Here is a 57,671-nt window from a genome sequence, read left to right on the forward strand (position 1 = left end):
TGTTATTTCTCAAACGTTGAAAATTTTTGATACCAAAACAGCCTTACTTGTATCACACGAACGTAAGTATTTCTCAATGGTCTTTACCTTTCGATCAGGTAAAATGTCTATAATTTCATTATTCTCCACATCCACCATTTGTAATCGTTCATAAAAAGGACGACTACAATTAGTACACAAATATCTTCGCTTTTTTAATGATATCTTCACATCTTTATTAGAAAGGACTGGACCTTGAATCTCCTGTCTTCTATAACTATGCACTCGGTTTGTTTTCTCCTTACAGAAAGGACATTTTTGTTGTTTTTGCTTTGTATAGAGTTCCACAATCAAGCTCCTAGATTCTTCGGTTACATCCCATACGTCTACATGCTTGTCTTTAATCCCCAATAATTCTATGATAAAATGACGTTGCACTCATATCCCCTCTCTTTTTCTATTGTCTCGACAACTTTAGGGTAACAAAGAGAGGGCGAAGGAGTGTATTTTTTTGCACGCTACAATCCCATCACGATAGAGGACACCACCACATTCAGTATAGAGCCATTTTTTAAGTATAATGGGGAGAAAAAAATTAAAAACCTCACATAAAAGAGATGCCCTCCTCAGTATATATAGCTAACTAAGGGCGCTGCACCTAAATGTGAGGCGTATATTCTATAATATGACTTCTATTCCTTTATTAACGGGTTTTAATATTTTCCACTCTATATCTTGTATCGTTTCTTTCCATGTCGCTACTTTTGCAGCGATCTTTTCTTCTGTTGTCAATGCAATCATAGTGGGGCCTGCTCCACTTAAATAGACACCATAAGCATGTTCCGCTAAAAGCATTTCTATTTTATTATAATGGGGAATTAGCTTCTTTCGGTACGGTTGATGGAATAAATCTTTTTTCATTAACCGACCAAGCAACTCCCAGTCGCCTTGGCAAATAGCTGCAACACTTACATTAGCAATACTACTTGCTTTAATACTATCATGATACGAAAACGTATTGGGTAGGACGGCTCGAGCGTCCGATGTTTTTAATTCAAATGGCGGAATCAGTGTTAAAAGGTCTAAATGATGAATAGGAATACGGACTGTATCTAAAGTCTGGTCATAATAACCAATAACGCAGCCACCTAAGATTGCAGGGGCTACATTATCAGGATGCCCTTCTATTTCAGTAGCAAATAACACTTTCTCTTCATCAGTTAAGCTCAAATCCAGCAATTGATTAGCCAACTCAATCCCAGCAGCGATCGCGGTTGCGCTACTCCCTAAACCTCTTGCTAATGGAATATCACTATTTAACTCTATATGACATGCAGGCAGTTCCTTATCACTAAATCGCTTGGCCGTTTTCTGTGCAATTTGACAGATGAAATTAGTCTCATCACTCGGGAGCTCAGCTAAGTGTTGTGATTTAGAAATAAAACACCAGTCGGTTGCATTACGAATAGTTAAGGTTAAAAATAGGTTTACAGCCATACCAATAGAATCAAAACCAGCCCCTAAATTTGCTGTCGTTGCAGGGACTTTTATTGTCCAACTCATGATGGGACCCGACCTAAGATTTCCTTTATCACTTGTTCTTCATCATTATCAAGTACTGTTGGTTTAATTTCGCTATACTCTATAGCGGTATTCGGATCCTTTAATCCATTTCCGGTCAAGACACAAACCACTTTGGCACCTGCTTGTACTTTCCCTTGTTCCAATGCTTTAAATAGTCCAGCTACAGAGGCATTAGATGCAGGTTCTGCGAATATCCCTTCATTTGCTGCCATCCACTGATAAGCGGAAATCATTTGTTGATCAGTAATCTCATCAATCGTTCCTTGTGATTCATCACGAGCAGCAACAGCTTGCTTCCAACTCGCTGGGTTACCGATTCGTATAGCGGTTCCAACTGTTTCAGGATTTTCAAATACACGATCATGAACAATCGCTGCTGCTCCGCTTGCTTCATAGCCCATCATCTTAGGCAAACCAGTTGCTTTCTTTTCATGATATTCTTTAAAACCTTTCCAGTATGCAGTAATATTACCGGCATTACCAACTGGTATAAATAAATAATCAGGGGCTTTCCCTAATACGTCACAAACTTCAAATGCTGCTGTTTTTTGTCCTTCTATTCTGTATGGATTTACAGAGTTCACCAACGTGATATCATCTTCCTCACCCAATTTACGGACAATACGCAAAGCATCATCAAAATTACCTTTGATCGAATAAATCTCTGCACCATACATGACAGCTTGTGCCAATTTCCCTTGAGCAATTTTACCTTCGGGAATAACGATAATAGCGCGCAAACCCGCTCTAGCCGCAAAAGCAGCAGCTGAAGCTGAGGTATTACCTGTTGAAGCACAAATAACCGTTTTAGACCCTTCCTCGATGGCTTTAGCCATTGCCATCACCATCCCACGATCTTTAAAAGAACCCGTTGGATTAATTCCCTCAACTTTGGCGTAAGCTTCCACACCATATTTTTCAGAGAGCGTTTCTAATTTAATTAACGGCGTATTTCCTTCATGTAAACTGATCAGTGGCGTCTTGTCATTAATCGGTAAAAGTTCTTTGTATTCTTTTAATAATCCTTGCCAAGCCATATCTTATTCCTCCCCATCCACTCGGTAGTGACTAATTAACCGTTCCACTACGTTTAAATTCTCTAATGCCTGTAAACTTTTCAATAATTGCTCTTGACTTATTTTATGGGTAATCATCACAATTTCAGCGCGTCCTTCTTTTTCTCCGGGTAACTGAAGAATTTTAGCAAAGCTGACATGCTGATCGGAGAATATATTAGTAATCTCCTGAAAAGCACCTGCTTGATCTTCAACATCTAACCGGATGAAATGACGTGAAAATCGCTCATGGTCAGCTTTTAATTGACGTTCAAATTGTGGATCGATGTAAGCATTACCGCTAATACCCAATCTTATATTTCGAACGACCTCCATCAAGTCCGAGACAACTGCTGTTGCTGTTGGCAAACTTCCCGCGCCAGGACCATAAAACATAGTTTCACCAACTGCCTCACCATGGACATAAACAGCATTAAACTCATTTTTAACCAACGCCAATGGATGATCTTTAGGTAATAAAATCGGTTCAACGGTGACTTCTGCTTTATCTTCATGCATTGAAGCAATACCAATTAACTTAATCGTATATCCTAAGCTCTTAGCAAAATTGATATCATCTTGTGTCACTTGACGAATTCCTTTAACATCAACATCTTCAAGGGTTAACTCCATTTTAAAAGCGAGATTTGCTAACAGAGCCATCTTCCTTGCTGCATCCAGTCCATCAACATCTGAGCTTGGATCAGCTTCGGCAAATCCTAGTTCTTGTGCCTCTTTTAATACCTGATCAAAATCAAGACCCTCGTCGGTCATTTTAGTCATAATATAATTTGTTGTCCCATTCACAATACCCATTACTTTCTCAATATGGTCTGAGGCCAATCCATCGACTAATGTGCGAACAATTGGGATTCCTCCAGCAATACTAGCGTCATATAGAATATCACAATGATTTTCTTTAGCTAGTCGTAGCAGCTTTTGACCGTATACTGCCATTAAATCTTTGTTAGCAGTCACAATATGCTTTCCTTGCCTTAAAGCCTGCTCAAGCAAGCTATTTGTATCTTCAATACCTCCCATGACCTCAACAATAACGTCAATATCTTCATTATTAACAAGTTCATCAGGGCTATCTGTTAACCAATTGGTATCAATAATCACATCTCTTGGTTTATTCACGTCATTCACAAGTATTTTTACAATTTCAACATCACAACCAAGTTTGTGTCGAATTCGAGCTTGATGGCTCTCGAGAACCTTAACAACACCAGTTCCTACTGTACCTAATCCGCATAGACCTACTCTAATCTTATCCATTCAAAAAGCCTCCCCCTGTATTCTGTAAGTGAACATATGTTTATCTATAGAGGACATTATACCTGTTGCTTAAAAGAGATTCAAGCTTAAATTTACTTAAATTTCAGAAAAAAACATGTCGTCATTTGATTTATCATTTAATTCATCATATTATATAATTATTCATCTTTTCCGTTTTATTCATGATCTGGACGGGTATATTATTTAAGTATAATTTCTTATTAGAATGGATGGGATCATATGTCAGAACAAAAACCAAAAACAGAGTTAGAAAAGAAAGCGCGTCAATGGCTTAAGGATCGTGGAGTGACACTTGAGGACATCGGTGAACTCGTATATTATCTACAGTCACCTTACCACGAAACCTTAGAGATGGACGTCTGTATTAAAAATGTTGATAAAGTCTTAGGAAAACGTGAAGTTCAAAATGCAGTTATTACTGGCATTCAGCTTGACGTTTTAGCTGAACAAAAAAAGCTAGCATCGCCATTGCAAGAAACGATTGAAACAGACGAAAGTTTATATGGTGTTGACGAAATTATCGCTTTATCGATTGTTAATGTTTACGGATCAATCGGATTTACCAATTACGGATACATAGACAAGCAAAAACCTGGCATTTTAAAAAAATTAAATGATAAATCGACAGGCATGTGCCATACATTTCTTGACGATATTGTTGGTGCTATTGCAGCTTCAGCATCAAGTCGGCTGGCACATAGCGAAGCGAACGATGAGGAATTAGACTGATCATCCAATTATTACTAATAGCATAATTCATAACACAAGTAAAACATCTGTTTAAGGGAAAACACTTCCTTTTATACGGTGACGGTAGTTGTCGATAAAGTCAGTTAATAAAAGCGCTAAGCAAAGAACATTGCTTAGCGTTTTTATTAGATCATCCCATACGTTTGACAATAAAATAGGCACAGCCAAAATTACAGTATTCGTATAAATAATCATCTATTGTACTTGCTTTCGTATCAAAGCTTGCTTTTGTATTTTGATCATCAAAAAAACCTTTTAGTCTTAATTGTTCATAACCCCAGTCTCCAACAATAAAATCATATTTGGTTAAAATATCGCTAAATCGTTCAGTAAATGCCTTTTCCTGAAAACCATCTTTGAAATTCTCAACAACTTGATATGTTTGTCCTTCCACTTCTACCATCATTTTTACTCCTTCTACTTGTCATTTTAAAAGTCTATAATTATTTTAGCATAATTATTTATCACTCGACCAGTTGTATTGTTAAAGAAAACATCACTGGTGAATATTTGTATTCATTTTTTTATCAATTAAGTGCATATTAAACTTATTAAGCCAATGAGGAGGAGAAAGCTATGAGAAAATATCTCATTACCATACTTCTTATATCAAGTCTGTTGCCTATCCCTCATTTAACCGCTGATGAAGAGTATAAGTCAGTAGATCGACTGACACTATATAAGAAAACAGAAAGTCTTACCCTTATTCCTTGGTATTATTTAGCTGCTATTGATCAATATGAAAGGCAAATTCATGATGGAAAAGGATTAATTGCGATAACTTTTCCAGAAACTGATTGGTATGGTGTATCAAATCTAAATCATGATCCGTCCGTAACTAGTATTACCGTTCACAATGGAATGGGAAAAGACGGAAATGGGGATGGAGAAGCTGATATTGACAACCCTGAGGACCAATTATATACGATGGCAGATTATATTTTATCGTATGGGCTATCTAAAAATGATATTCACCTTGCACTTTGGAAGCACTATCAAAGACCACTTGCTGTAAAGACGATTGTTCAAAATGCAAAAATTTACGAAGCTTATCAAACCATTGAACTAACGGATCGTGCTTTTCCAGTGCCTGAACATTTCAACTACAGTTACCGAAGTACATGGGGCGATGCGAGAGGTTTCGGTGGTAGAAGAATTCATGAAGGAACAGACATTTTTGCTGATTACGGTACGCCTGTTAGAGCAACTACTTACGGTACAATTGAAATTATGGGTTGGAATCGCTACGGTGGATGGCGACTAGGGATCCGGGACCTTAACAACGTTTATCATTATTTTGCACACTTAAATGGGTTTGAAAATGACCGAAAAGTTGGTGATGTCGTTGAACCCGGTGATGTTATTGGTTACGTGGGCTCTTCGGGTTATGGTCCACCTGGCACATCAGGTAAATTTCCACCTCATTTACATTATGGTATGTACAAAGACAATGGTGAAAATGAGTGGGCATTTGATCCTTACCCTTCCTTAAGAAAATGGGAAAATTAATTTAATGACAGTTGAAGGTGTCCACATTTAAAAGTTGAACAAACATAAAATACATCACACTAACCATGAAACGAACTTTAATCAGTTAGCGTTTCGGGAATCTGAACATTAGCAGCTCCCGCCTAAATAGATGAGCCCCATGCTCGATCTTATGGCGGGTGCTTTACTGTGATAAAACAATGACCGCTAAGCTAACAGCTCCAGCGGTCATTGTTTTACATCTATTGTTTTGACGACTTTACCGCATGTGATATGCTCAATGCAAGACCGCCCCAAATTATTGTTATACCTATAATCATCATAATTACAGCAGATATTGACATAAGTACCTCTCCTTTTCTACTGATCGTTTTCTTTTGGCCATCTCTTCATCGCCATAAATGCACCGAAAGCCATTGCACAAATGGCAACCATCCAACCAAAGTTAAACAAAAAATCAACTGGATAACCGGCGTAAGCAGCAGTCATATCTGTTCTTAAGTTTTCTAACATCATGTAACCTAATACAACAGGTGTAATGACGCGTAATGAAAATTTCCACCATTGGCCCACTCTAATATCTGATACGCTATTTGCATGTTGCTGTAATTGATTAATTTCTCTGGCAAACCAAGCAATTGCAACAATTTCAAATAAGCCAACGAGCGCTACGCCATAATTGTTAATAAAGTAATCCACCGTATCCAACAGGTTAAGTCCACCTTGATTAGCATAGAATAATGAAAGTAATGCCGATGCACCAGCACCAATTGCCACTGCTTTTTTTCGTGAGATATTGAATTTCTCTTGCAAGCCGGCTATATATGTTTCTGATATAGACACCATCGAAGATAAACCAGCTAACACAAGTGAACCAAAGAATAATACACCGAAAAATTCTGAGGCTGGCATTTGACTAATAATCTCTGGAAACACCATAAATGCTAACCCAACACCACTCTCAACAACTTCAGCAACAGGTTGTCCCGTTTGATTAGCTATAAATCCTAAAGCAGCAAACACACCAATTCCCGCTAATAATTCAAATGACGAATTGGCAAAACCCGTAATAAAGGCATTGTTTGTAATATCAGATTTCTTTGGCAAATAAGATGAAAAAGTAATCATAATAGCAAAAGCTATCGATAAACTGAAAAAGATTTGTCCATAAGCAGCAACCCATACCGATCCATTCGTAATCGTTGACCAATCTGGGGCAAAGAATGTATCCAATCCATTTAGCGCTCCCGGTAATGTTAGAGCACGAACAACGATTAATAAAAAGCTTACAATCAGTAAAGGAATAAATATTTTATTGGCTAATTCTATACCTTTCTTTACGCCTCTAAATAGAATAACAAATACAATCAACCAAACCATTAATAATGGGAACAGTACATTGGGAACCATTGAACCAAACACACCAGCTTCAGTCACTTGTAAAAAGTCATGTAAAAAGAAATCAGATACATTTGTTCCCCAAGCTAGATTAAATGAATAATAAGTGTGCATGATTGCCCATGCGACAATGATTGGATAATAAGTTGAAATGACAAACGAAATCGCTACTTGCCACCAACCTATCCATTCCATACCACTACTTATCCGTTTGAACGCACGTGGTGCTGAACTGCGATATTTATGTCCAATCGTATATTCCATAATTAACATTGGAATCCCAGCAGTAAGTAATGCAAACAAATATGGAATAAAGAACGCGCCTCCTCCATTTTCATATGCTGTAGCCGGGAAACGCCATATGTTTCCTAAACCAATAGCAGAACCCATAGCAGCAAGCAAGAAGCCAAGACGTGTTCCCCATTGTGAACGGTTTTCCATAACTAAACTCCCCTTCTGAACGATAAAGCAAGAAAATTCTGACTATAATAAACTCGATAAAAACAAATTAATAAAGAATTCCTAACCTATCGTAATAAATATTTATTTTTTTCTGACATTTAATGATTATAACGATTGTCAGCATTTATGTCAAAGTTTTTTTTATAATGATTATTAGATGATAAGTTAGAATTAAGCATACTCTTTTATGCTTAATTTTTAAAGGAAAAACGGATACTCCTTCATTAGTAGCCGCTTTTCCGATAAAACGAACCTTCAATCAGTGAGCGGAGGCCTATAGGATGTGGCGGCCTTAGTCTGTAATCCTTTTTAAGGACGTGGCGGTCTTAGTCTACGTATCTTCTGCCCCACCCACTGATTGTTAGTTGAGTGCATCAGGACATTAGTGGCCGTTAGCACCCACCTAAATAGTTTTAACTTTGATCTATTTTGAGGTGGGTGTGTGTCTTACGGACGCTTATGTGTGATGAAGCTAATTATTATTGATATTAGCACTACAATCATTAAGGTTGTTAGTAAAGCGAGCACTGCCATCTCAGTCCAAGCAAAAACGAAATAGCCTATAATTGATGCAATTGCACTAATAAAAGCATAAGGCAATTGTGTTAATACATGATCAATATGATGAGAACCTGCACCAGTTGATGATAAAATCGAGGTATCAGAAATAGGTGAACAGTGATCTCCAAATACAGATCCCGCTAGCACTGCCGCCATTGCAGGTAAGACTAAATCTGGTCCTATCTCTACTGCAACCTGTGCAGCAATAGGTAACATAATGCCGAATGTTCCCCACGAAGTTCCAGTCGCTAATGCCATAAACCCAGCGATGACAAACAATATTAATGGTAAATAATGAATATTAAAAGCAAAATCATTAACTAAGCTTGCTAAATAGCCGCCTGTATCAAGCACATCAATGACATCACCAATCATCCAAGCAAGGATTAATATATAGATGGCCGGCATCATCGAGCCCATACCTTTAATAATAACAAATCGGTTTGAGTGCTTCGGGGAAGATTGTTGATGATATAAAATAAATGACAGTACAACAGCAATAAGTCCACCAAAAAACAATGAAATATTTACATTTGTATTAGCAAATAGAGTAAAAACAGTGATAGTTCCTTCTGTAGCTTTATAGCCTGTCCATAACATGATAAGTACCGTAGCAATAATAAGCGTGATAATAGGCACAATTAAGTGAAATACTTGACCATCTTTATGTGGCTCGACCACTTGCTTTAAATCGCCTGCAATACTCCCGTTGTCTGGGTCAACGAGTTGGTTTTTCTGAATAGCTCGATCCTCATGTGTTTTCATCGATCCTATATTCAAGTTAAACCATGCGACAATAAACACCATTAGCATAGAAGCAAATGCGTACATATTTAATGGAATCATCCGGATAAATGCTTCTAAAGGCTGATAATCAATAATTTCATTGGCAGCAAAAATGCCACCCATCGTTCCAATAATATAGGCCCCCCAACTAGAAATTGGTGATATTACAGTAATCGGGGCAGAAGTAGAATCAATAATATAAGCTAGTTTTGCTCTGGATACACGTTGTCGATCGGTGACAGGACGTGAAACTTGCCCAACTGAGAGGGCATTAAAGTAGTCATCCACAAAGATCAATACACCTAAACATGCTGGGACAAGCTGAGAACCACGTCTTGTTGTTACACGGTTACTTGCCCAATGACCGAAAGCTTGACTCCCTCCAGAAGCAGCCATAATAGCTGTTAATATACCTAGTAGCAATAAAAAGCCCAATAAGTAAAAGTTCCCCATATTCAAGCCATCTTCTGGACTATAGAAAATATTACGAAAAATAATAATTATATCGATAATGGCTTCAATTATATTAAAGCGACTAATCAATAAAGCACCTGTGATGATGCCAACACCTAAAGACAAAAAAATCTTACGTGTGGACACCACTAATATCAGCATAAGAACCGCTGGTATTAATGAGAAAATTGTCCCTTCCATCTTGAAATCCTCCTAATCATTATAATCAACAATTTGAATAATGACTTATCTTATTCTCGATTAGATCGGCTAATTGAAATTCTTTTCTCTGACATCATTTGTTAGAACACTTTCAATGACTATGCTTTTTAAACAGTGAAAATTAAACGAATCCAATTTTAACATAAACGAAACTTCAATCAGCGAGCGGAAGGGCTACAGGACGTAGGTCATGCAGACGTTGCCACAAGACGTGGCGGCCTTAGCCTGTAATCCTTCTTAATGATTTGGCGGTTTTAGTCCGTGATGTTACTCATCCTTCGCGTCCTGCGAAAACGCTTGTGTGACCAACATCTTGTTGGCCCGAGTGAATCAGGACATTAGCATCCGTTATCTGTGATAATTATTAAACAACAAAAAAATAACAGTAATAGAAAGAACATAACCTATTACTGTTATTTATACTTGTTCACATAAATAATCATCATGTTATCCTCCGGTCGATCAACAGCTCACCACGTTTAAGACATGACAGTATATAATTTATTCAACTATATACCAGCAAGTAAAAGGGTACCTACCTTTTATTCACTTCGGCAATTTGAACCTTTCATCTATTATCATTGTTGGTGACTCAAATAGATTACTCATTTCAAATTGCACCTCTATCTCATCGATCTGATAAGGTCTTTATTCAATTTTCCTCAAATAGTGTACCAAGTTTCTTTTCTTATTGCAAGGGTTCTAACGGAATCGATAAAGGCATATCTCCATCTTGTGGTGACATATTATAGTAAAGTGGCACATCCCCACTATAGCCGCCACTTCCAACAGGAATGGATTGTTCAATTTTCGCTGTTTTTGATCCAAAAGGGATAATTGTTCGGATCTCTACTTCGATATTAACAACTGGTTCAATATGAATACTATTGATTTTCATCCCTGTAATCAGCGTTTCTACTTCTGTATTTACATATCCAATGACTTCTAAATTGACTGGGATTTTAGGACCTAAATTAGCTAATAAAGGCAATCCAAGCACTTGCCCTAAAGGAATCTCTATCAAGTTCGATTGTTGTTTGACACGATCAAGCTCCGTTTCACTTAATTCTAGCTCTAACAGATCAGATTCATCAGGAATAACACCTCGTTCAAGAAGATGCAAAAAATTTTCAACACGATATTGAATATTTCGCTGAATTCGATTTTCTAAAGCCGTATTTATTTGATAGCTGACGACTCGCCCTTCTTGATCATATTGAAATTGGATAAGTTCATCTAATTCAAGATCCTCATTTAACTTTTTACTAACAGCAATTCCCATAGCCATATTTGCATATTGCATATTGCGCGTTTCCGCAATATCTAACAAAACCGGTTTGATACCATTGTTTATATATATAACACTTGAAAATGTCGTTATAATAAAGAAAAGGGTTGTTAATGCAACTATTTTCTTCCCGGAGACGCTTCCACGCTGTTTCGTTCGCCACACAAAAAATCCCTCCCAACATAAATCTATGCTTTTGTTAGGAGAGTTAGTCTTATAAAATCCTTATAATTTATAGGCCGTAATCGTTACATCTAAGTGCTTGGCCAGATCAAGCTCATAAGGGTTAATTTGTTGATCATTTTCACTTATCACTCTCACGACAGGTCGGTTGTAAAGTTTTTTATTTTGTTTAACGACAAGTCCTGTTCGCTTGTCACTTAATTCAACGGTTACACCATTAGGATATACAGCAACACTTTCTCTAAATAATTTTACCATATGGGCATCAAATAACGTGCCACTTCCAGCATATAATATTTCTAATCCCTCTTGTGGCAACATAGCTTCACGATAAACCCGATCACTTGTTACTGCATCAAAAACATCTACAATAGCTAATATCTTACCATATAAATGAATCTCAGAGCCTTTAATCCCACGAGGATAACCAGATCCATCTAATCGCTCATGATGTTGATAGGCACAGTGCGCGGCCATTAATGGCAATGTCGAAAAGGAGCGCAGAAATTCAAAACCTAATTCTGGATGTGTTTTGATCATTTCAAATTCTTTATCCGTTAGTTTGCCTTTTTTCTTCAACAGCTCATTCGGTAAAAACACCTTACCAATATCATGTAACATCGCACCTAAACCAAGTTCTCTTATTTCCTTATTCGAACGTTTTAACGCTTTTGCTAATACTATTGCATAGATTGTAACATTGACTGAATGATTGAATAAATAATTATCACTAACAAAAATATCTGACATTAACGATACCACTTGATCATCTTGATCGATTTCAGTAATCATCATATCAACAACGGACGCAATTTCTTCATTTGTGCGTTCTAATAGCACAGGTTCTTTCTTAAGTGTCTTCGTTTTATAAGTCTGAAAAGCTGATTTCATCGAATTGATCGACTTGATTCTTAATTGCTCAGAAATCGGTGAATGTACGACAATATCATCTGATAACTCATCCCTAATGTAGACATAGGTCACCCCTAAATCTAATAAACGCTGAATAAATGTTTCTGTTAAGACAACGTCCTTCTGAATTAAAATTTGACCCTTACTACTATAAATTGGCTTTGCTAATTCGGCACCAATTGTTAAGGCTCTTGCCGCTACTAGTTTCATGTTGAACTCCTATCTGTAACATTCATCATTATCCATTCTAATACTAGCAAATATTCCGACAACATTCTACATTTACAACATTTTTGCTAATTGTTGAATGGTTGGTCTTAAAAGATCGCGAATAAATTCTGGCATTAAAAACGTTTTTTTATTGGCTCGTGAAATTTGTGGCGACAAATGGCCAAAAGTAAACATGTCAGCTGTAGCCAATCTATATTCTTTGTCTAACTGAATCGTCTCACCGTCAATTTCAACACTAACCAAGTGTGAAGAACCCTGTTCATCTTCTTTAGTCTTTAAAATCAGATTGGAATAAACAAGACAACCCATAATTTCTCCACGAAAACCAAAGCCTTTTACTTGGAGATTGGTATAATCCTCTGTTAACCCTGCTCTTATCACTTCTACTAATGCTTGCCCGGTTAAACTCACGATACAAGGGTTAATCGGGTGTGGACAGATTCGGTGAATATCGAAGTCAGTAACCTGCCCACGTTTTAAACCATCAATTAAAATCCCCGCATTTAGCATCGCGAGATCAGCTTCTCCCCAATCTTGCAAAGTCCGTGTTAATTGTTTAATAAGTAACGTTTCCTTAAACCAATTCACCTCTAATGGCTGTGGTAACTGAGCGACTGTGCGACTTAAAAGTTGATTGGCTGTCTGCTGGTGATGATTTAACTGCTTCATTGTCGGTTGGTCTTCAACGTATGATGATACGGGTACCGCCTTTGCCTGTTTGTCAATCAACCTTTTTTCACCATGATCCCACGTTAATTGAATCGCTCCGACATAATTTCCAAACTTACCTGCTGCTGTTAAGATCGTATCTCCCACCCACTGTTCTTTTTTAAACAAATGATGTGTATGTCCCCCAATAATCACATCAATATCCTGAAAACGATTGGCTATTTCTTGATCTTGATCAATACCTAAATGAGATAACAGGACAATGACATCAGCTTGTTCCTTTAATTCCTTTAAATAACGTTCAAGGGATTGGAGTGGATCTGATATTTGCCAACCCAATGGTTGATAAAATGGTGTGAAAGGCGCTGTTAAACCAATGATACCTACCTCCACCTGTGAGGCTGTTGTTAACAATTTATAAGGTTTTAACCAATCTGGATCAAGGCTGTTTGCACTCGTTAAATTAGCACAAACGACTTCAAAATTAGCTTGTTGATATAATTCAATAAGCTCTGATCGGTCCAGTGTAATCCCTTCATTATTCCCTATTGTGACAACATCATAATTGGCACGATTTAATAATTCAATATTCCCTATACCTCTTAAAGCTTCTGTGGCTGGATGAACACGATCTAAATGATCGCCATTATCCAATAAAAAATAAGTTTCTCCCTTACGCTGATGATGAGTGGTTTGCTGATTAAGATAGGTTACGATCTTAGGCCAATTTTCAAAATGGCTATGTAAATCACTTGTATAATAAAAATGTATGTGTTCTTGCTTCATCTTGAATTCCACTCCACCTTTCCGGCAAGCTTAAGCTTTTTTAATTTTAACATTAAAAACTCAAAAAAAATATCAATCTGTTATTAGATGCTATTTTATCATCTGTGTAATAATGCCTTTTATCACAGATAAGCATTCGGAAAACACCTACCTCAAGTGTTAAATTTATATAGGTCACTAATGTCCTGATTAAAGGTTTCTTATATGCATTGGCAGTTAGAATAACTCAACTTTTGCTTTTTTGTACTAAAAGCTTCATTTTCCTTACAAGAAAGAAGCTGATCAGATCGATTAATCAGCTTCTTCTCACTTATTTATCGTTATTCACCAACGATCATTTCTATATGCTTTGGCAATACAACGATCTCCGTTGGTGTTTGACCATCCGATTCACCATCACAATCAATCGTTTGACTAGGCTCAGTTGAAATCGATAAACAATGGGTTTGAAGGGCAATCACGCCCTCTAACTCTTGATGATCAACGCTTGCTTTCCTTGATTGTAAGATAGATAATACCGTTTGAATCGAAGCTTCTTTTATAACAAGTACTTCAAATAGCCCATCACTAATATTAGCCTTTGGTAATAATGCCCTTACTCCACCTGTATAGCTGCCATTACCTATAATCACCATAACAGCTTGATCTTCTATCACTTTATCTTGTGTTTGTAGCGTTAATTTGAAAGGTGTGACTTGACCAACAGATTGAATCGCTTGCAAGTAGTAAGCAAGTTTACCGATATTTTGCTTAGATCTGGCGTCGATTGATTGTGAAGCTTGAGTGATGAGGCCGATACCCCAAAAATTAACAAAATAACGTTGCTCTGTTTTTCCAATGTCTACCGATTGTTTTTTTAAAGCAAGGATGGTTTGCGCCGCTTCAATTGGATCTTGTGGCATGTTAATTTGTCGAGAAAAATCATTTGCTGTTCCAGCAGGGATAATCGCTAATGTCGGTCGATGGGGCAATGGCGCAACAATATTGACCACTTCATGTACCGTACCATCCCCACCAGCGATAATGACTAAATCAAATTGCTTTAAGATTTGCAAGATAGCTTTTGTCCGATCAGAAAATTGTGCCATATCATAGAAAACGACTTCAGCAAAGCGACTTTCTAATACCTTGGCAATAGCCTGCTGACTGTCTGCTAATTGGCCTTTGCCCGCATTCTTATTCATTAAGACAGCTACCTTATCCATCTCGTTTCCCCCTTCTTATATTAAATAGTGTCATTATACCCCTGACGAATCCATTTGAAACACACCTTATCAATTTATAATCATCTGAACGTGTTTCTAAAAATTCACATTACACAGTGTTAATAAAGACGGGAAAGATGTTACTATCTTATCATTCTAAATCTTTAATTATGGTTTTGTTTAATTGATGATTTCGTTTCACCTTACTTTGTCCTAATAGATAAATACAAAATAAAATAACAGTGGGTATATTAGCTAAAATAAATGTCATGATTATTTCAAGCATACCTAGCTCAATTAGGTTAATAATAATCAGTAGTGATAAAATTAAACTAAGTAGTGGTAAAATAAGCCCCAAATATTTATTTGTACTTTTTGATAAAAACCATTGCAGAAAAATAGCCCCCATTATTAATAACAATAAAATTAATGCATTAATAGGTAAAAACATAAAATTTCATTCCTCTCTTTGTTTTTTATAAGCCTTTATTAGTGTCTTAGCCACATTAACATCTAACTTCTCATCTAAAGCTAAATTTTGAATCAAATTAATATACGAATCCTTCTCCTCACCTTCGGCTAAATGTATTTTTTGAATGAGTTTATCTAGTCTAAGTCGAACAGTAGGGTAAGAGACACTATAGAGTTTTGCCATCTCCTTTAATGACCCCGAAGTTAGAATAAACTTTTTAATAAAATTGAAGTCTTCATGTTCTAAATAATTTAACCAATTTGGTTGATCCTCCACCATGAATCACTCCTTAAAATCAATTGACATTTTAATAAAATTAATCATAACATTAATTTTATTAAAGTCAATGTTATTATTATGTTAAACTTTATTATTAAACTCGCATTAAATAAAATTACCATTTACTTATGATTGTATTGACTTTTCTTTCAAATTGGATAAAATTAGCTTATGAAATCCTAATTTGGTTATGAGTATCCAAAGTTTATTTAGTCATTCAGCTAGCACCTCAACAAGCCATTTGATCCACATTAATAATAAGCGAGGAGTGTTCATATGAACGTGCAAGAATCATTTAACAACCCAGCAAAACGCGCATATATTTTTTTGAACATGGTTAAACCACTTCAACAGTCTTATCAGAAAACAGGTGGCGTGAACAATTGGACAGATTACCGATCGGACTTGTCCTATGCAAACTTTAAAGAGATATTAGAAAACAATGAAGTGATTGAAAAAGCTAATGTAAGATCGATGAGTCAAACAGCATTGGACTATGTTCAACATAACCAACACTATTCCAAAAGTGGTCAAGTTAATCAACTTTTGGCAAAGGCATATCAATTGGGTATGGTAGATAATAATGGTCAATTAATTAACGGTATTGATCAGTCTGTATAAGCCAATAGATTTATAGCAGACAAATGAGTGTTGGACTTACCAAAAAACGCCCATATCCCCTTTATTAAGGTGACATGGGCTTCTCTAGTACTAATTGAACCTTTGATTTAGAATGTGATACGTTTTCTTATTTTGTAAATTTACTTTTAAGTAGATAAACAACCCCATAGTTCTCTAATTCTTCGATACGACGTTCATTATCGCTATAAAATTCCGATGAAAATGAAACCATTGAATCTTCATCCCATGAAAACCCTATACTGGCTAAAACGATCTCCTCGTCCTCAACATCGATTTCTTCACTGTTATTTTCCCAAACGGTTGAGCGATCTTCGACACCTTTAGTTGAAACGATATCAGAGGTTATTATTGAGGTTGTCCCTCCATTACTATAAACGCCTATATTAAACATTTGGATGGCTTCTGATTCAACGCTTGTAAAAATGATAGAACCATTTTTCACAACTTCAGTTGTAAAATGTCCTATTTGTTCATCAATTAATTCTCCAAATTCATATTTTTCAATCCACAAAGATACTTCATTATATTCATCTTCAATATTGAAATCGAATACAAATGATTGGTTCGATACAGTCGATAGTATTGCTTCTTCTCTATCAGTCAACTCTGAATCTACTATAGTATTTGGGTTTTTATTTGTATTTGTGCTTGCATTTGTATCATTGCTACAGGCACTAAAAATAAATACTACCATTAATACTATTGTCATGTTAAATAATTTTTTCATTACCTCTATCCTTTCTTGTTGGAAAAATATTCTTGTCTCGTAATCATTATCTCAAATAATAACAACTTTCACAATATATTTATCCAGAAAAAAACAAACCTTCAAATCAGTGGCGGTTTCCGTTGTTCTTCAACAGATTGGTAGCTGAGTGAATCAGGAGATAAGCATCCGTTATCGCCTAAACAGATGACCTCTGGTCTGAGACAGGCGTTTTACAGAGATGGGTATCTGTGATAAATAAAAAGCCAAATGCGATTCTGCTTGAAGCAGGACTACATCAGATAATTATCTTGCTGTGATTGAAACAATAAAAGAAGACGAACTGATAAAGTTCGCCTCCTACTTAAGACAATTTAAAGTTGGCACGACATGGTGCGATCAACTTTTAATATATATGTTTCTGTACGTTAACCGATAGAACCTTCCATTTCAAAGCTGATTAATCGATTCATCTCAACTGCGTATTCCATTGGTAATTCTTTTGTAAAGGGTTCGATAAAGCCCATTACAATCATTTCAGTCGCTTCTTCTTCTGAAATTCCACGACTCATCAGATAGAATAATTGCTCTTCTGATACTTTAGAAACTTTAGCCTCGTGTTCTAACGAAATATTCTCGTTAAGAATCTCATTATACGGAATCGTATCTGAAGCCGATTTATTATCCATAATTAACGTATCACATTCAATATTAGAACGCGCACCTTCTGCCTTACGTCCAAAATGAACAATTCCTCGATATGACACTTTACCACCCTGTTTAGCAATGGACTTAGATACAATCGTTGATGATGTATTCGGTGCAAGGTGCATCATCTTTGCCCCTGCATCTTGATGTTGGCCCTTGCCAGCAAGTGCAATAGAGAGTGTCATACCACGAGCGCCTTCACCTTTCAATAAAACAGCTGGGTATTTCATCGTTAATTTTGAACCAATATTTCCATCGATCCATTCCATCGTTGCGTTGGCATCACAAGTAGCACGTTTAGTTACGAGGTTATAAACATTATTGGCCCAGTTTTGAATAGTCGTGTATCGACAGTAAGCATCTTTTTTAACGAAGATTTCAACGACAGCACTATGAAGTGAGTTCGTGGTATAGACCGGTGCTGTACAACCTTCAACATAATGGACAGATGCACCTTCATCAACAATAATAAGTGTTCGTTCAAATTGCCCCATATTTTCTGAGTTAATTCGGAAATATGCTTGTAGCGGTGTATCTGTTTTCACACCCTTAGGTACATAAATAAATGATCCACCTGACCAAACCGCAGAATTTAATGCAGAAAATTTATTATCAGTGTAAGGAATGACTTTACCAAAATATTCTTTAAACAGTTCTTCATTTTCTTGTAAAGCGGTATCGGTATCTTTAAAGACAATACCTAACTCCTCTAAGTCTTCTTTCAAATTATGATAAACAACTTCAGATTCATACTGTGCCGATACACCGGCCAAATACTTTTGCTCTGCTTCAGGAATACCAAGCTTATCAAACGTTTGTTTAATTTCATCTGGCACTTCATCCCAAGAGCGCTCTGAACGTTCTGATGGTTTAACATAATAAGTGATTTCATCAAAGTCTAGCTCAGATAAATCACCACCCCATTGTGGCATCGGTTTGCTATAAAAGTGTTCAAGTGCTTTTAAGCGATAGTCTAACATCCATTGTGGCTCTTCTTTCATTTTAGATATTTCTTCAACTACTTTTTTCGTTAATCCTCGTTCCGTTCGAAAAATCGATACATCTTTATCATGAAAACCATATTTATATTCGCCTACTTCAGGTGCGTTTTTAGCCATGATAGCCCCTCCTTATTTCATATAATCTTATTTCGAACCCTGATCCTGATCAACAGCCTTCTCCATTGCCTTCCAAGCTAAGGTTGCACATTTAATACGGGCTGGGAATTTAGCAACGCCTTGAAGCGCCTCAATATCGCCTAATTCTAAATTCGTTTCATCTTGTTCTTGACCGAGCATCATATTCGAGAAATATTTAGACATTTTCAGCGCATCTGCTATCGGTTGACCTTTGATCGCTTGTGTCATCATCGATGCAGAAGCTAAACTAATTGAACACCCCTCGCCCTCAAACTTTGCTTCCTTGACATAGCCATTCTCAATCATTAAATGTAATTGAATACGGTCGCCACAGGTTGGGTTGTTCATTTCTAATGTTAAAGCCTCTTCAGACAGTGATCCATGATTTCTAGGGTTCTTGTAATGATCCATAATGACTTGCCGATATAACGTATCCAAGTTATTAAAAGACATCTCCGAAAAACTCCTTCGCTTTCTTTAATCCAGTCACGAAACGATCAACGTCATCTTCTGTATTATAAATATAAAAGCTAGCTCGAGCTGTTGCAGTTACTTTCAACCATTTCATTAAAGGCTGAGCACAATGGTGTCCGGCTCGAACAGCTATTCCTTCACTATCTAAAACAGTTGCGGTATCATGCGGATGAACATCAGTTAGGTTAAAAGTGATTAAACCTGCGCGTTTTTTAGGACCATAAATATCAATACCATCTATTTCTTCTAACTGGTCCACCGCATAAGCCGTTAGCTGCTGTTCATAAGTCGTAATTTGATCAAGTCCTATCGCTGTCAAGTAGTCAATCGCTGCTGCCAGTCCAACCGCGCCAGCAATGATAGGTGTACCACCCTCGAACTTCCACGGTAACTCTTTCCACGTCGAGTCATAAAGATCAACGAAATCAATCATTTCTCCACCGAACTCAATCGGCTCCATTTGTTCTAACCATACTTTTTTGCCATATAACACGCCAATACCCGTTGGTGCACACATCTTATGTCCAGAAAAAGCATAGAAATCACAATCCATCTCTTGCACATCAACTTTCATATGAGGAACCCCTTGTGCACCGTCAACCACAATAATTGCTCCGTTTCGATGAGCAAGCTCAGCTATTTCTTTAATTGGATTGATTGTACCGAGTACATTAGACACATGGGCGATCGCAACAATCTTAGTAGCCGGAGTAATCGTTTTTTCAACATTGGCTAGCGTTACGGTACCATCAGCCTCTAATGGAATGAATTTCAATGTTGCACCGGTTGCCTTTGCTACCTGTTGCCAAGGAATAATATTACTATGATGCTCCATTTGTGTAATGACAATTTCATCACCTTCAGTCAAATTGGCTCGACCATAACTTGAAGCTACTAAGTTGATCGCAGTTGTGGTTCCACGTGTGAAGATGACTTCTTCATCGTATTGTGCATGAATAAATTGCTTAACACGCTCTCTAGCCCCTTCATATTGCTCAGTTGCCCGTGTTCCAATTGTATGCACACCGCGATGTACATTAGAATTGTTTAAAGTATAATATTGATTCACTGCATCAATGACCTGCATTGGTTTTTGTGACGTGGCAGCTGAATCCAAATAAACCAGTGGATGACCATTAACTTCTTGGTTCAAAAGAGGAAAATCTTCACGAATCGCTTTCGCATCCATTTAGTATACTTTCCCTTCAATAACATCTGTTAATTGCTCTCTTACCTCAGGAATTGGTATTTCATTAACGACAGGTGCAAGGAAACCATGAATGATTAAGCGTTCTGCCTCCTGTTTAGAAATCCCTCTACTCATTAAGTAATAGAGTTGAACAGGGTCAACACGACCAACAGATGCAGCATGTCCTGCTGTAACGTCATCTTCATCAATTAATAAAATAGGATTGGCGTCACCTCGCGCATCTTTGCTTAACATTAGCACACGAGATTCTTGCTCTGCGTTTGCCTTCGTTCCACCATGCTCAATCTTACCAATCCCATGAAAAATCGCTGTAGCACTGTCTTTCATGACGCCGTGTTGTAAAATAATACCGTCTGATTGTTTACCATGATTGACAATCTTAGCGGTAAAGTTTTGTGACTGATCACCACGTCCAACCGACACGGCCTTCGCATAACAAACAGAATGATCACCTAATAGGTGGGTAATATTTTCAGAAACCGTATTCCCATCATTCATTTGTCCAAGCGCCCACTCAATTTTAGCATCGCGTTTAGCAATCCCACGGCGATTCATATATGCCGTTGTTCCATGGGCAAAATGGTCAACCGAACCAAATGATACAGTGGCATTATTTTCAGCAATAACTTCTGTAATGACGTTAGCTACTGTTTTTGTTTCATCATGGCTTGATAAATAGTTTTCCACATAAGTAACTTGACTATTTTGTTCAGCCACAATAATGACATGGTTGAATAAGGCTAACTGTGCATCTTCCTGCCAAAAAATAGCTTGTAACGGTTCTTCAATCACAACATCTTTCGGTACATAGAGGAAGACACCTCCGTTCATTAGAGCTGCGTGTAAAGCTGTCAATTTATGTTCATCAACAGATACCGCTTCTGTCATATAATATTTTTGGACAAGCTCAGCATGCTCATGTAAAGCTGTAAAAATATCTGTGAATATGACACCTTGTTGCTTTAATGTTTCAGACAGTTGTTGATAACTATTTGACTGATTACGCAAAACAACTAAATTTTGCTGATTCGCCCTCGTATTCACAAACTTTTTAATGTTTTCAGGTAACGCATCTAAACTTGCAATTGTTTTTACTTCTGCTTCATGCGCAAAATCAGAAAAATTCCAGCGCGTTATATTCGTTTTATCCGGCTTCGGCATGTCAAGCTGTTCTGCTTTAGCGAATGCATCTTTACGAAGACGTTGCATCCATTCTGGTTCACTATGTTTACTTGAAAATTTTTCAACATATTCTTTATTATATTGATTTAATACTTCAACAGACATACAATCCCTCCTTACTTTAAGCGTCTACGCCAACTGTTTCGTCTTCAATGCCTAATTCTTGTTTAATCCAATCATAACCTTCACTTTCTAAACGTTCAACCAACTCTGGACCACCCGATTTAACAACACGTCCCTGCATCATTACATGAACATAGTCAGGTGTCACATAATTCAATAAACGTTGATAGTGTGTAATAATTAAGCAACCAAATGCTTCATTACGCAATTTATTAATCCCTTTTGATACCACTTTTAGTGCGTCAATGTCAAGACCAGAATCGATTTCATCCAAGATGCCGATCGCTGGTTTTAATAACATCAACTGAAGGATTTCGTTACGTTTCTTTTCGCCACCAGAAAAACCTTCATTTAAGTATCTTTGAGCCATATTTTTATCCATATCAAGATAATCCATAGCTTGATCCATTTCTTTAATAAATTTCATTAATGGAATTTCGTCTCCCTCTTCACGATGGGCATTAATTGAAGAACGAAGAAAATCAGATGTCGTTACACCACTGATCTCACTTGGGTACTGCATTGCTAAAAATAGACCAGCTTTAGCACGTTCGTCTACTTCCATCTCAAGCACATCTTCACCATCCATTAAAATGCTACCTTTTGTCACTTCATATTTTGGATGGCCCATGATTGCTGAAGCCAATGTTGATTTCCCTGTTCCATTTGGTCCCATTATCGCATGGAATTCTCCACCTTTAACGGTCAAATTTACACCTTTTAAAATTTCTTTACCTTCAATTTCTACATGAAGATCTTTAATTTCTAAAGTTGATCCACTCATATCTATACCTCCAAGAAAAATAATATATAATATTTTGAAGAATAGTTTAATTTTAACTTTAACCATTCTCACTTTATTCTCATTACAATCTTATACTATTTCAAATCTAATATCAAGATTTTAAAACGAATAAACTACACTTTTTAAACCTTAGAGTAAAAAAAGTAATAGTTATTTTCTATTTTAACATAGACACGCTTTTTGTTCTCCTTATTATACTATAAACTGAAACGATCGATCCTATCCTAAACCATTTAATCAAGACAGCTTAGATTTAAATGCAAGTAAGACACTTTTATATGAGGATAAAACAATATGTAGAGGTATAAAACAGGCTTCCATCCGTCTGACTTCTTTACTAATTTTGGTTCTCTGTCAAAGTGGTGTACTGTTCACTCCACCATTCATCTTTGTTAAAAGCTTGCTAAGCCGCAGAGGGAAATATACTCGCTTTCCGCGGACGAACGCCCAAGCCTCCTCGCAAAGACCGCTGTGGGGTCTCGGTCGCCCGTTTTTCTGCAGGAGTCTCGCATATTTCCTCTGCTATGTGCTATTTCAAACGAGAGCCTTTTTAACCTCTTGTTGCCATAATATTTTATGTTTCAAACGTTGAAAATTTTTGATGCCAAGAGTCTCGCTTTAAAACCTTTATCGTATTGTTTATGCCTTCGATATAACCATTATTAAATGGATACATGAACGATTGTAAGATCGCTTGTTTCCAACGTATAAACGTTTTTCTTACGCGGTGAAATGCATCAATGTTAGAAGCACGCTTCCATTCTAGACAAGCCGCCATTCCTTTTCTAGCTATCTTCTCATCACTTGTCTTAAACCATTCATCTAATTTGTTCATTACCTCATACGTTTCTTTTAAGCGTGGATCCATTTGTAAAAGCTTCTCAACCTTTTCTCGTTCTTTCCCTGACAATTTATAAGGGGGACTTCCACAATTATTTCTTACTCCGTTAGTATAGAGCCCTAATTTTTCATCTTATCGCACAAAAAAGAGGCTCACCCACTACAAAGTCATATATTGCTGACATTGGTGAGGAAAGCCTCTTTAAACTACATTATTAACGATGTACTTGTCGATTCATTTCGTTTACAAGGTACATACCCTGTTGATGACTTTTTTCTCGTTGTTTTTCTACTTCAATACGCTTCTCGATATCTGCTTCATATTTGGCAAAGCAACAATTATGTGTTTGATGCATTGCTTTTTCCATTTCGGTTGTATAATTTAGTTCCAATTTACTAACCATCGTAAGATAATCTTCCTTTCTTTTTACTGACAACAATTAGTATAACATTTAGAAAAACGATAGCCAAAGTGGATTGAGCAGCACTTGAACCGATTTAGCTTATTGACCGTTCACTTAACGAAAATATAGATTGAATTGTTAGAAAATAAACATTTTCCTTTAATTTTGTTCGATTTACTTACAAATTACCCTTCAGATCCTACAGCAACAACTTCACCATTGTATTTTTCTATAATAAAATTCTGAATGGCTTCAGACTGTAAGACTTCGACTAATTTTAATAAGTTTTCGTTGTCTTCATCCTCAGCACGTGCTGCTACAATATTTACATATAACGAGTCAGAACCTTCAACAAATAATGCATCATCAAGCGGTGAAAGGCCTGCTTCAATTGCATAGTTTGTGTTAATGGCAATCAGTGCATCTTGATCGGATTGATAAGCCTCAATCAATAGCTCTGGATTGACATCTGGCGAGAATTCTAGCTCTAGTGGATTGTCAATAATATCATCTACTGTCGCTTCTGATCGTTCAATATCATCTGCTAATGTAAGTAAACCGTTAGCTTCAAACAATGCTAAAATACGTCCGTGATCAGGAACATTTCGACTAATAACAACCTCTGTTCCAACTTCTATATCGTCAATACTCTCTATATTTTGTGAATAGACACCCATCGGCTCAACATGAACACCACCTAAGTTAACAAGGTCATAATCATTTTCCGCAATTGATGTCTCTAAAAACGGCACATGTTGAAAGTAATTTGCATCTAATTCGCCTCTTGATAAATCCTCATTTACCAAACCATAGTCTGTATATGTTTCAATTGTTAACGTTATCCCCTCTTCTTCTAGAATCGGTGCAGCTTCCTCTAACACTTCAGCATGTGGAACACTTGTTGCCCCAACTTTAATTTCATTTGTATCTGCATCATCTTCGCCACCACATGCAACGAGTATTAAACTAATTAAAACAAATCCTAACGCGATTAATCCTTTTTTCATTTTTCATTTCCCCTTTTCTATTTTTTATCTATGTTTGCCTTTGTTAAAGGCTGACACACACTTTTGACCATAGCTAGCGCTTATCTAAACGCTTCGTGATCCAGTCCCCAATAAATTGAAAAATAAAGACAATAATCACAATGAGAACCGTACAAACCAAAACAATGTCGAAGTTTCGACGTGTAAAACCATAGAAATATGCATAATCACCTAAACCACCTGCTCCAATCATACCTGCAATAGCTGTATAACCAACTAAAGCAATTGATGTCACAGTCAATCCTGACACTAAAGCAGGAATGGATTCTTTCAACAAAACTTTAAAGATTATCGTTGACGTTTTCGCCCCCATAGCTTGAGCGGCTTCAACTACACCTTTATCAATCTCTCTTAATGCTATTTCAACTAATCGCCCGTAAAACGGGGCGGTTCCGACAATTAAAGCGGGAATAGCTGGTGTTGTTCCACGAAACGTCCCAAACAAAAAATTAGTAACTGGGAAAAGTAAGAAGATTAAAATAGCAAACGGGATCGCTCGAAAAACATTAACAAATGTAGCAATAATAAAATGAACATATTTATTTTTCCAAAGTCCACTTGGTGAGGTTAAATAAAGCAATAACCCTAAAAATAAACCAAGGATAAGCGCACCAATCAATGCGACAATCGTCATATAAAAAGTTTCACCAGTTGCTTCTACTAAATCTGGCCAATCTACATTTGGAAATAAATCAGTCATTTGCAACAACCTCCACTTCTATTGAAGTAGAATCCATATATGCAATCGCTTGACTGACCACTTCATCAGTACCCGTTACTTGAATATATAGTGAGCCATATGCACCTGCCTGCGTTTGTTTAATGTTTCCTTGTAAAATATTAAGTTCCACATCATATTTTTTAGCCACTTGACTAATAAAAGCTTGATTCGTTGACTCACCGACAAATTGCAGTTTTAAAACTTTTCCTGAATTAACCTGCTGAATAAAAATGTCATCTGCCACTTCATCATCTGGCTTACCCATCACTTGCTCAACAAACTTTTTTGTTACAGGTTGTTTTGGATGTGAAAAAACATCGAGTACGGATCCTTGTTCAACAATACGACCCTCTTCCATAACCGCAACATTATGACAAATCTTTTGAATCACATGCATCTCGTGAGTAATTAGGATAATCGTTAATCCTAATTTTTCGTTTATATCTACTAATAACGATAAGATTGAATCTGTTGTCTCAGGGTCCAGCGCTGAAGTTGCTTCATCACACAAAAGAACTTTAGGATTATTAGCTAATGCGCGAGCAATGCCAACACGTTGTTTTTGACCACCACTTAATTGGGCCGGATAAGCATCTTCTCTTCCTGTCAAACCTACTAATTGAATGAGTTGATCGACACGTTCGCTTCGTTCGGCTTTAGATAAACCTGCTATTTCTAAAGGAAAAGCAATGTTTTCCCTTACCGTGCGAGACCATAATAAATTAAAGTGTTGAAAGATCATCCCTATCTCCTGTCGTGATAAGCGAAGATCTCGTTTACTTAGTGCTGTAATGTCCTGGTCATCAATTAAAACCGATCCAGCACTTGGTTCCTCTAAACGATTAATCAAGCGAATAAAAGTGCTTTTACCTGCACCACTATAGCCAATTATGCCAAATATTTCACCTTTATTTATTTGAAGGTCAATTTGATCAACAGCTTGAATCGATTGATTTGATGTCTGAAACACCTTTGATAATTGATCAATTTTTATCATTTACTTTCCCCCACTTCTCTCTCTATCACTATTAAAAAGCGCCTCTCTGCTCTCCTTGAAGAGAACAGAAAGACGCTGGAATGAAAAAAATATAGGTCTTCTTGTTCTCTTATCTGCCAAAGCATAACTGCTTCGCAGGAATTGGCACCATTTTAAACAAAATGTTTAACGGTTGCCGGGCTTCTTCGGGCCAGTCCCTCCACCTCTCTCGATAAGAGCTCGAATTATTTAGTTATTTAACAGTGATCTTAGCATGTGTTTGCTATAGTGTCAATTGGTTTTCAGCATTTTTTTTTGATGGTATACTTTAGTCAATAATTAGAAAAGGATGAGATCCTGTGAGAGCCCCCGATTTCTGCTTACCATACATCGATAGAGAGCAATATTATCAACTGAGTGATCAACGCGGAAAAATTGTTGTGTTAACCTTCTGGGCTTCTTGGTGCCCAGATTGCAGCAATGATTTACCTATAAAAGAGCGCCTTTATCAAAGTATCGATCAAACAAAAATGTCATTCATTACAATTAATGTTGTTGGTAGAGAACGAGATCCAAATGAAGGGATACGTTATTATCAGAAATTTCTTAGTCAACCCACTTTAGTTGACCAAGGGATTGATGTTTATCGTAAATACAATTGTTTAGGTGTTCCAACAACTGTAATCATTGACCAAAAAGGTTATATTATTAAACAATTTACTGATAAAGCAAAGCCACTTGATATTATGGAGACCATCGGAGAACTCATTTAATGTAATAGAAGCATTAGTATTTAATGTAATAAAAACGAAGGATCTATTTATTTACGAATGGATCCTCCGTTTTTGATCTTATTTCTTTTATTTTTCTCCGGACCTCTGTTGTTCTACGTTAACAAATGATAACGTGTTGAAAGAGGTAGAAACTACGAAATCAACGTCCCTAGCCTCCAATTACAACATGCCCACATATTTGGTAAAAGGCGCATCTCTGTACGTTTTACACGGTTACTCTTTTTCACTTAATTGTTTTTGATAACTTTGCGAGTCCAAAAGTTGCTTTAATTGATCAGGATTTGCCGGCTTGATCTGAATAAGCCAACCTTGTTGATATGGTGATTCGTTAACTAATTCAGGTGTATCTTCTAAAGCTTGATTCACTTTAACAACTTCACCATCAACTGGTGTATAAAGCTCAGATACAGTTTTAACTGATTCCACACTTCCGAAAGAATCTGTGGCTGACAATTGCTCACCTTGTTCAGGTAGTTCAACAAACACCACATCACCTAACTCATCTTGAGCATGATCAGTTACACCAATACTGATGAAATCACCTTCTTCTCGAACCCAAACATGCTCATCCGTATATTTTAAGTCATTTGGTAAATCCATGGTCATCCTCCTTATTTCCATGTTTGTTCAAATTGCTTTTCATTAAAACCGACTGTTACAAATTGCTCACTTACTGTAAGTGGACGTTTTATTAACATGCCGTCTGATGCTAACAAACTTAATTTTTCATCATCGGTCATATTAGCCAGTTTATCTTTCAAACCTAACTCGCGATATTTTTGACCACTCGTATTGAAAAATTTTTTAATTGGCCATTCACTTTTTTCAATAATCGTTTTTAACTCTGCTTTAGTGGGCGGTTGTTCAACGATATGTATATCATGGTAATCAACACCTTGATCCTCAAGCCATTTTTTTGCTTTACGACATGTCCCACACTTAGGGTAGCAATAAAAATTAATCACAACTCTCAACTCCTTCAATCGATAAATTCATTTTATTATCAGTATAGTTTTATGTTTAACATTTTACCAATCATCTGCACCAAAAGAACATTGCATATTTTACCCGTTATAAGCCACATTATGATTATAACGTTATTTTAAAGGAGGATTCAATATGCAACACTATAATCAAACGAACAATAGCTCAATACCACAACCCCCTGAGATGATAAGTTCCAAAGACCTTTTGTATTTAACTGACATGATGTCTTGGAATTTATCGGTAATAAAAAAGGCCAATTTTCTAGCTAAGGATTGTAAATTAACCGAAACCAAACAAGCATTAGACCAACTCTGCCAAATGCACGAACGTCACTATCAAGCATTACTTAATTTCACCAAAAGCCACAATAACCAAATGGTTCACTAAAAGGAGGAAGAGATAGATGCAAACAAATAAAGTACAAAACCCGGAAACCCCAATTGAAAAATCTTCACAATTAAATGACCGGGATATTATCAATGATTTACTGGCTACTGAAAAATATATGACAGATGGTTATTGCACTGCTCTTAATGAAGCAAGTAACCATGCTTTATATGAAGATTTACTTAAAATATTTACTGAGACTCAAAATCAACAACGACACTTGTACAACCTCATGTTTAAAAATGGCTGGTATAGTTTAGATAAGGCAGACACCCAACAAATCACACAAGCAGTTAATCAATTTACCGACTACATGAATCAATTTCCTGTTCATTAAATTTGAATTTGCTTGAAAATAGTCATGAGGAGTCACAGAAACTGTTCAACTCGTTCACATCGACATCATGTAGTTAAAACATAGCTAAAACAAAACCGAATCCCCTATTGGGTAGGATTCGGTTTTGTTTTTCTTATTTTCTATTGTATAGGTATTATCAATCGCAAAATAATCAGTATTATGTGCATGGTAGCTATTCTGAATAAAACAGAAATAGAGACGTTCTATTCTCAAGTTTAGGAGTGCGCTTTACAACCCACCACCTGTGATAAATACTTCCTAAGACTTTAGATCATCTAACATTTGTTCCCACCTATTGAAAGGTGGGAACAAATCGTTACACCACTTGATAACCTTGCTCTGCTATTGTTTCCTCTAGTTTTTGTTGACTTACTTTACTTTCGTCATAAGTTATATTTACCATGTGCGTTTCTAAAGTAACTTCAGCTTTTTTCACACCTAATTCTTGCAATGCATGCTCAATATTCTTCTTACAATGTTGACAAGACATACCTTCTACTTTTAATGTCAGTTCCTTCATCATTTACACATCTCCTATCGCTTTTATGATTTGTTAAATTGTTTAATAACTTGCATTAATTCAGTAATTGTTTCCTCTCCTGTACCCGTCTTGATAGCATCAGCAACACAATGGTTAACATGATCCTCCATCATCGCGAAACCAACTTTCTTCAATGCAGCATTAATAGCTGAAATTTGCACCATCACATCGACACAGTAACGATCATTTTCAACCATCTTATGAATGCCTCTAACTTGACCTTCTATTTTTTTAAGACGATTTAATAACAGTTGCTTATCTTTATCAGATCGATGATTTGTATAGCGTTCTTCATTATTATTTCCACTCATCATGATATCACCTCACCCCTTACTATACCCCCCTATAGTAGGTGTGTCAAATATTGAAGCGAAATTATTCTTATTTGTAATCCCATCCCTTTAGCTACAATCCATACAAGTACGGTAGATTTGTCTATTTAAAAGGTTTATCAGCAATTAAGTCATAGCGCAGGCTATTTTCTATCAACCATCACTTATGTTATTATTTAATAGAGAACGGACGCTTCTCAGTCACTATTCACTATATCTCAGTTTCGTTGTTAAACTTTATTGAGCGGTTTAAATAAGTTGGATCATGACGATGAAAACTTATTATATAAATATAAGTTAGCGTTATTTAAGGATTAACATAAAAAACTCATTCATTTAACAAGAAAGAAGGTGATCTCATGAATGTCAATGAGGCATTAACTATTCTAAAAAAAGCAGGTTACAAGTATACGGATAAACGTGCGATTATTTTGGAGTTTTTCGCCAAAGAAGATCGTTACCGTACCGCAAAGGATTTATTGACTTATATGGAGCCACATTTTGAAGGAATTAGTTTTGATACCATTTACCGGAACTTACACCTATTTGATCAACTTGGCATTTTGGAATCAACTGATTTAAATGGGGAAAAACATTATCAAATCACATGTGCAAACCATCATCATCATCACTTTATTTGTAAAACGTGCGGGACAACAAAAGAGATCCACGCCTGCCCAATGGACAACTTATCTAGTGAACTGGATCAATTCATCGTTGATGACCACAAATTTGAAATTTACGGCTTATGCCCCGCATGCCAATAAGTAATAAGCAAGTGCCGTTTGTTACTAGCACTTAACGCACTTTAAATGCTTAGTTGATTTTTTAAATACGTAAAGGAGTTCTAGATGTTTATGTTTTAGAACTCCCTTCCCTTATTCAAATGAAGTAAGGATTTTTTCTACTATTTAACAATCATTACAGGACAATTGGCACGCTTAGCCACTTTATGACTGACGCTACCGAGTACCATTTCTTGTAAGCTATTTAATCCTCTACTTCCGATTACACAAATATCAACATCGTGTTCATTAGCAAACTTAACAATCGTAGGTCCGGGATCACCATGGAGAATTTTTATTTCATAAGCGATGTGAGCTTGTTTAATTTTTCGTTCTGAAATGGTTAGCTTTTCTTTCCGACTTTTATCCAATTCACTTGCACTCCAATAATGAGTAGCGTCGGCTTTTGATGTTGCACCATCGACAACATATAACATTGTTATTTTTGCATTTGGGTTGTTCTCAGCAAGTATTAAAGCCTTTTCACAAGCACGTATAGCATATTCTGAACCGTCTGAAGCTAACAAAATATGATTGAACATAACATCACCCTTTCAACTCACTATGATAATTATCTTTAACCTAAATGAAATAAAAGTAAACCTAATTATCCATTCTTTTTCTAATAAGATGCTCAGCTATCGTGTATAAAACCAATTCATTAGCTTGGAATATTTGTTTATATAAATGTAATGGTACGGGCTGTGGACCAACACTTGGTGCTATTTCGATCGTAAAGCTTGGCTTTTTATAAGTTGTTAGAAACCAATCTGTAAATCCACCGCCACTTGGGTTATCACTCGGGTTAATTAAACGATAGCCTGTTGTATCCGCTAAAGCTTCTGCTAACGGTCGCAATTGCTTTTCGGCAATTTCCTCATTTAATCGGTAACGCCAAAATATTTCTTCACCAGATGAATGGTATGCAATGGCTACATCAATATTTCGCTTTTTCACAAAATGATAAACAGCTTGAACTTCTGGCTCAGATAATGGCTTGTAACCTTTAAAGTGACTAGAACTTGGTGTACTTGGACTTCCATCAATGGATTTCCAATCTGTCGGGTATTGTCGATTCAAATCAACACCACGATTATTTGCTTTCCAACCTGTAAAATCTGTACTTCCCTTATTCCACTTCAGTAGTGTTTCAGCATTGTCAAAGCTGTTTAGACCCTCTTGAGCAAGCGTAACACCATCAGGGTTAACCATTGGAATAAACCAAAAACTCACCAACTTCAACCAATCTTTTCTAATAGTCAACCATGGCCAACTATTATCTTGCAAAATACGAAAAATAAAATCAACAAGTAGCGTAGTTGTCATCCATTCCCTAGCATGATGCGCCCCATGACACAAAATTATTTTTTCCCCAGTGCCTATTTTAACGGCTAAAATCTCTCGTTTTGCTACTGAATAACCAATTGTTTCTAATCTCACCTCATTAACATATTGTGTAGCTAAATAGCTTAAATCGTCTTTTAAACATTCGAAACTATAGGTTCGATCAGGATTAAATTTCATCATACAATTAAACACCCCTTTATATGATTATGAAGTCATCGGGGGTGTTTAGTACGTTTTTATTCTGATATTGCCCGTTTAGCTAATATTTGTATAACCATATCATCCATCGGCGGATTATGTAAGCCTGCTCTTACATCGCGATAATATTGTTCAAAACGATAAGCTTTAGACAAACCTCTACCTCCAACGATGCGCATAGCCAAATCTACGACTTCATTAGCTATATTAGTCGCAATCGTCTTTACCGCTGCAAGTTCAGCACTTAACTGTTGGCGCTGATCGAGTGAGCGTTGATCCCATTCTTGAGCAATTTGATACATAAAACAACGTGCTTGCATTAATTTAAGATCCATCTCACCAATTTTTTGTTGGATATGAGGCACCTCAGCAATAGGGGTTTTTAAGCTATTAGGTTGGAAATCCTTAGCGAAAGCAATCGCATCATTTCTTGCTGCTATAGCAATTCCTAAATAACAAGCTGGGATGTGTAATAACCAACCTTTTGCCTTTTTAGTGCTAGCTTGCTTATTTAACTCTACTAGCATCGTTTGACTAACTCTAACTTGATTAAATACAATATCGTCACTTCCAGTACCTCTCATCCCTAGGGTGTCCCACGTCTTATCGATCGAAACGCCAGTTTGATCACTTTTAATTAAGAACGAACCGACTGTGTCTTGATCTTCTACATATGCCGAAACGATAAAGTAATCAAGAACCGAAGCCATTGTCGAGAACGTTTTTCTACCAGTAATCAGATAATGATCCCCTTCACGTTTAGCTATTGTCTCAGGAACTCCACCACGTGTCGGGCTACCCGTTGCTTTTTCAGAAGCAATACGATTGACTAAAATTTGCTTGTCTGCTACTTTTCTTGCAAACCAGTCAAATGTTTCAGCTTCCCATATTTTATCTTCTGCTAATTCTTTAACAATACCTAGATGCCATCCTATAGATAAAGCAGTCGCTCCATCCCCCACAGCTAACCTTTCCTGCATTAGTAAAAATTCGTATAATGATAAAGCTTCACCATTGTACTCTGTAGGCAAGGTCAAGGATAGATAACGTTCGGCACGCAAATCATCGATATTTTCCTGAGGTAATTGGGCAGAAGCTTCAGCGATATGCACACGTTGCTCGACTTTTGCGGCTATACGACCAGCCTTTTCAACTAATGTGCGTTGACGATTATTTTTTATGTATGTTTCAAACATTTGCATTTGTTTTCCTCCTTTATCCTATCCCCATTTATTTTATCACAGATAACCGTCCGTAAAACACCCACCTTAAAATAGAGAACACGATTATATTTATATAGGTCGGTAATAACGGACGGTAATAGCCTAATTTCCAGTTAAGGTAGTAGCTTTTTCTTATCATTAGCTCTTTGAAATTTCAACAGCGACGAATCCTGCTCCTTTGTGACATTTTATCCTTCACTAGCATATTGGAGCAAAAAAAATCAAAAAGGGAGACTCATTTAAGCAGTGAGCTCCCTTTTTAAAAATCTATTATAAGTATGGTTAACTACATAAACAAATCAGCAATGTTTTTCTCAAAATTTTCCTGCATTGCTTTAATCTGATTAACTGATTGTGATAGGCGTTCAGCTGCTGAATCTGCTTCTGCAATACCTGCTGCTGACTCTTCAGATACACTGGCAATATTAGTAATCGAATCATTAATTAGTTTGGTCCCATCCAATACATCATAAAGGGAATTTGCAATACCGGTAATTTCTGATTCCATATTGTTAATGATGGTGTTTAAATCTTTAATGGTTTCACCTGTTGTTTGAATTTGTTGAGAACCTTCAGTTACAGCTTGATAACCTTCTTCTAATACCGAAACAGCGGCTGTTGATTCTTCTTGAATACCAGTTGTTGTCGTTGTAATATCATTAACAGATAAACTGACTTGTTCAGCTAGTTTACGAACTTCATCAGCGACAACAGCGAAGCCTTTACCATGCTCTCCTGCGCGAGCCGCTTCAATAGCAGCGTTTAAAGCTAGTAAATTGGTTTGTTCCGCAACTTCCTGTATGACAGTCACAAGCTTAGTGATTTTTAATGTCATATCATCTAAACCTCTTACCTTATCTAATGACTGTTTAATGGTCTTGTCAATGATCATCATCTTATCTACAGATTGATCCATGAGCTCACGGCCTTCAGTCGTGATATCAAGCATTTTTTTAGATTCGCCCTTAATGTTCTCCCCGTTTAATGAAACGGTCATAATCGTATTGGTAAACTGTTGCATCGTCTCCGTCAAGGTCGCTGCTGATTGTGCCTGCTCATCAGCACCGCTTGATATTTCTTGCATGGTAACTGAAATGTTTTGGCTATCCTCATTTAATACATTGACACTATTATTAAGCGTATTTGTTTGTATATTCATTTGGTCCGTTAATTTAGAAATAAAATTGTACATTTTTTTAAAGTTTTCATGAACCTCATTAATTGTCCTGTCTATATCATGGAGTTCTTTATTGCTAATCGTTCCCTCTGGCATATCCCCCATATCCTCACTAGCTAAAACAGTTAAGCGCTCTTCTAATAATTTAAGATCTTTTTGTTGAGGCTTTCCTATTAAGAAAACGAGCCCATAGCTAACTATAATGGCAGCTACGATCACTAATAAGTGGTCTAGGCTTAGTTGATCTAATATATCTAATGTGAACACGCCATAACCAAATGCTAAAAGATAGAGAACGCTTACTATTGTAGTTAAAATAAAAACATTTGATTTTGATTTCATTAATAACGCCCCTTTTGTATGTATATTTGCTTAATAATAAATGAACAAAACGCAAAAGATTTCACTATTCTTTTGCGCTTTAATAATGATAAGTTCCCTTAAATCTTGATTAAAAGATTTTCTCTAGAGCTTGTTTAATCCGTTCTTGATCAAACGGTTTAACAATAAAGTCTTTGGCGCCAGCTTGGATTGCTTCTAACACCATTTGCTGTTGTCCCATCGCAGAGCACATAACAATCGTTGCATCTGGATGATCCTTTTTAATTTCTTTTACTGCTTCTACACCGTTCATTTCCGGCATAGTAATATCCATTGTAACAAGTTCAGGCTTAAGTTCATTGTATAATTCAATAGCATGTTGTCCGTTCTCAGCCTCACCTACTACCTCATGTCCGAGTGATTCAAAAATATTTTTCAATTGCATACGCATAAACGCTGCATCATCAGTTACTAATACACGAGCCATTTCTATCTCTCCTTCTAAGTCTTATTCTTCTTCTACAACTTGTTTTACTTCATTTAATTGTTCGTAGTTTAATACATAAGCTAAATCAATTAATAATAATAAACGATCATCTAATTTAGCTACACCATGTAAAAAATTGGCATTTACACCTTTAATCGTTGTTGGTGCAGGTTCAATAATCGATTGATCAATATCAATTACATCAGAGGCCTCATCAACTATAAAACCAACTGAAAGATCGTCAACTAAAGATACAAGCATACGCGATTGATCTGTTTGTTCTGAATCAGGCAAGTCCATTCTCTTTTTCAAATCAATCACGGGAATTACTTCACCACGTAATTTAGTAATACCTTCAATGAAAGTAGATACTTGAGGTAAGGATACGACTTCTTGTAATCTCTCAATTGAAACAATCTGCTGAATACTTGCACCATATTCTTGGCCCTTTAATTGAAAAACAATATATTTTTCAGTACTCATACATTTACTCCTTTACTATTAAAATAGTAGACCTTACTATCGTCAATTTGACCTAGACATGTGTACTTATGTTTAAGGATACCCGCTTTAGCTAGATAAATCAATAATGATTTATGTCCTAGCTACTAAGTTATTGATTTAGTAGTAAGTGAACAGCCATTTTTTGGTCAGCATGATAATTAATTTCTACTAATAGTGCCCGCTTAAAGCCGGATAGCTTAGCATCGCCTTTTAATACTGTAGGGTGTGTAATGTCTGTTACAATCGATACATCTGCTAAATAAGTCGCCAAACTACCAGCTATCATATTACCAAGTTCACCAGCAAATGACTCAAGCATCTCTTCTGATAAAGGCATACCAAACATTAATTCGCCAATCTCACTGAAAAAAGCATCCGTTGATTGCAAAACGAGCTCACCTTTAATACCCCCAGTAAAACCAATCATAACACCAAACTTAACAAGTAGCGGTGGCTCTATTAATTGTGGTGCACCAACCTCTGGTTCAAGTGGGACAATTTTTTTTACTGCATAAATCGTCCCATTATAGACCTCTTTAATAATTTCATTGATGTTCTTATCTCCAGTTGCCAATATAATTCTCCTCCCCCTAAGACTTAATAGCTCTTTCTGTTAAGTCTTAATACCTATCTCTTTTTCTTGCTACTTCTATTTTCGGTAGAAAGGTCGGATAAATTAAGTTTTTTTTATGACATTTTCAATAAATAAGCTTTTCGAACTAGTAAAAAAGGAGGTTAACCACAATTTGGTTTACCTCCCATTTCTTTTATTCTATACCTTGTTTAATTTCTGCAATCATTTGTGTAACAGATTCGACACCACCACTTGATAGATACCAATAATCTGGTGTTAAGTAGACAATTTGATCCTCTTGAGCTGCTGTTGTTTGATTAATCAACGCATTGTCTAACGTCGTTGAAGCTGTATAATCACCACCCGTTACGGCATTACGATCCATTACAAATAAGTAATCAGGATCCATCTCAGCTACATATTCAAAACTAATACTTTGGCCATGTGTTGCTGCCTCAATATCTAAGGCAACGGGTTCTATTCCAAAATCATCATGAATAATGCCAAATCGCGATCCAGGTCCATAAGCATTAAGGGCACCATCATTTGTTAGGACAATAAGCCCCTTTTCATCTTCTGGAACATCACCTACAAGGTCTTCTAAATCAGCATTAACTTGCTCAATAGCTTCTTGAGATTCGTCTTGTTTATTGAAAATTTCACCAAGTAATGACACATTATCAGCAAACGATGACATATAGTCACTTTCGTCAACACCCATATAAATAGTAGGTGCCAGGTCAGTTAAGTCATCATAAGCTTCTGATGTACGACCTGATATAATAATGAGATCAGGATCAAGATTAGCTAACGTTTCAAAATCTGGTTCGAATAATGTTCCTGCATTTTCATAGGTATCTGCCTCAAATTGGTCAAGATAACTTGGAATATTGGCCTGTGGAACAGCTGCAACATCAACACCTAAATAATCTAATGTATCTACTGTACCAAAGTCAAACACCACTACTGTCTCTGGGTTTGTTGGAACAGTTGTCGTTCCTAGTTCATGTTCAACCTCAATTTCACTTGGTCCTTCATCTACTTCCTCTTGGTCATTCGAATCTTCTTGTACTTCACCATTGTCTGTCGTACCTGTTGTATCTTCTGTATCTGAACCGCATGCTACTGCAAAAACAGCTAACATCACTAGTAACATAAATAACATGATCTTTTTCATTATTAATAACCCCTTATCTCATAATATTTTATTTAAATAGATTGTATTGTTGTCCAGTCTACACCATTAATACAGCTTACTATTTGGGCCCAACTGTTGTTTTTATAGTGTGACTTTATAAGCACAATCTTAATTAAAACATAGTTAATAAAACAAACTTTCAATCAGCCGGTGTTTACATTATTCTCTCACTGATGACCTTGAGAGAATCAGAACATTAACTCCCGTTATCTCCCACCTAATTAGATGATCTCTACGCTCTATTTTGGAGGGAGGATGTTTTACGAACGGTTAGCTGTGATCAATCAAGTAAAATAGAGACATATACGACATTGGTCAATATCCTGTATTTTAATATCCATATCGTATACTTGTTTTAATACACCATTATTGATGATCGCATGCGTCTCGCCTTGTTTAATAACCTTGCCATCTCTTAAAGCGACAATATGATCAGAGTAAACCGATGCAAAATTAACATCATGTAACACAATGATGACCGTTTTCCCTAGATCATCTACTAAACCTCTAAGCACCTTCATAATTTGGACAGAATGCTTCATATCTAAATTATTTAAAGGTTCGTCAAGCAATATATAATCGGTATCTTGGGCAATAACCATCGCGATATAAGCACGTTGTTTCTGCCCACCGCTTAATTGGTCCAAAAACTTATCTTCCATTTCATGAAGTTCCATATAAGTGAGTGCACTATCTATCATTTTTTGGTCGAATTCAGTTAATTTCCCTTGAGAGTATGGAAAACGCCCAAAACTCACCAACTGTCTAACCGTCAGTCGAACATTGATATGATTTGACTGCTTTAGAATCGATAATTTTTTAGCCAGTTCTTTATTATTTGCAATACTCACTTCTTCACCATCAATTAAAACTTCCCCATGATCTTTAGCTATAAGTCGACTAACTATCGAAAGGAGTGTGCTCTTCCCAGCCCCATTCGGACCAATAAAGGATGTTATTTTACCTTGAGGAATGGTCATCGATACATGATCCACAACGAATGTTTCACCGTATTTTTTTGCAACTTCTTTTATCTCTACCATGTACGATTCTCCTTTAATATAAGATATAGGAAATAGACGCCTCCAATTAAGTTAATAATCACACTTAACGTTGTAGAAAAAGCGAATATTCGATCAACAATGAGTTGTCCGCCAACAAGTGCAATAATACTAATTAATATAGCACCCGATAATAACACAGCATGTCGATATGTCTTAAACATTTCATAACAAACATTTACAACAAGAATACCAAGAAACATAATCGGTCCAACGAGTGCTGTTGCGATAGAAATTAAGATCGCTACCACAATCATCAATCGTCTAACCAAATAATTGTAATCAACACCTAAATTGATCGCATGTTCTTTACCTAAAGAGAGGACATCTAAATATTTATAAAAACGTAAGAAATAGATAAATACTATCGTTAAAAAAAGAATCGACATATATAATAAATCTGTTTGGACATTGTTAAAACTGGCAAACATCCGATTTTGTACGTTTAAGAACTCGTTTGGATCAATCAAAACTTGCATAAATGTTGATAAGCTTTGAAAGAACGTCCCGAAAATTAAGCCAATAAGTAATAAGAAATAAATATTATGTCCTTTTTTAAATAATATCTGGAATAGTATTAAAGCAAAAAAAATCATAATTGCTACCGATAATAAATAATTTATATTTTGGTCAGTTGCTGTTAAACTCGTCGAGCCATAAAAAAAGATAATAAAGGTTTGAATCAACTGATACAAAGAACCTAATCCAATTAAACCGGGGGTTAGAATGCGATTGTTCGTAATCGTTTGAAAAACAATCGTGGCAACAGCTATAACAGCACCGGTTATGACAATAGCTACTATTCGACTAGCTCTTCGTGATAAGATATAACTCCAATTCCCTTGAAGGCCAGCAAATAAATAGATCACAATAAACAATATGGCAAATACAGCAAGTAAAGTTAGCTTCATTCGATTACTCATAGACATTTCTCCTCATGACGAGATACAGGAAGATAAAGCTTCCAATTACCCCTACAACCACACCAATAGCTATCTCATAAGGAAAAATAATTACTCTTCCTAAAATATCACATGCTAATAAAAAGGTTGCACCTAATAAAGCGGTATGTGGCAAACTATTCTTTAAATGATCACCATGGTAAATAGATACCAAGTTGGGCACAATTAAACCAAGAAACGGTATCATTCCAACCGTTAATAAAACAACTGATGTAATCAGTGCGACCATCGTTAGCCCAACATTCACAACGAGACGATAATTTAGGCCTAAATTTTTCGAGAAATCTTCTCCTAAACCCGCTATGGTAAAGCGATTAGCAAATACATAAGCGAATATCACCAATGGGATACTCATATAAAGCATTTCATATCGCCCTTGAAGGATCAGGGCAAAATTCCCTTGTAACCATGAAGCCATATCTTGGATTAAATCATTTTGATAGGCAAAAAAAGTAGTGATGGAATTGATAATACTACCAAACATCAAACCCACGAGTGGAATAAAGACTGGATCTCTAAACTTGATTTTATCAAGAACTTTCATAAATATAAAAGTTCCTACAAGTGAAAAAATAAATGCAACTAGCATGCGTTGCATCGGTGTAGCACTACCAAACAACATCATTGCGATTAGTATACCAAAGCGGGCAGAATCCATTGTTCCAGCAGTAGTTGGTGATACAAATTTATTACGACTTAACTGTTGCATAATCAAGCCACAAATACTCAGACCAAAACCAGCCATCATTATACTTAACAAACGTGGCACACGACTGATCCAGATAATTTGGATTTGTTGCTCTGATAAGGAAAATAGATCTGATGGATTTAGAGGCACAACACCGATAAACACAGAAAGTACCGATAAAATGATTAAAATGGGTATAATATACTTCAGCTTCATAAAAAAATCCTTCTAAAAATAGTTGTATGATAATGAGATTCATTATCAATTAGGTACCTCTATTCTATCATCAATTGAGAATCTGTCAATTGCCTATTGATTTAAAAGTTAAAAGTTTACTAAGTTTTTATACAAATGTGTTAGAATAAATGAGGGGAACGCCTTAATGATCACTGAGCAATCTATGTCATGGTCATTTGGCAATTTCCTTTATCTTAACGATACATTAAGCTATGATGATGATAAAAGGAGTGAATGATTAATGGATGCATACCAAGCTTATATGCGTGAAGTCTCACAACCTATGCGAGACGAACTAACAGAAAATGGGTTTCGAGAGTTGACAACAGTAGAGGACGTTGATCAATTCATGACAGATGTAACAGGACGGTCGATTGTTCTTGTTAACTCTGTATGTGGCTGTGCTGGTGGTCTAGCGCGACCAGCTGTGCTTTATGCCGTTAATGAAGGTGGTGTTAGCGCTGATCACTTAGTAACCGTATTTGCGGGACAAGATCGTGAAGCCACCGCTAAAATGCGAGAATACTTCGGAGATATTGCACCGTCTTCTCCTTCGATTGCGATTTTAAATGACAATAAAGTACAACATTTTATTCCGCGCGAAGAAATTGAAGGCGCTGATGTCGATAGTGTTATCAAAAATATTATCACTGGGTTTAAGTCTTAATATCGATAACCAAGATTATTATAATTGATAACCCAACTTTCATGTGTGAAAGTTGGGTTGATAAGCAAATATGCTAAACAATTAGAAATGGGCTGGGACATAATAAAAATGATGCCAGCCCTTTTTCTATACTTGAAGAACAAGTGCTTGTTCAAAAAAGTAAAGGTATCTTTCTTTTATTGTTATATTTAAGACGGTTTCTATTGCTCGCGTATAGAGATCAATTTGTGTTTGGTACCGCGATGTAAGGATCTCATCCCGCTTCTGTTGATTATTATAATCAGGGATTCGATCTGTTTTGTAATCAATAATAATCCAGCCATGTTCTGTCTCAATAAGCAAATCAATAATACCTTGAACAAACAAATCTTCTTCTGTTCTTTGATCCCAGTCTTGATAAACTTCATGAGCAGGGATCAGCAAGCTAAACGGAACCTCTCGTTCAACCACCTTAGCCTGCTTAATCCAATTAAAGAGCTCCGTGTCAAAAAAGCGTGCAATCGCTAATTTATCAATTGCTTGTGCTTGAACACTTGTCAAAATTTCCTTGTCTACCAATTGGTTAATATACTCACTAATACGTTGCTGGTCCCACTCTTGTCGAAACGGGAGGTGTTGCATAACCGTATGGGTTATTGTTCCACGTTCAGCCCCACTGATTTGTCGATTTTCTTGCATAAATATAGGGCGTTCAACAATTGGTGGACGAAATGAACGAATGATGTCTGTTGCTGCATTTTCATCGATCTGTTCTTGTTGACGCTTAATTTCTGTTACCGTCTGTTTAGCACGGTGACGTGTCGCTTGCTTGTAAGCATATTGAAATTCCAAACGCTCAAGTACTTTTTCATCATGTTCTTTTGATGTATGCTTAATGGGTTTAGCTTGAGCGATCGTCGTTTCTAAATCTATCGTACTTTGCTGTTCATCGCTTACAGGATCCTGATAATCTTGAGCATAGGAAACCGTGATTTTCCATTGCGATTGATCTTCCCAAATTGATAATGGAATTTTTGGTGTCTGCCTTTCACCACGAAGGAGATCAGCATGCCTATGTCGGATTAGACTAACTCCGACCCAATCCATGTATGTGTTTAGTTCTAAACGAAGTGCATTTGGTAGTGTCCATTCTTTATGCTCAAGTACTTCTAACCACTTTTCCTGTTTTTTTTCAAACGCGTTAACTGTACCAACCATGACTAACTTTTCTTTGGCACGTGTAAGTGCAACATAAAGGACACGCATTTCTTCAGCCCATAATTCTTTTTGAATATATTGTTTAATACCGTGATAAATCAGCGTAGGGTACATAATACGATTAACGGGATCAATAAATTTACTACCAAAACCAAGATCCTTATGAAGTAGATAGCGTTGTCGTAGGTCTTGCATATTGAAAGGTTTGTCCATCGCCCCTAAAATAACAATTGGGTATTCAAGTCCTTTACTTTTGTGGATTGTCGTAATCCGGACCACATCTTCTTGCTCCCCTAAGGCTCGAGCTGCCCCTAAATCTTCGCCACGCTCCTCCATCCGCTCAATCATTCTAAGAAACCGGAATAATCCACGAAATGACGTTTGTTCATAGCCCCTCGCTCGATCATATAATGCACGCAAATTTGCCTGTCTTTGTCGCCCCCCTGGCATACCGGCTACAAAGTCATAATATCCTGTCTCCCGATAGATTTGCCAAATAAGGTCAGACAGACTCCCTTGTCGTGCTAGTGAGCGCCATTTTGATAACTTCGATAAAAAACCCGTTAATTTCTGTTTTAATCGGCCGGTTTCAAGCGTTGTTAAGAAGGTTTGTAATGCTTCATAGTAAGATGCCTTTTTGTCAGCTAAACGGATCTGAGCCAATGCTTCTTCATCAATACCAACGAGTGGTGATTTTAGAACACTTGCTAGCGCAATATCTTGCTTTGCATTATCAATTACTTTTAGCAAACTTAACATAACTTGAATCTCAATCGCTTCTAAATAACCGGTAGCCAGTTCGGCATAAACCGGTATCCCTTGTTTCTTTAACTCATCCATAATCGCTGGCGCCCAAGTCATTGACCGCAATAAAATAACGATATCACGATAAGCTGCTGGGCGGCTCATGCCCATCTCTTTATCAACGATTAGCCTAGGTTCTCCACCATCCGTTCCAATCCATTCTTTAATGCGCTTCGCATATGCGCGCCCCTCAATTTCTGCTTTAGCTAAGTCTTCATTAGACTCGATTTGCTCGTCATTTGTAGGAGCTGATTTATTGGACCGATCAATAATCATCAGTTCTGCCTCTACATCCTCTTGGGGGGCCTCATTATAGCTTAGATTTCCATAGACTAATTCAGCTTCTTGATCATAGTTTATTTCCCCAACTTGTTCATCTAATAATTGCTTGAAAATATAGTTAGTAGCTGTTAAAATTTCTTCGCGACTTCGGAAGTTCTTGGACAAATCAATGCGATGACCCAATTGATGATCTTGAGCGAATTGCTTATACTTATTAATAAACAATGATGGCTCAGCATGACGAAAACGATATATACTTTGCTTCACATCACCAACCATAAATAAGTTCCCTGGCGATTCCTTCGTAACAAGTTTTAAAATCGTTTCTTGAACCATATTTGTATCTTGGTATTCATCAATCAATACTTCTTCATATTTAGTGCGGATTAATTTAGCGATATTTGATGGCTCAATGACTTCCAATCTTAAGTCATCATCAATTAGGATCGCTAAAGCATAATGCTCTAAATCTGAAAAGTCGATTAAACCTTTTTCTTTTTTCAACTGTTGATAAGCTACTTTAAATTTCTTCACTAAATCAATCAATTGCTTTATCGTTGGATAAAGCCCTCGCACATCAGCCAGATAAGCTTCAAGTGGCCGCGTAAACAACTGTTCTTTTATATCAGTCAAGCGTTTTTTTACGCGATTGCGCATGGTTTTCACTTGTTCTTTTTTATTTTCATCTCCATCTACTTTTTTCCTTGATAATGCTTTAAAAGCAAGGGTTTGAAAGGCTTCTTGGGTTTGATCCCATCCTATCTTTAATTTAGCTTTTAATGTTTGTATCGTATAAAGATCTAACTCAAGCGCCTCTGCATAATGGTAAGGACCATCACTTTGTTTTGTTATATCTAGTGCATGGCCTATATCTGCTTCTGCTGCCTGTAATTGTTGTCCAACACTATCCTTTAAAATAGTTAACCACTCAAGTTGCTCTTCTTTAACCTCGCTCGCTAGATCATATTGATCAGCAATCTCGTCTAGCCACTGATCTGGCCAAGGATTTTGTATGGCAAAATCATAAAGCTTTAAAATAAGTGTTTCTACCTCTTGGTCACTGCGATCATTTGAAAAACGATCAATCACTTGAAAAAATGTCTCTTGCTCTTCAAATGATTTTCCGTACCATTCTTCAAATAAAGACTCCAATACTTCCTGTCTTAATAGATCAGCCTCAATAGGATCGGCAATACGAAATGCAGGGTCAATATCTAATAAATAGCTATACCGTTTAATTAAATCAAGGCAAAAGGAGTGCAAGGTTGAAATAGAAGCTTGCTGTAATAATGTCAACTGCTGTTTTAAATGTGCTGAATCCGGTCTTTCCTCTAGCGCCTGCTCGAGCGCTTGCGAAATACGATGACGCATTTCTTGTGCTGCTGCATTTGTAAAAGTGACGACAAGTAATTGATCAATATTGATCGGCTGTTTTTGATTTAATATTTTTTGTATAATACGCTCAACCAATACCGCTGTTTTCCCTGATCCAGCAGCAGCAGCCACTAAGGTTTCCTTTCCCGACATATAAATCGCTTGACTTTGCGCTTCTGTCCATTGTGGCATCAACTTTGCCCCCTTTCGATCATGTTTTTTATAATCATCTCATCCTTCACATTAGGCAATTTGCGATAATGATGATGAGGTAAACTTGCATCAAATTGGCATACTGACTTAAAAGCGCAAAATTCACAAGCTGTTTTTTGCTCCTGTTGATAGGGATTAAGTGCCACTTCACCCTCTGTTATCGCCAAGCCTGCTTGTGTCATTAACTGACGCACATAGTTTTGCAAGGTTTGGAACGTTTCTGTACTTGCAATTTGCGAACCACTTCTAAAGGTGCCATCTTTCTTTAAACCTGCTGGCACAACAGGACTCATTCCAGTCTCCAAATCGGCATCCATCATTTGTACAACGTGCTCTTGATCAACTAATAAACCTTGCATTTTATATTTTTTGAACAATTTCTCTTCTAATGTTGATTGACTTAATGCATGCTGTTCATTGAGGATAGGATCATGAACATGAAAATATAAAACACCAGCTGGCGAAGCCTTCATACCTAGCCAATTCTCTGAATTCATCAAAATAACATCAAGATACGCTAGCATTTGTAGTGCTAATCCATAATAAACTTCAACTAAATTCAGGCCTTTAGCACTTGATTTATAATCTATAATACGCAAATAAAGTTGATCATCCCACTTCGCTTGATCAACACGATCAATCCGACCGCGCAACACTAATTCATAACCATTCGGGAGTGCCATTTGAACAGGAGATAACGGGCTGTTTGGCAGGCCAAATCCAACCTCTAAACCGACTGGTGAGAATTGACTTTTACGTGATTGTTCACTCAAAACATACGTTGCTCTAGCAATAATTTGCTCAAGCTTTTTCTGCATATATTGATAGCGGTTTGAACTATGCAAAATTTGATGTTGCAATATAGGAGCCAGCTGATTGATGGCACGCATCGCATAATCGTTAGCTTCATCTTTACCTAAATCACTAAAAGAACGTCCTTCTTGTTGGACCCATTCCGTGATTTTTTTTAATGCTTCATGAAAAAGTTGGCCTATGTCTGGCGCGTCGAGCTTATACGTTTTTCGTTCTGCCAAATTTAAGCTATATTGAGCAAAATGTTGATACGAACAGCGATGATACATCTCCATACGCGATACACTGGCTGTCAAGGTTTTATTGTATAACTGTCCCGTTGTCTCTTTGCTTAAAGAGACGGGTTGATTTTTGTAAAACAGACTTTCTAACGTGTTCGCAATTGCTTCTTCTTTCTTCCGCTCTAAAAACCAGTTTAATACACTCCACCAAACGGGATCGATCGAATAAGCACGTTGGTACTTGGCAAGTTGGGCTGTCAAGGCTGATAAAGTCTTTGCTGGTGTCGTAATAAAGCGTTCAGCTTCAACCATCTCTTCTGGATCTTGTAACAGAACTGGATCGGCTATGTCAGGAAATAAACTTTGGATACGTTTTATTAGTGATGCAGGTGTTTTTGCCTTTCCCTCTGTATCACTTAATGGGTAACTAAGCCACAACCGCTCAGTAGCTAAAGTTACAGCTAAATAAATATAGAACCAATCATCAATGAGCTGCTGTGTTTCGCTCTCTGCTAATGTGATGCCATATGTCTGAAGCTGGTACCGTTCATCTTCTGATAAGACGGTATCAACTCCTGGCTTCATCGGCCACATACCTTCAGTGACACCAACTAAAAAACTAACTTTAACTTGTGTTAAACGTGAACGATCTATTGAACCTACAACTACTTGATCAAGTGTTGGTGGAACATGCGCATAAGTTAATGTATCTAATCCTGACTCCAAAGTTTGCTGGAAGAGTTGCAATGACAACTTTTCTTCGCCGATCATTTCAACAATTTCATCAAATAAATGAATCACGGCTTGCCATACTTGTTCTTGTTCTCTTGCTTGTTCAACCTTCCCCTCCTGATCTAACTGCGTTTGCCATGTCTCCAGCACCTTATTGACCCCTAATTGCTCAAGCCACTCATATAAGACGATGGTTCTTTCCTTAATCGTACCCGCTTCTCGAATGGCTTGATCAAAATCGCCCATTGACGCAACCACTTGATTTCGGTAAGCATTAATTTTTTGTTGAATCAACCGTTCTTGATCTGTTTGAGTCGCTTGATCAAAACCTTTAAAACGCTGAAACAACCAAGGTTGATGACTTAACCATTGCTTTCTACCTCGCACTCCATATTCTAAAACGTAGTTTTCTAGTGTATCAATTGCATCTTGATCAAGGGGATAAGTGTCATCTGCCGGAGGGATTAAGCCTGTTTTTAATACACGAAAAACAGCATCATAACGCCAATTGGTTAAAATAACATCGAGTGCTGATCGAATCAACTCAATAAGCGGATGATGAAGCATTGGTTTTTTTTCGTCAATAAACACCGGAATTTGATAATCTTCAAAAATAGTCTTAATTAAATCATGGTAAAGCTCACCGTCACGAATAAGGATGGCCATGTCTCGATAGCGATACCCACGGTCCCTCACCATACTTAGCATCTCTTGTGCTACACCTTCAACTTCAGCACGTGGATGCACCGCACAAGCGAGTTGAATCGGTACTTTCCCTCGATGAGGAGGCGATGGTCGCTGATCAAAATGGTTGGCTAAATGATCCATATATGGTGTCACATTTTCTTTCTCATCGATTAGTTCAATAGTCAAGGGTTGCCCGTAGTCAGCGGCTAATGTTTGTAATACACTTAACGTTTCTTTTGTCTGACTAAAGATGTCAACTTGGTTAGGGGCTATCTCTTTTGTCATATCTAATGTTAAAGTAAAAGTCATATCTTGCGTTACCTTCATTAATTGACCTATCACCTCTTGTTCTTGAGGTGTTAAACGATGGAAGCCATCCACATAAACAGTAGCACCATTGAGGTAATCAGACTCTGGAATCTTTTTAGCAAGTAAAGCTAAACGATCTTCGGTATCAATGTATTGATGAGCTAAAGCATCAGTTAACGATTGATAAAGATAATACAAATCTTCCAGTTTATGCTTTAGAGCTTGATTGGCTTGGCTTTGTTCACCTTCGTTTACATGTATCGCTAGCATATCCGGGGTGACACGATAGCGTTTAAATTCAGTCATCATCGCTTCAAGCTGTTCAATGAATCCTTTCTTCTCAATTGATTTTTGGAATATTTTCCAATCTGTTTTCTTTTGCTCAATAATCTTCCTTAGCATCATTTGAATACCTGTTGAGCTAATAAACGCCTTAGTCATACCACCACATTCTTGCATCACACGAAAGGCAAGGCGAGAAAAGCTTAAAACTTGTGCTCGTATACTTCCTTTAACGCGGTGATCTTGTAACAATTTATATTCTTGTTGAAAAGTCATCTGATCGGGAACCAAATAAATAATCGGTTTACCATAAGGTTCTGTCATTAACTGTCTTCTTATTTCAGCAATACAATGATTACTTTTCGAGACAGTCGGTTTACCGACTAACACGCGTAACGCCATATTAATCTCCCCCTCTCCTTCATCAGTTTGTAAGATTCATTCTCCCCGACACACTTTGCTCTCTATTACTGTCTAGTAAAAAACGAATATTTGTTCTGTTATTGTTATTTTAACATATTCTTTTCTTTGATACATCATCAAACCTTCCCCTGATACTTGTGCCGATAACATATAAAGCCAGCCTTCAATCAATGGGGCTTTTGCTCTTCCCCCACTGATCGGTCGTTGCGTGAATCAAGGCAACAGCGCCGGTCAGCTTACGCCTGAGTAGATGAGCTGGCGCCATTCTCTATTTTGAGATGTGCGTTTTGGGACGCTTAGCTGTGATAAAATAAAGCTCCATTAAAAAAAAGTTGATTTTAATGTCAACTTTTTTGGATTATATCTAGTGCTTAGCAGAGCACTTGGTTTTAGCACAATAATGGTTAATGGTTAAATAGAGTAGCTATTTGAGACATCGGCCAATAACGAATATCGACTTTGCCTAACACATCAAATTCGTTAATAAAACCAAATGAACGGCTATCCAAACTTTTCATTCGATTATCACCTAAAACAAACAACTGACCTTCAGGTACTTCTGATTCCCCAGTTAAATCCACTAATGTGAAATCATCAATTAACATTTGTTCAGTTACATCGTCAGTATAAGGTTCGTCGACTTTTTCTCCATCTAAATACAGGGAGCCATCTTTCATTTCTATTTGATCATCAGGCAAACCAATAACGCGTTTAACAAAATAACCTCCATCTTGATGTTGAAAAACAATCACATCAAAATGATCAATTGGTTGATAAGTATATATCATTTCGTTCACCATAACCATATGTCCATCGGCTAACGTCGGTTCCATCGACCGGCCATCTACAAGGAAACCGGTAAATACGTATGTATTGAGAAAAAGGAAAAGAAGAATACACGCCATGATAACTTTCATTATATGCCAATACTGATTCACCCTTTTCATAAATGCTTCTCCTCCTAACCCCATCAACTAACGTTTTTCTAGCGTATCGATCTCACCTTTTTTAAATAAAATTTTTTCTATTTGTTTGCCTAGCAACCAAAACAGTGAAATACCTATTGCTATTAATATAGTGCGTGTCGGATGCTCAGCAAAAGATACGATACTACTTCCCACATAAGCCAACGAGAAAATCATCACCGTTTTCCCTAATAAAATAGCCAATGTAAACTGTAATAAACTTACCTTTGATAAAGCGGCAACTAAATTAATAACGGATGAAGGCGAGAATGGAAAACATAACAGCAAAAATAATGGTCCAAAGCCACGCCTTTCTAGCCAACCTGTCACACGTTGTACATGTCTATTCGTATGAATCCATTTCAGTACAGCTATATGACGGAAACGACGGATAATTAAAAACACGACTATCGAGCCTAAAGATTCGCCGATCCAAGAATATAGAAACCCTCTTAACAATCCATAAGCAGCAGCATTCGTCATGACAATAACGGTTAAAGGTAAGAAGGGTAGAAATGTTTCAATAAACGGAAGCAGAATACCTGGTAAGGGGCCAAAGCCTTCATATATAAATAAAAGGCGCTCTACGAGTACATCATACTGGTTTGTTTCAAGGAGCTCTCGTACCTGTTCCATCGTGATCGTGTGTTCTGTTGTCAATCTATCCACCCCTCAATCCAACCGTCCCTTAGACTTAAGCGATTATTCAAACCCATCACTACCTTTTCTTATTATTATCTATTCCCCAAAAAATTAAAATTGTAACACTTTTCTTTTTAATCTTTTTCACTTATAATAAGAACGTACGTTCCCTAAAAAGAAAAGAGGTGCCTTTATGCGCTATTTGGCAGACCATGAATATGCACTAGCAACTCGATTTTTATTTTTATCGATGGCTATTACCGTTATTAAAAGAGAGATTGATGTCATCGAAAACAAAACAAAAATAAAAATCAAAAGCCCTTATCTCCTCCTATTTAAACAAATGGAGGCAAGAGCTTTTCAAGAGCGGCAACAACTACGCAAATATATGTACGATCAAAAAATACAAGTCATACCATTAGAAAAAAATGATACTTTCACAGCTTACCTATTTGTTTGTGAGAAGAGAGAGGAAAAACGCAATTACTTTAATCCGACGCTTCGGAAGAAAGTAGAACAGATTTTATCAGAGTTAATGATGCATCGTCCTAAAGACCACACCGATCTTTTAACCCATGAAGTCCAAACAACGAGATGTTCATCACCACCCATTGAGTAATGAGAAAACTTCCCACCTTTACTACTTTTTCGGTCATTTTCATCAAAAGTTTAGGGGCACTCAATTTTTAGTACTGTAAGACATTAAACAAATAACCTCGTACACACGATCAACGTGATACGAGGTTACTTCACACAGAGATAAGGCTAAATTGTTGGATAGCCTAAAGCTTTAATAAGTGCATTTAATGCTTCTTTTTGGTGAACAGGTTTTAGTTGTTCACCAAGCATAAAGCGATATTGGGCTGTTCTGTGTAATTGATTGAGCATAATACCTTCTGAAACAGGCACCATCAACTTGCGTCCATCTCGGAAACACACTTCAGAACCACCGTATTTTGCCTTTGTTATCTTTCTTATATGGGTATGGGAAAACCAAGAACAGTATGGGTTAGTAGATGAATGTGTCGGAAAAAAATAAAAATGATGGGTTACACTAATCGCTATTGGGGGCTTATTATTAAAGTCACATAATATCTTGGCACCATCGAATCGTGCCACAAGTTCTTCACCATAATAACGGTAAGCTGCTTCCATTAGCTTACCCGGAGGGGTGTTTACAATGATTGGCTCCTCTCTTTCTTCTTCGTAAATCAAAGTTCCCCATGAATCATCAATCTCAGTTGCAATAAAAGCCATTGTTGTATGTGATAGTTCATGAGATGTTTTTGCTTTTGCTAACATATTCAACATCCTTTCTCACATATAGCATTAATAGAACTTTTATGCAAAATATTCTATGGTTAAATTATACACAAATAACCATATAAATCCATAGAAATTTTAAAAATTCAAAAATTAGTCAAATTTCTTCAATTGAACAACTTTTTGTAGTAATTAAAGCAGGAATTCACGCAAAGAAATCGACGTCTTTTAAATATCAACTAAAAGAGGAAAGAGACTTGTTAACAGGCGAAGTTAATCCTTTTTTAAAGCGGTTGAAGTGAACCGACAGAAGCCAAAAGCAAATGAAATAAACGAATCCCTAAACCAATAGATGATGGTTCGGGGATTCGCTGTAAGTATACCAATTTAATTTCATTAACATCAATATTTTACTATCCTGTCAAACGGCAAACCATTAGTAAATCAAGTCAATTAACTCTTCTTGTGTAATTTTACCTAAATAATGTGGAACATCAATTTCAGACAAAGCATCAGCTAGAGATTGTCTTTGATAACGCACACCTATTAATTTATCTTCGACAACGCTTATATCTCCAACACCAAAAAAGTCCCCATAGATTTTACAATTTTTAATTAATCCCTTTGACACATCCATCCGAACATCCACCAAACCAGCTGGGAATTTATGTGTTTTTTGGATATCAAAAGTTGGAGATTTACCGAAGTTCCATTCCCAACTCTGGTAACGATCTTTAGAGATTTGATGAATATTATCCCAATCCTCTTCTGTTAATTGATAACGTGGTACATCTTCTATATTATCAACATTAAATAAATGCTTGAGTAGATGGGCTTTAAATTGCTCCATCGTAATGGGCTGATTAAGAAATTCAGTAATATTCGCAACGCGACTGCGAATCGATTTAATCCCTTTTGATTTTATCTTTTCTGAATTAACATTTAAAGCCTCGACAACATGCTCAATTTCAGAATCAAGCATTAAAGTACCGTGGCTAAACATACGTCCACGCTTAGTAAATTGAGCATTACCGGAAATTTTCCGCCCTTCTGCGACTAAATCATTGCGACCGCTAAGTTCTGCTGGCACTCCTAATATGTTTAAAGCTTGGACAACTGGATCTGTAAATTTAGCGAAGTTATGAAAACTGTTTCCGTCATCTTTCGTAATAAAACTAAAATTCAAATTACCTTCATCATGATAGACCGCACCACCACCAGAAAGACGACGAACCACTTTTATATGCTGTTCATCTACATATTTAGTATTAATTTCTTCAATAGTATTTTGATTACGTCCTATAATAATAGACGGACGATTGACGTAAAAAAGAAGATAGGTATCTTCTTCGCCAAAATGATTGAGTACATACTCCTCAATAGCTAAGTTAATATACGGGTCCGTAATGCCCTCATTATCGATAAACTTCACCCTGATTCCCCCTTAATTAAATGCTATAACCATTGTATTTGAAAAACTTGTCAAAAGCAATCGAATCGATTATTCCCATATAAAACCAGAATAAGCTAATAGTGTACGACCCGAAAAATAACGCTCCGCCTCTGTAACTAACTGATCACGCTCGCCAAAATGGGGATGATGACTTAAGACTAACGTGTTAACATCTGCTTGATCAGCAATCTTTGCACATTCCTTACTGTTCATATGTCCAGCCGCCTTACCATCTTGGCCCTCATAAAAATTACAATCCGTAATTAACAAGTCAGCGTGCTCACTAAAGGAAACAAATTCTTGCTTAAAGCTTGAATCCGCAGTATAGACAACCACTTTCTCACCATCTGTAATACGCATCGCATAACAACGAACCGGATGGTCAGTTGCCATGAAAGTTATCGAAAATGGACCAATTGTTATTGACTCTTCCGGGTTGTAGGCTACTGCCTTAGTATAATTATGTGTTAATTGATTAAATTCAGTTTTGTCCTGCTGGTGACCATAAATCGGCAAGACTTTCTCCTGCTTACGTATGGAATTTTGCACAAGCATTTGATATTGCAGCACACCAAGATCAGCCTTGTGATCATGATGATAATGTGAAAGAATAACGGCATCCAAGTCATATGGATCGATGTATTTAGGTAACTGGGCTAACGCACCACTACCACAATCAACCAACAGTCGAAAACCATCTTTTTCAAACAAATAACTTGAAGTCGCTTCGCCGAGTTCCGGATAAGCACCCCAAAAACCGATAACTGTAACCTTCATCTTATCACCTTTCCTCTCAATTAATAATGACATCACTGTAAATTAGTTTAACATAAAACGAGCTTTCAATCAGTGGATGGAGGACTACAGGACGTAGGTCATGCAGACGTGGCCACAGGACGTGGCGCTCTTAGTCTGTAATCCTTTTTACAGACGTGGCGATTTTAGTCTACGATCTTACCCACCCACTTATTGGGAGCTGAGTGGGATCAGGAGATTAGCATCCGTTAGCTCCCACCTAAGTAGATTTGCTCTACGCTCTATTTTGAGGCAGGCGTTTTACGACGGTTAGCTATGATAAATACGTACCCAAAAGTAAAAAAGGTAGTTGATCGTATGGTTTACCATACCAATCAACTACCAGATCAAAACGTATTAATCGCTTAAAGACAGTGTAACAATGTTCGAACGGTAACCGCTTTGTCCAGTTAGCGGGTTATAAGGGACGATATAATAACTTGACTTACCAAACACAGGGGGCTCAACAATGGTAAAAGAAGCTTCACCTTCAACTTGACCAATTTGCTCTTCGCCTTGTTCATTGACTTCATAGACCTGGTAAATAATCCGCTCATCTTCAGGTGCACTCCAGCTCAACTCGCCTTTAACAAGGCGCCAACCTCCCCATTTATAAGTGGCTTGTATATCTTGAATAAGTGGCAATTCAATAGGGTCAGCTAAATCTTCCACTTGATCAGGTACGGTAAAAGTAGCTGTCAAAGACTGATCTCGATCAATCGCATTCAAAATAGATTTGGTTAACTCAGTTGCTGATTGACTGCCTTTAGTTAAATAATGCTCGGCATCACTGACATCATAACCAATCCAAGCTGCTGTCACATAATCCGGTGTTATCCCAGCAAACCAAGCGTCTTTCGCATAACCTAAAGCATGTGGATGCTGAGTAGTTCCCGTTTTACCTGCTAAAGCTTTTGAAAACTCACCAGCTTGGCCGGTCCCTTCTTCAACAACATTTTCTAACATCCGTAACATGTCCCAGGCGGCTTGTTCAGTAAAAACTTGCTCGGTAACTGGTGCAGCTTCTGCAATCACTTGACCGTGGCGATCCTCGATTTTAGCAATGGTATGCGCTGATATCCATTTTCCATTATGAGCAAAGGTTAGGTAACCTTCCGCAACTTGAATGGGTGTCAAACCGTCAGTCAACCCTCCAAGACCTAAGGCAAGCCCTTCATCTGGAAGTGTGATATTCATTTTCGATAAATATTGTTTACTTGTTTCGATGCCTAATTGATCAAGTAACCAAACTGCGGAAGTATTTTTAGAAACGGTTACAGCCTCATGCATTGAGACTTCACCTTGGTATTGCTCATCTATATTTCGTACCGTATAACCGTCATAATCTTGTTTAGAATCGTCTAACAGCATGTAGGGTTGATAACCTTCTGTTAATGCCGGACCATAGACAGCTAACGGCTTCATAACAGAACCTGGTTGATGTAAAGATAGAGCACGATGCTGATCGCCAATTGCATAATCACGACCACCTATAACGGCTTTTAGCTGCCCCGTTTCTTGATCGATCATGACAAAAGCTGCTTCAACATTGTCTTGTGAACCATGAAAAAACTGCTGGTCTTGAATCTGTTCATAAGCATGTTGCTGCGCGGTAGTATCCATATACACCGTTATTTGATAGCCTCCACGCTGTAATTCCTCTCGTGAAATTTGATATAATGATTCAGCTTCTCGAATCACCAATTCAAGATAGTCATCAATCCATGGCACATCGGTCTGATCTTGTTCAATAACATTTAAGGTTCGACCTTGTAACGTTAACATTTCCTCAGTTTCCAAATAATCGATACGTTGCAATTGACCAAGGACAAGATTACGGCGTTCCAGAGCCAGTTCTTCATTATTATATGGCGAATATAAATTTGGACCCTTGACCATTCCAGCAAGCAACGCCCCTTCTGTGATCGAAAGTTCATCAATAGGTTTATCAAAAAAATAATGAGCTGCTGTCCCTACCCCATAGATACCCTGTCCAAAATAAACCTGATTTAAATAAAGGGTAAGTATTTCATTTTTGGTATAGTGACGTTCTAAATAAATAGAAGCCATGACTTCTTTTGTCTTTCTCATCCAAGATTGTTGATTATCCAAAAAGAGATTTTTAGCTAGCTGCTGCGTAATCGTACTCGCTCCTTCAACTTTATCAAAAGCAATAACGTCCCGATAGACAGCACGCATAACCGCTCTAAAATCAACACCGGCATGATTATAAAATCGTTGATCCTCAACAGCTATGAATGCCTGCCATACGTGCTCAGGGATCTGATTAAATTCAACCAATTGACGATTTTCCGTATACAATCGACCAGCAGCTTCACCATCCTCAGTCACAACGGTTGTCGTGGCTGGCAAAACAAGGTCTCGTTCATCAACAATAAGCCCACCACCATAAATAATAAATAAAAAGCCAACTACACTAAGTATTAGGATCGATAAGCCTACAAAAGCCGACCACTTTATCCATGGACGCTTCACCACTTTTATTACACAATCTTTCAATCTATTTAACTTTTCCACATAGCATCACCTCGTATAAGATAGCACAATACTATCAATCAAACATTATACGACAAATGCGGACAAAGCTAAAGTCATAACTACTTATTTGGATTATTAGAAACTTGTCTAAAGTTTATAAACCATTTTATCGCTGACTTCCACAGCCTCTACAAAAGATCGTGTCGGTGTGCATAAACAGCAGCTTGTGTACGGTCATGCACATCCAACTTCCGCAAAATATTACTCACATGCGTCTTGACGGTCTTGATCCCGATAAAAAGCTGATCACCAATCTCTTGATTACTCGCACCATTAGCCAAACAAATAAGCACCTCTAATTCTCTTTCTGTTAATTGATCATGTAGTTGAGGTGCTTTATCCTGAAAACGGGTCATCACTTTGTGAGCAACCTTATCTTCAATGACGTTCTCTCCTTGATGTGCCTTATAAATGGCTCGAGCAATTTCCTCAGCAGACGAGGTTTTAAGTAAATAACTGAATGCACCGGCTTCCAAAGCTGGGAAGACTTGTTCATCATCATAATAGCTCGTTAAAATAATGACTTTACAATGTGGTAACGCCTGCTTTATCACTTTTGTTGCATCAATACCATTCCCATCTTCCATCATCAAATCCATCAATACAACATCTGGTTTCTCAACTAAAACTTTCTCAATACCTGTTTTGCCATTATTAGCTTCCCCGACAATATCAAACATTTCCTCTGTTTCTAAGTAAGCAATGACACCTTTTCTAACCACATCATGATCATCAACGACAACAATACGTATCATTTTATTTCCTCCTGACATTGATACGGAACCCGAATG

At 37.0% G+C, this 57,671-nt stretch carries 59 protein-coding genes and 2 riboswitches (1 of these 61 running past the window's edge); of the genes, 9 read left to right on the plus strand and 50 right to left on the minus strand.

Annotated elements, in window-relative coordinates:
- Nucleotides 1–9 precede the first annotated feature (9 nt).
- The 4 genes from B494_RS0110470 to B494_RS0110485 all read right to left on the minus strand — a co-directional run bounded on the left by B494_RS0110470 (nt 10) and on the right by B494_RS0110485 (nt 3,896).
- Nucleotides 10–417 (minus strand): transposase family protein, encoded by a 408-nt coding sequence (locus tag B494_RS0110470; protein WP_017472349.1) that lies wholly within the window; start codon nt 415–417, stop codon nt 10–12.
- Nucleotides 418–657: 240 nt separating this feature from the next.
- Nucleotides 658–1,542 (minus strand): homoserine kinase, encoded by an 885-nt coding sequence (thrB, locus tag B494_RS0110475; protein ID WP_017472350.1) that lies wholly within the window; start codon nt 1,540–1,542, stop codon nt 658–660.
- Complete coding sequence (gene thrC / locus B494_RS0110480; protein WP_017472351.1) at nt 1,539–2,600, minus strand: threonine synthase; 1,062 nt, start codon at nt 2,598–2,600, stop codon at nt 1,539–1,541. The genes thrB and thrC overlap by 4 nt, the downstream gene beginning before the upstream one ends.
- Before the next feature lie 3 nt (nt 2,601–2,603).
- Nucleotides 2,604–3,896 carry a homoserine dehydrogenase gene (locus B494_RS0110485; protein WP_017472352.1) on the minus strand — a complete coding sequence of 431 codons (1,293 nt, stop codon included), beginning with the start codon at nt 3,894–3,896 and terminating at the stop codon, nt 2,604–2,606.
- 240 nt (nt 3,897–4,136) lie between these two features.
- On the opposite strand from B494_RS0110485, the gene B494_RS0110490 reads away from it, so the two are divergent.
- Nucleotides 4,137–4,646: a phosphatidylglycerophosphatase A family protein gene (locus B494_RS0110490; protein WP_017472353.1), complete on the plus strand. Its 510-nt coding sequence runs from the start codon at nt 4,137–4,139 to the stop codon at nt 4,644–4,646.
- Between the two features lie 151 nt (nt 4,647–4,797).
- On the opposite strand, the gene B494_RS0110495 is transcribed toward B494_RS0110490, so the two are convergent.
- Nucleotides 4,798–5,070 (minus strand): YutD family protein, encoded by a 273-nt coding sequence (locus B494_RS0110495; protein ID WP_017472354.1) that lies wholly within the window; start codon nt 5,068–5,070, stop codon nt 4,798–4,800.
- Between the two features lie 173 nt (nt 5,071–5,243).
- On the opposite strand from B494_RS0110495, the gene B494_RS0110500 reads away from it, so the two are divergent.
- On the plus strand, nt 5,244–6,176 hold the full coding sequence (locus tag B494_RS0110500) for a M23 family metallopeptidase (protein WP_017472355.1): 933 nt from the start codon (nt 5,244–5,246) through the stop codon (nt 6,174–6,176).
- 221 nt (nt 6,177–6,397) lie between these two features.
- Here B494_RS0110500 and B494_RS20555 read toward each other — a convergent pair whose 3' ends face one another.
- The 9 genes from B494_RS20555 to B494_RS0110545 all read right to left on the minus strand — a co-directional run bounded on the left by B494_RS20555 (nt 6,398) and on the right by B494_RS0110545 (nt 16,062).
- Entirely contained in the window at nt 6,398–6,499 is a 102-nt protein-coding gene (locus B494_RS20555) for a methionine/alanine import family NSS transporter small subunit (RefSeq protein ID WP_017472356.1), read from the minus strand.
- Between the two features lie 16 nt (nt 6,500–6,515).
- Nucleotides 6,516–7,994, minus strand: a complete 1,479-nt coding sequence (locus B494_RS0110510; RefSeq protein ID WP_017472357.1) for a sodium-dependent transporter — start codon at nt 7,992–7,994, stop codon at nt 6,516–6,518.
- Nucleotides 7,995–8,462: 468 nt separating this feature from the next.
- A complete protein-coding gene (locus B494_RS0110515; RefSeq protein WP_017472358.1) occupies nt 8,463–10,016 on the minus strand; it encodes a Na+/H+ antiporter NhaC family protein in 1,554 nt (517 codons plus the stop codon).
- Between the two features lie 479 nt (nt 10,017–10,495).
- Nucleotides 10,496–10,671, minus strand: a riboswitch (Lysine riboswitch).
- Nucleotides 10,672–10,725: 54 nt separating this feature from the next.
- Nucleotides 10,726–11,490 (minus strand): sporulation protein YunB, encoded by a 765-nt coding sequence (yunB, locus tag B494_RS0110520; protein WP_017472359.1) that lies wholly within the window; start codon nt 11,488–11,490, stop codon nt 10,726–10,728.
- Between the two features lie 60 nt (nt 11,491–11,550).
- Nucleotides 11,551–12,630, minus strand: coding sequence for an HD-GYP domain-containing protein (locus B494_RS0110525; RefSeq protein WP_017472360.1), 1,080 nt, complete (start codon nt 12,628–12,630; stop codon nt 11,551–11,553).
- Nucleotides 12,631–12,702: 72 nt separating this feature from the next.
- Nucleotides 12,703–14,106, minus strand: coding sequence for a bifunctional metallophosphatase/5'-nucleotidase (locus tag B494_RS0110530; protein WP_017472361.1), 1,404 nt, complete (start codon nt 14,104–14,106; stop codon nt 12,703–12,705).
- A gap of 320 nt (nt 14,107–14,426) precedes the next feature.
- Complete coding sequence (locus B494_RS0110535) at nt 14,427–15,311, minus strand: diacylglycerol/lipid kinase family protein (RefSeq protein WP_017472362.1); 885 nt, start codon at nt 15,309–15,311, stop codon at nt 14,427–14,429.
- A 151-nt stretch (nt 15,312–15,462) separates the two neighbouring features.
- Nucleotides 15,463–15,762: a hypothetical protein gene (locus tag B494_RS0110540; RefSeq protein ID WP_017472363.1), complete on the minus strand. Its 300-nt coding sequence runs from the start codon at nt 15,760–15,762 to the stop codon at nt 15,463–15,465.
- A gap of 6 nt (nt 15,763–15,768) precedes the next feature.
- A complete protein-coding gene (locus B494_RS0110545) occupies nt 15,769–16,062 on the minus strand; it encodes a DUF2089 family protein (protein ID WP_017472364.1) in 294 nt (97 codons plus the stop codon).
- Between the two features lie 276 nt (nt 16,063–16,338).
- Between B494_RS0110545 and B494_RS0110550 the strand changes: the two genes are divergently transcribed.
- Nucleotides 16,339–16,683, plus strand: a complete 345-nt coding sequence (locus tag B494_RS0110550) for a hypothetical protein (RefSeq protein WP_017472365.1) — start codon at nt 16,339–16,341, stop codon at nt 16,681–16,683.
- Nucleotides 16,684–16,810: 127 nt separating this feature from the next.
- On the opposite strand, the gene B494_RS0110555 is transcribed toward B494_RS0110550, so the two are convergent.
- From B494_RS0110555 to B494_RS0110605, 11 genes are all read right to left on the minus strand, one after another.
- The gene (locus B494_RS0110555) at nt 16,811–17,431 is read right to left on the minus strand and encodes a hypothetical protein (protein ID WP_017472366.1); all 621 of its coding nucleotides are present in this window, start codon (nt 17,429–17,431) and stop codon (nt 16,811–16,813) included.
- 407 nt (nt 17,432–17,838) lie between these two features.
- Complete coding sequence (gene sufB / locus B494_RS0110560; RefSeq protein WP_017472367.1) at nt 17,839–19,236, minus strand: Fe-S cluster assembly protein SufB; 1,398 nt, start codon at nt 19,234–19,236, stop codon at nt 17,839–17,841.
- Nucleotides 19,237–19,263: 27 nt separating this feature from the next.
- The gene (gene sufU, locus B494_RS0110565; protein ID WP_017472368.1) at nt 19,264–19,710 is read right to left on the minus strand and encodes a Fe-S cluster assembly sulfur transfer protein SufU; all 447 of its coding nucleotides are present in this window, start codon (nt 19,708–19,710) and stop codon (nt 19,264–19,266) included.
- The gene (locus tag B494_RS0110570) at nt 19,700–20,920 is read right to left on the minus strand and encodes a cysteine desulfurase (RefSeq protein WP_017472369.1); all 1,221 of its coding nucleotides are present in this window, start codon (nt 20,918–20,920) and stop codon (nt 19,700–19,702) included. The genes sufU and B494_RS0110570 overlap by 11 nt, the downstream gene beginning before the upstream one ends.
- On the minus strand, nt 20,921–22,228 hold the full coding sequence (gene sufD / locus B494_RS0110575) for a Fe-S cluster assembly protein SufD (RefSeq protein ID WP_017472370.1): 1,308 nt from the start codon (nt 22,226–22,228) through the stop codon (nt 20,921–20,923). It lies immediately after the preceding gene.
- Between the two features lie 16 nt (nt 22,229–22,244).
- Entirely contained in the window at nt 22,245–23,030 is a 786-nt protein-coding gene (sufC, locus tag B494_RS0110580) for a Fe-S cluster assembly ATPase SufC (protein WP_017472371.1), read from the minus strand.
- Nucleotides 23,031–23,625: 595 nt separating this feature from the next.
- The gene (locus tag B494_RS19925) at nt 23,626–23,919 is read right to left on the minus strand and encodes a transposase (RefSeq protein ID WP_241211417.1); all 294 of its coding nucleotides are present in this window, start codon (nt 23,917–23,919) and stop codon (nt 23,626–23,628) included.
- Between the two features lie 187 nt (nt 23,920–24,106).
- Nucleotides 24,107–24,295, minus strand: coding sequence for a YuzK family famiily protein (locus tag B494_RS21160; protein ID WP_017472372.1), 189 nt, complete (start codon nt 24,293–24,295; stop codon nt 24,107–24,109).
- Between the two features lie 185 nt (nt 24,296–24,480).
- Nucleotides 24,481–25,302 (minus strand): MetQ/NlpA family ABC transporter substrate-binding protein, encoded by an 822-nt coding sequence (locus B494_RS0110595; RefSeq protein WP_017472373.1) that lies wholly within the window; start codon nt 25,300–25,302, stop codon nt 24,481–24,483.
- Nucleotides 25,303–25,375: 73 nt separating this feature from the next.
- Nucleotides 25,376–26,041: a methionine ABC transporter permease gene (locus B494_RS0110600; protein WP_017472374.1), complete on the minus strand. Its 666-nt coding sequence runs from the start codon at nt 26,039–26,041 to the stop codon at nt 25,376–25,378.
- A complete protein-coding gene (locus tag B494_RS0110605) occupies nt 26,034–27,059 on the minus strand; it encodes a methionine ABC transporter ATP-binding protein (RefSeq protein ID WP_017472375.1) in 1,026 nt (341 codons plus the stop codon). Before B494_RS0110605 ends, B494_RS0110600 begins: the two co-directional genes overlap by 8 nt.
- 106 nt (nt 27,060–27,165) lie before the next feature.
- Nucleotides 27,166–27,277, minus strand: a riboswitch (SAM riboswitch).
- Nucleotides 27,278–27,397: 120 nt separating this feature from the next.
- On the opposite strand from B494_RS0110605, the gene B494_RS0110610 reads away from it, so the two are divergent.
- Entirely contained in the window at nt 27,398–27,811 is a 414-nt protein-coding gene (locus tag B494_RS0110610) for a TlpA family protein disulfide reductase (protein ID WP_017472376.1), read from the plus strand.
- 234 nt (nt 27,812–28,045) lie between these two features.
- On the opposite strand, the gene gcvH is transcribed toward B494_RS0110610, so the two are convergent.
- Entirely contained in the window at nt 28,046–28,432 is a 387-nt protein-coding gene (gcvH, locus tag B494_RS0110615) for a glycine cleavage system protein GcvH (protein ID WP_017472377.1), read from the minus strand.
- A gap of 11 nt (nt 28,433–28,443) precedes the next feature.
- Nucleotides 28,444–28,797, minus strand: a complete 354-nt coding sequence (locus B494_RS0110620; protein WP_017472378.1) for an arsenate reductase family protein — start codon at nt 28,795–28,797, stop codon at nt 28,444–28,446.
- 154 nt (nt 28,798–28,951) lie between these two features.
- On the opposite strand from B494_RS0110620, the gene B494_RS0110625 reads away from it, so the two are divergent.
- Both B494_RS0110625 and B494_RS0110630 read left to right on the plus strand, forming a co-directional pair.
- Nucleotides 28,952–29,206: a hypothetical protein gene (locus tag B494_RS0110625; RefSeq protein WP_017472379.1), complete on the plus strand. Its 255-nt coding sequence runs from the start codon at nt 28,952–28,954 to the stop codon at nt 29,204–29,206.
- Nucleotides 29,207–29,222: 16 nt separating this feature from the next.
- Nucleotides 29,223–29,543 carry a spore coat protein gene (locus B494_RS0110630; RefSeq protein WP_017472380.1) on the plus strand — a complete coding sequence of 107 codons (321 nt, stop codon included), beginning with the start codon at nt 29,223–29,225 and terminating at the stop codon, nt 29,541–29,543.
- Between the two features lie 337 nt (nt 29,544–29,880).
- Here B494_RS0110630 and B494_RS0110635 read toward each other — a convergent pair whose 3' ends face one another.
- Nucleotides 29,881–30,087: a copper ion binding protein gene (locus tag B494_RS0110635; RefSeq protein ID WP_017472381.1), complete on the minus strand. Its 207-nt coding sequence runs from the start codon at nt 30,085–30,087 to the stop codon at nt 29,881–29,883.
- Nucleotides 30,088–30,107: 20 nt separating this feature from the next.
- Nucleotides 30,108–30,416 carry a metal-sensing transcriptional repressor gene (locus B494_RS0110640; RefSeq protein WP_017472382.1) on the minus strand — a complete coding sequence of 103 codons (309 nt, stop codon included), beginning with the start codon at nt 30,414–30,416 and terminating at the stop codon, nt 30,108–30,110.
- Nucleotides 30,417–30,796: 380 nt separating this feature from the next.
- On the opposite strand from B494_RS0110640, the gene B494_RS0110645 reads away from it, so the two are divergent.
- Nucleotides 30,797–31,204, plus strand: a complete 408-nt coding sequence (locus B494_RS0110645) for a Fur family transcriptional regulator (RefSeq protein WP_017472383.1) — start codon at nt 30,797–30,799, stop codon at nt 31,202–31,204.
- Between the two features lie 140 nt (nt 31,205–31,344).
- Here the strand turns inward: B494_RS0110645 and B494_RS0110650 are convergent, their stop codons facing one another.
- The 11 genes from B494_RS0110650 to B494_RS0110700 all read right to left on the minus strand — a co-directional run bounded on the left by B494_RS0110650 (nt 31,345) and on the right by B494_RS0110700 (nt 41,178).
- Complete coding sequence (locus B494_RS0110650) at nt 31,345–31,764, minus strand: universal stress protein (protein WP_017472384.1); 420 nt, start codon at nt 31,762–31,764, stop codon at nt 31,345–31,347.
- A gap of 61 nt (nt 31,765–31,825) precedes the next feature.
- Nucleotides 31,826–32,749 carry a M14 family metallopeptidase gene (locus B494_RS0110655; RefSeq protein ID WP_017472385.1) on the minus strand — a complete coding sequence of 308 codons (924 nt, stop codon included), beginning with the start codon at nt 32,747–32,749 and terminating at the stop codon, nt 31,826–31,828.
- A 56-nt stretch (nt 32,750–32,805) separates the two neighbouring features.
- Nucleotides 32,806–33,969, minus strand: a complete 1,164-nt coding sequence (locus B494_RS0110660; protein WP_017472386.1) for an acyl-CoA dehydrogenase family protein — start codon at nt 33,967–33,969, stop codon at nt 32,806–32,808.
- 307 nt (nt 33,970–34,276) lie between these two features.
- Nucleotides 34,277–35,509, minus strand: coding sequence for a methyl-accepting chemotaxis protein (locus tag B494_RS0110665; RefSeq protein ID WP_017472387.1), 1,233 nt, complete (start codon nt 35,507–35,509; stop codon nt 34,277–34,279).
- A 109-nt stretch (nt 35,510–35,618) separates the two neighbouring features.
- Nucleotides 35,619–35,975, minus strand: a complete 357-nt coding sequence (locus B494_RS0110670; RefSeq protein WP_017472388.1) for a response regulator — start codon at nt 35,973–35,975, stop codon at nt 35,619–35,621.
- Nucleotides 35,976–35,996: 21 nt separating this feature from the next.
- Nucleotides 35,997–36,458: a chemotaxis protein CheW gene (locus tag B494_RS0110675; protein ID WP_017472389.1), complete on the minus strand. Its 462-nt coding sequence runs from the start codon at nt 36,456–36,458 to the stop codon at nt 35,997–35,999.
- Between the two features lie 130 nt (nt 36,459–36,588).
- Nucleotides 36,589–37,053 carry a chemotaxis protein CheX gene (locus tag B494_RS0110680; RefSeq protein WP_017472390.1) on the minus strand — a complete coding sequence of 155 codons (465 nt, stop codon included), beginning with the start codon at nt 37,051–37,053 and terminating at the stop codon, nt 36,589–36,591.
- A 193-nt stretch (nt 37,054–37,246) separates the two neighbouring features.
- Nucleotides 37,247–38,230: a siderophore ABC transporter substrate-binding protein gene (locus tag B494_RS0110685; RefSeq protein WP_017472391.1), complete on the minus strand. Its 984-nt coding sequence runs from the start codon at nt 38,228–38,230 to the stop codon at nt 37,247–37,249.
- Nucleotides 38,231–38,535: 305 nt separating this feature from the next.
- Nucleotides 38,536–39,294 (minus strand): iron ABC transporter ATP-binding protein, encoded by a 759-nt coding sequence (locus tag B494_RS0110690; RefSeq protein WP_017472392.1) that lies wholly within the window; start codon nt 39,292–39,294, stop codon nt 38,536–38,538.
- Nucleotides 39,288–40,235: an iron chelate uptake ABC transporter family permease subunit gene (locus B494_RS0110695; RefSeq protein ID WP_017472393.1), complete on the minus strand. Its 948-nt coding sequence runs from the start codon at nt 40,233–40,235 to the stop codon at nt 39,288–39,290. The genes B494_RS0110690 and B494_RS0110695 overlap by 7 nt, the downstream gene beginning before the upstream one ends.
- On the minus strand, nt 40,228–41,178 hold the full coding sequence (locus B494_RS0110700; protein WP_017472394.1) for an ABC transporter permease: 951 nt from the start codon (nt 41,176–41,178) through the stop codon (nt 40,228–40,230). The genes B494_RS0110695 and B494_RS0110700 overlap by 8 nt, the downstream gene beginning before the upstream one ends.
- 262 nt (nt 41,179–41,440) lie before the next feature.
- Between B494_RS0110700 and B494_RS0110710 the strand changes: the two genes are divergently transcribed.
- Nucleotides 41,441–41,866, plus strand: a complete 426-nt coding sequence (locus B494_RS0110710; RefSeq protein ID WP_017472396.1) for a BrxA/BrxB family bacilliredoxin — start codon at nt 41,441–41,443, stop codon at nt 41,864–41,866.
- Between the two features lie 126 nt (nt 41,867–41,992).
- Here B494_RS0110710 and addA read toward each other — a convergent pair whose 3' ends face one another.
- The 4 genes from addA to B494_RS0110735 form a co-directional block, all read right to left on the minus strand.
- Nucleotides 41,993–45,715 carry a helicase-exonuclease AddAB subunit AddA gene (gene addA, locus B494_RS0110715; protein WP_017472397.1) on the minus strand — a complete coding sequence of 1,241 codons (3,723 nt, stop codon included), beginning with the start codon at nt 45,713–45,715 and terminating at the stop codon, nt 41,993–41,995.
- The gene (gene addB / locus B494_RS0110720) at nt 45,715–49,182 is read right to left on the minus strand and encodes a helicase-exonuclease AddAB subunit AddB (RefSeq protein ID WP_017472398.1); all 3,468 of its coding nucleotides are present in this window, start codon (nt 49,180–49,182) and stop codon (nt 45,715–45,717) included. The genes addA and addB overlap by 1 nt, the downstream gene beginning before the upstream one ends.
- A 425-nt stretch (nt 49,183–49,607) precedes the next feature.
- The gene (lepB, locus tag B494_RS0110730; RefSeq protein ID WP_017472400.1) at nt 49,608–50,150 is read right to left on the minus strand and encodes a signal peptidase I; all 543 of its coding nucleotides are present in this window, start codon (nt 50,148–50,150) and stop codon (nt 49,608–49,610) included.
- A 27-nt stretch (nt 50,151–50,177) separates the two neighbouring features.
- Nucleotides 50,178–50,828 (minus strand): TVP38/TMEM64 family protein, encoded by a 651-nt coding sequence (locus B494_RS0110735; RefSeq protein WP_017472401.1) that lies wholly within the window; start codon nt 50,826–50,828, stop codon nt 50,178–50,180.
- A 175-nt stretch (nt 50,829–51,003) separates the two neighbouring features.
- Between B494_RS0110735 and B494_RS0110740 the strand changes: the two genes are divergently transcribed.
- Entirely contained in the window at nt 51,004–51,429 is a 426-nt protein-coding gene (locus B494_RS0110740; RefSeq protein WP_017472402.1) for a YhjD family protein, read from the plus strand.
- 146 nt (nt 51,430–51,575) lie between these two features.
- On the opposite strand, the gene B494_RS0110745 is transcribed toward B494_RS0110740, so the two are convergent.
- From B494_RS0110745 to B494_RS0110770, 6 genes are all read right to left on the minus strand, one after another.
- Nucleotides 51,576–52,112: a competence protein ComK gene (locus B494_RS0110745; RefSeq protein WP_017472403.1), complete on the minus strand. Its 537-nt coding sequence runs from the start codon at nt 52,110–52,112 to the stop codon at nt 51,576–51,578.
- A 397-nt stretch (nt 52,113–52,509) separates the two neighbouring features.
- Entirely contained in the window at nt 52,510–53,505 is a 996-nt protein-coding gene (locus tag B494_RS0110750) for a lipoate--protein ligase (protein WP_017472404.1), read from the minus strand.
- Between the two features lie 69 nt (nt 53,506–53,574).
- Complete coding sequence (locus tag B494_RS0110755) at nt 53,575–54,303, minus strand: MBL fold metallo-hydrolase (RefSeq protein WP_017472405.1); 729 nt, start codon at nt 54,301–54,303, stop codon at nt 53,575–53,577.
- A 375-nt stretch (nt 54,304–54,678) separates the two neighbouring features.
- On the minus strand, nt 54,679–56,859 hold the full coding sequence (locus B494_RS0110760) for a transglycosylase domain-containing protein (RefSeq protein WP_017472406.1): 2,181 nt from the start codon (nt 56,857–56,859) through the stop codon (nt 54,679–54,681).
- A gap of 149 nt (nt 56,860–57,008) precedes the next feature.
- Nucleotides 57,009–57,635 carry a response regulator gene (locus B494_RS0110765; protein WP_017472407.1) on the minus strand — a complete coding sequence of 209 codons (627 nt, stop codon included), beginning with the start codon at nt 57,633–57,635 and terminating at the stop codon, nt 57,009–57,011.
- A protein-coding gene (locus B494_RS0110770; RefSeq protein WP_017472408.1) for a sensor histidine kinase crosses the window boundary here: on the minus strand, nt 57,632–57,671 show its 3' portion. It continues 1,019 nt past the right edge of the window; 40 of the gene's 1,059 nt are visible here — the last part of the coding sequence; the start codon falls outside the window, past its right edge; it ends in the stop codon at nt 57,632–57,634. The genes B494_RS0110765 and B494_RS0110770 overlap by 4 nt, the downstream gene beginning before the upstream one ends.

The sequence above is a fragment of the Amphibacillus jilinensis Y1 genome, assembly GCF_000306965.1.
Classification (GTDB): Bacteria; Bacillota; Bacilli; order Bacillales; family Amphibacillaceae; genus Amphibacillus_C; species Amphibacillus_C jilinensis.

Bases quoted from the DNA above. Each gene is read 5' to 3' on its own strand.
- B494_RS0110495 (WP_017472354.1), bottom strand. From the start codon at position 5,070: ATGGTAGAAGTGGAAGGACAAACATATCAAGTTGTTGAGAATTTCAAA.
- B494_RS0110695 (WP_017472393.1), bottom strand. From the start codon at position 40,235: ATGAGTAATCGAATGAAGCTAACTTTACTTGCTGTATTTGCCATATTG.
- B494_RS0110675 (WP_017472389.1), bottom strand. From the start codon at position 36,458: ATGAGTACTGAAAAATATATTGTTTTTCAATTAAAGGGCCAAGAATAT.
- addB (WP_017472398.1), bottom strand. From the start codon at position 49,182: ATGGCGTTACGCGTGTTAGTCGGTAAACCGACTGTCTCGAAAAGTAAT.
- B494_RS0110755 (WP_017472405.1), bottom strand. From the start codon at position 54,303: ATGAAGGTTACAGTTATCGGTTTTTGGGGTGCTTATCCGGAACTCGGC.
- B494_RS0110535 (WP_017472362.1), bottom strand. From the start codon at position 15,311: ATGGATAAGGTAGCTGTCTTAATGAATAAGAATGCGGGCAAAGGCCAA.
- B494_RS19925 (WP_241211417.1), bottom strand. From the start codon at position 23,919: ATGGATCCACGCTTAAAAGAAACGTATGAGGTAATGAACAAATTAGAT.
- B494_RS0110550 (WP_017472365.1), top strand. From the start codon at position 16,339: ATGAACGTGCAAGAATCATTTAACAACCCAGCAAAACGCGCATATATT.
- B494_RS0110655 (WP_017472385.1), bottom strand. From the start codon at position 32,749: ATGATGAAATTTAATCCTGATCGAACCTATAGTTTCGAATGTTTAAAA.
- B494_RS0110635 (WP_017472381.1), bottom strand. From the start codon at position 30,087: ATGATGAAGGAACTGACATTAAAAGTAGAAGGTATGTCTTGTCAACAT.
- B494_RS0110740 (WP_017472402.1), top strand. From the start codon at position 51,004: ATGCGCTATTTGGCAGACCATGAATATGCACTAGCAACTCGATTTTTA.
- B494_RS21160 (WP_017472372.1), bottom strand. From the start codon at position 24,295: ATGGTTAGTAAATTGGAACTAAATTATACAACCGAAATGGAAAAAGCA.
- B494_RS0110510 (WP_017472357.1), bottom strand. From the start codon at position 7,994: ATGGAAAACCGTTCACAATGGGGAACACGTCTTGGCTTCTTGCTTGCT.
- B494_RS0110600 (WP_017472374.1), bottom strand. From the start codon at position 26,041: ATGACTGATTTATTTCCAAATGTAGATTGGCCAGATTTAGTAGAAGCA.
- B494_RS0110745 (WP_017472403.1), bottom strand. From the start codon at position 52,112: ATGTTAGCAAAAGCAAAAACATCTCATGAACTATCACATACAACAATG.
- B494_RS0110605 (WP_017472375.1), bottom strand. From the start codon at position 27,059: ATGATAAAAATTGATCAATTATCAAAGGTGTTTCAGACATCAAATCAA.
- sufB (WP_017472367.1), bottom strand. From the start codon at position 19,236: ATGGCTAAAAACGCACCTGAAGTAGGCGAATATAAATATGGTTTTCAT.
- B494_RS0110555 (WP_017472366.1), bottom strand. From the start codon at position 17,431: ATGAAAAAATTATTTAACATGACAATAGTATTAATGGTAGTATTTATT.
- B494_RS0110515 (WP_017472358.1), bottom strand. From the start codon at position 10,016: ATGGAAGGGACAATTTTCTCATTAATACCAGCGGTTCTTATGCTGATA.
- B494_RS0110700 (WP_017472394.1), bottom strand. From the start codon at position 41,178: ATGAAGCTGAAGTATATTATACCCATTTTAATCATTTTATCGGTACTT.
- lepB (WP_017472400.1), bottom strand. From the start codon at position 50,150: ATGAAAAGGGTGAATCAGTATTGGCATATAATGAAAGTTATCATGGCG.
- gcvH (WP_017472377.1), bottom strand. From the start codon at position 28,432: ATGGATTTACCAAATGACTTAAAATATACGGATGAGCATGTTTGGGTT.
- sufU (WP_017472368.1), bottom strand. From the start codon at position 19,710: ATGTCTTTTAATAACTTGGATACGTTATATCGGCAAGTCATTATGGAT.
- B494_RS0110570 (WP_017472369.1), bottom strand. From the start codon at position 20,920: ATGGATGCGAAAGCGATTCGTGAAGATTTTCCTCTTTTGAACCAAGAA.
- B494_RS0110545 (WP_017472364.1), bottom strand. From the start codon at position 16,062: ATGGTGGAGGATCAACCAAATTGGTTAAATTATTTAGAACATGAAGAC.
- B494_RS0110665 (WP_017472387.1), bottom strand. From the start codon at position 35,509: ATGAAATCAAAATCAAATGTTTTTATTTTAACTACAATAGTAAGCGTT.
- B494_RS0110540 (WP_017472363.1), bottom strand. From the start codon at position 15,762: ATGTTTTTACCTATTAATGCATTAATTTTATTGTTATTAATAATGGGG.
- B494_RS0110485 (WP_017472352.1), bottom strand. From the start codon at position 3,896: ATGGATAAGATTAGAGTAGGTCTATGCGGATTAGGTACAGTAGGAACT.
- B494_RS0110525 (WP_017472360.1), bottom strand. From the start codon at position 12,630: ATGAAACTAGTAGCGGCAAGAGCCTTAACAATTGGTGCCGAATTAGCA.
- addA (WP_017472397.1), bottom strand. From the start codon at position 45,715: ATGCCACAATGGACAGAAGCGCAAAGTCAAGCGATTTATATGTCGGGA.
- B494_RS0110645 (WP_017472383.1), top strand. From the start codon at position 30,797: ATGAATGTCAATGAGGCATTAACTATTCTAAAAAAAGCAGGTTACAAG.
- B494_RS0110640 (WP_017472382.1), bottom strand. From the start codon at position 30,416: ATGAGTGGAAATAATAATGAAGAACGCTATACAAATCATCGATCTGAT.
- B494_RS0110500 (WP_017472355.1), top strand. From the start codon at position 5,244: ATGAGAAAATATCTCATTACCATACTTCTTATATCAAGTCTGTTGCCT.
- thrC (WP_017472351.1), bottom strand. From the start codon at position 2,600: ATGGCTTGGCAAGGATTATTAAAAGAATACAAAGAACTTTTACCGATT.
- B494_RS0110625 (WP_017472379.1), top strand. From the start codon at position 28,952: ATGCAACACTATAATCAAACGAACAATAGCTCAATACCACAACCCCCT.
- B494_RS0110660 (WP_017472386.1), bottom strand. From the start codon at position 33,969: ATGCAAATGTTTGAAACATACATAAAAAATAATCGTCAACGCACATTA.
- B494_RS0110765 (WP_017472407.1), bottom strand. From the start codon at position 57,635: ATGATACGTATTGTTGTCGTTGATGATCATGATGTGGTTAGAAAAGGT.
- B494_RS20555 (WP_017472356.1), bottom strand. From the start codon at position 6,499: ATGTCAATATCTGCTGTAATTATGATGATTATAGGTATAACAATAATT.
- B494_RS0110630 (WP_017472380.1), top strand. From the start codon at position 29,223: ATGCAAACAAATAAAGTACAAAACCCGGAAACCCCAATTGAAAAATCT.
- B494_RS0110595 (WP_017472373.1), bottom strand. From the start codon at position 25,302: ATGAAAAAAGGATTAATCGCGTTAGGATTTGTTTTAATTAGTTTAATA.
- B494_RS0110690 (WP_017472392.1), bottom strand. From the start codon at position 39,294: ATGGTAGAGATAAAAGAAGTTGCAAAAAAATACGGTGAAACATTCGTT.
- thrB (WP_017472350.1), bottom strand. From the start codon at position 1,542: ATGAGTTGGACAATAAAAGTCCCTGCAACGACAGCAAATTTAGGGGCT.
- B494_RS0110670 (WP_017472388.1), bottom strand. From the start codon at position 35,975: ATGGCTCGTGTATTAGTAACTGATGATGCAGCGTTTATGCGTATGCAA.
- B494_RS0110710 (WP_017472396.1), top strand. From the start codon at position 41,441: ATGGATGCATACCAAGCTTATATGCGTGAAGTCTCACAACCTATGCGA.
- B494_RS0110650 (WP_017472384.1), bottom strand. From the start codon at position 31,764: ATGTTCAATCATATTTTGTTAGCTTCAGACGGTTCAGAATATGCTATA.
- B494_RS0110530 (WP_017472361.1), bottom strand. From the start codon at position 14,106: ATGAAGCAAGAACACATACATTTTTATTATACAAGTGATTTACATAGC.
- sufC (WP_017472371.1), bottom strand. From the start codon at position 23,030: ATGAGTGGATCAACTTTAGAAATTAAAGATCTTCATGTAGAAATTGAA.
- B494_RS0110685 (WP_017472391.1), bottom strand. From the start codon at position 38,230: ATGAAAAAGATCATGTTATTTATGTTACTAGTGATGTTAGCTGTTTTT.
- sufD (WP_017472370.1), bottom strand. From the start codon at position 22,228: ATGTCTGTTGAAGTATTAAATCAATATAATAAAGAATATGTTGAAAAA.
- B494_RS0110490 (WP_017472353.1), top strand. From the start codon at position 4,137: ATGTCAGAACAAAAACCAAAAACAGAGTTAGAAAAGAAAGCGCGTCAA.